The following is a 57671-nucleotide window of genomic DNA, read 5'->3' on the forward strand; positions in this document are numbered from 1 at the left end:
TGCCAGGAAAACCAGTGGCAGAACGATGAGAAAACCGCCAGTAATGATGATAAGCGTTGATTCACTTAATACCAGGTTGCTGTCGAGTGTGGCCCGGGGTTGAATAGCAATGAGATTTTCGTCGCCAGTGAGCCAGTTGACGAGATTAATGCCAAAATCCAGATTGTTGCCGTTGCCCAGATACGTATTGGCAAGAAAATTCCCGCTGCCGATGACAGCGATGCGCTGTTCACGGTCTTGCAGAGTGCGGCGCAGGGTGGCAGCGATGCTTACGGGACCGGATACATCATACATTTTGTCGAAGACGATGCCGGAATCCAGCTTGCCGGTTTCCACCCATCCGCGGTGTGCCGCTTCCACCAGCGAGACGCTATGCCATACCTCATTTTCATTGACGATTATCTGGCGAGCAAAAGGAAACATCGTAATATAGTCGAAATTGTGTGTGACCGGATGCTGTCCATAATTCGCGCCTAACGCGACAGTGATGGGCAATTTCAACTGCTGAGCCTGAGGATCGACCACCACGCCCGGTGTGAGCGTCACCTCCAGTTTCTCGGCAAGCGGTTGCAAGCCATGCAAGGGGCCCTCATCTATTAGCCACAACAGGTTGCCGCCGCGGCCGATATACGCAAGCAATTTACCCACTTCTCCTTCCCGCAGGTCAATTTGCGGCGAGGCAATGACGAGCAAGCTCGTGTTGGCCGGTACATCGGGGGCAATAGAAAGATTGAGCGTTCCGGTCTTGAATCCCTTCCCCATCAATTGCTTGCCAAATTCTCCCAGGTCATGACTCGCGCTACCGTCCAGCTTGCGCTCACCATGGCCGCTGAGCATTGTTATGAGTTTCTTACTGGGGCGCGCCAATCGCATCAGCAGATTAGTGAACGTTTGCTCGTTGAACGTGCTGAGGTGTTCGCTTCTGCCATTGAACGTTACCACCATTTCCCCATTGACCTGAACTCCCGCTTCCCGTGTGAGTTTCGGCTGCTCGGCGGGATCGATGAATGTGACCATGAAATCGGGTTTGACACGCTGATAACGCGAGAGGAATTCATGGATGATTTTACGAATATTTCCCAATTGCGCATCTTGAGCGGTTGCGTAGACGGTGGCGTTAAGCGGGCCGTTGATTTTTTCTAGTACCTCCATACTTGCTTGACTTAGGCTGTTGCGCCCATTCTGGCTGATATCCCACTCAATACGGGTTTCATGCGCAAGATAGCCTAGCAACCCGGCCAACGATATCAGCAGCACTACAAACACGCTGTTTTGTATCAACCAGTACCTGCGTCGTTGGTGAGTGATCATGGCCATTTAGTCACATGACGCCAGGGTTAACCACGCAGCCGCTCCTTATCCAGCCGGCGAACAGATAGCACCAGAAAGACAAGGATGAACAGCGAGAAGTATGCCAGATCAAATGTATCGATCATGCCACGATTGAAATTTTCATAATGTGCGAGCAGAGAGAAATCACGTGTGACGCTGTCACTGTCGTCCCCCGCCGCAATGTCCAATACCCACAAAATCAGCAGTGTGCCCAGCGCGCCGGCAGCCGCAATCGCCGGATGGGCACTGAGGCAGGAAAAATAAAGTCCGAGGGAGGCGAAACAGGCGGTTATCAGGAATAGGCCGGCGACATTGCTCAGCAACAAGCCAAGATCCAGCGCTCCCCCCACCAGCAGAGACATTGACAGTGTTATGACCAGCGCAATCACCACTGAAAAGAAAATCATCAGGCTGAGGAATTTTCCCAGAACGATGTCGATCATCGAAATGGGTGCCGAAATGAGAAAGGTCATGGTGTGATTGCGGCGCTCCTCGGCGATGAGGCGTGCGGTTAAAAGGGGGGTGATCATAAGCAATACCACCGCGGCCATGGCGAATACCGGCGCAATAATCGTTTCCGTCGCGCCTGGCGGATTGGCGATTGTCATAAGCTGCGGCTGTATCTGCAGAAATGTATCGAGATGTACCAGAAAAATCCAGGCCAGCACTAATTGCACCAGTGCAAGCAATATCCAGGCTAGCGGCGAGCCAAACAAGATTTTTAGTTCTTTCCGGGTAATAATCAGAATCATGGCGATGAAAACTTTTGGAATTTTACTTATTCATGGTGAACTGCATGAAGATCTCTTCCAGACTGATTCCCTTCTGCTTTAGGCCATTGACGGAGTCACTAAATACCGTGCTTCCCTTATGCATGATCTGCACCCGGTCGCACACGCTCTCAACTTCCGGCAGGAGGTGCGTCGAGAGAATGACGCTGCGCTCCGTACCCAGTTCACGGATGAGAGTACGGATTTCCCGTATCTGGTTGGGATCGAGTCCGACTGTTGGCTCATCAAGAATGATCACATCCGGATCATGAATGATAGCCTGGGCAATTCCCACACGCTGCTGATAACCTTTTGACAGCGAACCAATCAGACGCTTGCCTGTATCATTCAACCCGCAGCGTTGTACAACACTGTCCAGCGCAAAACGGATTTTTGCGTTGTTGACCCGATGCAGCCTGGCGGCAAGTTGCAAGTATTCATTGACTGTTAACTCCCGATAGAGTGGCGGTATCTCAGGTAGATAACCAATACGCGCCTTGGCATCGCGGGGTCTGTCCAGCAGATCTATTCCACAGATTTCAACGCTACCGGCGCTCGGGGCAAGATTGCCGGTGAGCATGCGCATAGTGGTGGTCTTACCCGCACCATTGGGGCCGAGAAATCCCAGAATTTCCCCATGTTTGAGCTCCAGATTGATTTCACGCACGGCGACACGGTTGCCGAAGTAGCGGGATAAGCCACGCGCGGAAATGGTTGATGAAGCGATTGGTTCAGTCATCTGAGTCCGGTGGTTTGACTGGGCGGCGTGTGCGGAAGAGCATCACTATAAACCGGAATTTGCAAACAATCGCCTCTTTCCGTATCAGGGGTGCCTTTCCTTGGGTACAAGCCTGGTCAGGCAGGTCGCCCGCAAAATACCGCCGATATGGGTTGTGGTAAAATCAGATCTCACTGCGGTACACTCCCCAGGCAATTGGCGGGTCCAACCATAACCTGCGTTGCATGCTTTGTGTTCATTCCGATTTTGCCCAGTCATGTGCCAACTCGTTTGCCGATGCGTGCTTCATGAAGGACATATTCAGAGGTTCATTAATTGTTTTCTACGTTTGTTCGCCCGGTAAATAGACTCATTTGGAACTTTGAATTTATAAGGCTGCCTATGAATGTGCGCTCCGAGCATTCTTGCTTGGCAACGTCCACTTGTGAGAAGTGTAAAATATACCTAATATGTGGGCTGTGCTGAAGGTCGATTCCGCTCTATATTTCCCTATTAGCCTTATTTTCGGACCCTGTCTTAATTTTCCATGAATCTTAAAATTCCCGGCGCATTGCTGCTGCTGTTTTTTCTTGCCGCCTGTGCGCAGATTCCAGGCAAGACCGCTCTCAATGCGAGCAAGCCGACGCAGCAAGCTGAGGCTGGACAGTCAAAATTACCTAATCAGGATTTGACCCCGCCCATCCTGTTCGATTTTTTACTGGGTGAAACGGCTTTACAGCGCGGTGATCAGGAAATCGCCACCCGCACTTATCTCAAGCTGGCGAGAAGCACCCGCGATCCACGCGTCGCCCAGCGGGCCACCGAAATCGCGCTTCATTCACGTCAAGCCGCGCCCGCGCTTGAAGCAGCAAAAATCTGGGTGGAACTCGATCCGAATTCGGTAACTGCCCGTCAGACGATTGCGGCGCTATTGGTGAATTCGGACAGACTGGATGAGGCGCGGCCCCATCTGGAGAAGCTGCTGGCATCGGAGGGGGGCAGTATCGACGAGGCTTTCATGCAATTGAATAGCCTGCTGGTACGCAATTCCAATAAAAATGCGACATTCGAATTGGTACGACAGCTTGCTCAACCTTATCCCGAGTTACCGGAGGCGCATTTTGCCGTGTCTCAGGCGGCGTGGTTTGCTAATCACTTTGATATTGCACTGGCCGAGATGAAGCAGGCTTTGGTACTTCGCCCGGAGTGGGAGATGGCGGCAATTTATCAAGGGCGGATATTGGCGCGAACTTCCAATGCCGATGCAATGGAATTTTACAAAGGCTATCTCAAAACTTATCCCAAGGCCAACGATACACGCATAACGTACGCCCGGCTATTGCTGGTCGAAAAAGATTATGTCAAGGCGCGCGAACAATTTGAAAGATTGCTGGCGGAGAATCCGGGTAACGCCGACGTCGCCCTGGCAGTGGGTTTGCTATCCATGGAGTTACGCGAGTACGATATTGCCGAGTCGAATTTCAAGAAAGCGCTGGAGCTGGACTACAGGGATCCGGGTATGGTGCGCTATTATCTCGGTGGAATATGCGAGAAAACCCAGCGTTCTGATGAGGCGATGGAGTGGTACCGCTCCGTCACCGGTGGAAGTCAATACATTCCGGCACAGATACGGTATGCCGTTCTGCTGACCAAGAAGGGAAAAGCGGATGAGGCCCTCAAGCACTTGCAGCAATTGCCGGCTACGAATAATCAGCAACGTGCCCAGTTGATAATTGCCGAATCCCAATTGTTGCGCGAGACGGGTGCCTATCAGAAAGCGTTTCAGTTGCTGAGTGATGGCCTGGAGAAGCTGCCGGATCATGTCGACCTGCTCTACGACCGTGCGTTGGCGGCAGAAAAAATCGGCAAATCCGATATCATGGAGCAGGATTTGCGCAAGCTCATACAATTGAAGCCTGATCACGCTCATGCTTATAATGCGCTGGGCTATGGCCTTGCGGAACACAGCGATCGTCTGCCGGAAGCACTGGAACTTATCGAAAAAGCTATCATGCTTTCCCCTAATGATCCCTATATCATGGATAGTCTCGGATGGGTGCATTACCGTATGGGCAACCTCAATCAGGGGCTCAGTTATCTGAGACAAGCCTTCGGAATGAATCCCGATCCGGAAATTGCTGCCCATCTCGGCGAGGTTCTCTGGGTGCAAGGAATAAAGGATGAGGCAAAAGAAATCTGGCAAACCGCACTCAAAAATAATCCCGGTAACGAGACGTTGATTAGTACCATGAAGAAATTCATGAAGTAGTACAGATGATGGGTCATGCTGGTGTAACGCCGGTGCAATCCAGATCTCGGCCATTTTCGCTTTCTAAGGAGTGGCGCGATGTTTCGTGGTGGGGCCTGATGTTATGTGTGTTGTTTCTTTTCCCTGGTTGCACCACCCCTATTCATAAACGCACCGCTGTCAGTACCATCGTCATTGAACCCATGACGGGTGCTGTGGAAGCAAAGCCGGCGGCTTTCAGGCTGGTTGGCAGAGTCTCGGTAACAGGTGGCAAAGATAGTTTTTCCGGTGGCGTACAATGGCATCATGCCGATACGAGCGATGAAATCCTTCTCCTTTCTCCGCTTGGGCAGGCTGTAGCACAGATACAACGCAATCATGAAGGCGTATATCTGACGACTTCCGAGCAGGAAACCTTTTATGCTTTTGATGTGGAAACCCTGACAGAACGGGTATTGGGCTGGCGGCTGCCGCTCATGGGTTTGCAATATTGGGTACAAAGCGTGAATTCGCCCGCGACCGTAGCCGAGGTAGATAGGGATATCGATGGGACCACTGTGGCTATGCGTCAGGATGGATGGGAGATTAGTTATTTGAGTCATTTTCCCGTGCCGGAAACACAAACCAAGCAGGCGCAAACCGCACGTCCAAAATTGTTGATGCTTAAACGTCCCGGCCTTCAAATAAAACTCATGGTGGATAGCTGGAATCCGGGTAATCAATGAAGCCAATCTTGAACTAATGACCAAGCTCGTTTGCCTCGCCCCGGCCAAACTCAATCTGTTCCTGCATGTGGTCGGGCGTAGAGAAGATGGCTATCATCTATTGCAAACGGTTTTTCGCTTCGTGGATTTTTCGGACCGGTTCAATTTTGCTTTGCGGGAAGATGGCGTGATCAAACTTCATACGCCTACTCCCGGTGTACCTGAAGATAAAGATTTGTGTGTACGCGCCGCAAAATTGCTACAGCGGGAAAGCAGCATTTCCCTGGGTGTCGATATTTTTCTGGAAAAGCGTATCCCGATGGGAGGCGGGTTGGGCGGTGGTAGTTCCGATGCGGCGACGACGCTGCTGGCACTCAACCGTTTATGGGGACTGGGCTGGAAAAGAAATCAGTTGTTGACACTTGGGCTCGGACTGGGTGCGGATGTACCTGTATTTATCTTTGGTGAAAATGCTTTTGCGGAAGGGATAGGTGAAAAGCTTTCATCCATCATGCTCCCGCCCGCGTGGTATCTCATCCTGATGCCACCTGTGCACGTATCCACCCCGCAGGTTTTTGCCAGTAAAGAATTGACACGAAACACGATTCCAATCAAAATACCGCCCTTTTCCGTCGAGCATGGGCATAACGATCTGGAGCCGGTGGTATGCCGGACTTTTCCCGAGGTAGCGCGTCATTTGGAGTGGCTCAGGCGGCTCGATAACACCCGAAAGGTGGCGATGACGGGCTCGGGCGCTTGTGTATTTGCCGAGTTTGCCACGGAGCCGGCGGCGCAATTGGCTTTGGCAAAAGTTCCGGCCGATATGACAGGTTTTATGGCGCAAGGATTGGATCGCCATCCCATGCATGATTTTGCAGAGCAGTAAATTTGGGGAGTCGCCAAGTGGTAAGGCACCGGATTTTGATTCCGGCATTCGTAGGTTCGATCCCTACCTCCCCAGCCAAGTTTTGAAGTGCCAGTTCAGTCATACAAGATATGCGAGGAGCCGCTCGTATCTCTTTTGTCCTTCAGTGCCGGTTAAGAATTTCAAATAGTCACTTGCCCATGGCCTACGATAGCTTGATGGTTTTCACCGGCAACGCCAATCCCAAGCTGGCGCAGGATGTGGTGCGGCATCTCAACATCCACGTGGGGCGTGCGACGGTGGGCCGTTTCAGCGACGGCGAGGTGATGGTGGAGATCCTCGAGAATGTCCGCGGCAAGGACGTATTTGTTTTGCAATCCACCTGTATGCCCACCAACGATACGTTGATGGAATTGCTGGTACTGGTGGATGCGCTGAAGCGGGCATCCGCGGGGCGTATCACCGCGGCAATGCCTTATTTCGGCTATGCCCGTCAGGATAGGAGGCCGCGTTCGGTACGAGTGCCGATTACCGCCAAAGTGGTGGCGAACATGCTGACCACGGTCGGGATAGACCGGCTGCTGACCATGGATTTGCATTCGGACCAGATCCAGGGATTTTTCGACATCCCGGTGGATAATATCTACAGCATGCCGATTCTGCTGGGAGACTTGTGGAAAAGCGATTATCAGAATCTGGTGGTGGTCTCGCCCGATGTAGGCGGTGTGGTGCGAGCGAGGCAGATGGCGAAACGCCTGGAATGCGATCTGGCGATCATCGACAAGCGCCGTCCCAAATTTAACGTTGCCAAGGTGATGAACATCATTGGCGAGGTGGATGGGCGCACCTGCGTCATCATGGATGACATGGTGGATACCGCCAATACATTATGTGAAGCGGCCCGTGCCTTGAAAGAGGAGGGCGCGGAAAGCGTGCTGGCTTATTGTACTCATGCGGTATTATCGGGCAAAGCGGTGGAGCGGATTGAGAATTCCTCACTCGACAAGCTGGTCGTCACCGATACTATCCCGTTGCGTGAGGATGCCAAAGCCTGCGTTCGCATTCATCAGCTGAGCGTGGCGAGCCTGCTGGCGGAAACGATGTTGAGGATCAGTAACGAGGATTCAGTGAGTTCATTGTTCATGGAGTAAGCGTTTATTAATCGGAGTCATCTGGTCGCGGATGCTCCCCATTCTGGAGAAAGCAAGATGCAAATTGAAATCAGCGCCAACAAGCGCACGTTACAGGGCAAAGGTGCGAGCCGCCGCCTGCGTGGTTCCGGCAAGGTGCCGGGCGTTATTTATGGCGGAGAAAATCCGGCGCAAGCGATTGAGCTGGATCATAACGGTCTTTATCACAAGCTCAAGCAGGAGGCTTTTCATGCCTCCATCCTGTCCATGGATCTGGATGGGGGAAAAGAGCAGGTGCTGTTGCGTGATATACAAATGCACCCGTTCAAATTGCAAGTGCTGCACATCGACTTCCAGCGTGTGGACAAGAATAAGAAGATACACATGAAAGTGCCGTTGCACTTCATTAACGCCGAGATTTCGCCAGGAGTGAAATTGTCTGGCGGTCTCGTCAGTCATGTGCTCACCGAACTGGATGTTTCCTGTTTGCCGAAAGATCTGCCCGAATTCATTACGGTTGATCTGACCGACCTTGCCGCTGGAAATACCTTGCACCTGAGCGATCTGAAACTGCCGGAAGGCGTGGAGATTCCCGCGCTGATCAAAGGCGAAAATTTGCCGGTGGCAACTATCGTCATTCCGCGTGCAGTGGCCGCCGAGGAAGCGGCCGCCCACGTGGCCGCAGGGGACATTCCGACGACCGTACAGAAGAAAGAGGGTGCTGCAAAAGAAGGCGAGAAGAAAGACGCAGGGAAAAAGAAATAGTAACTTGTCGTTTTTTCATGCAGCCCGCTGGGTTCCTCAGTTCCGGCGGGCTTTTCTTTTTAGTATGTAGCCACTTCTGTAACGTTCGATGAAGCTCATCGTCGGTCTCGGCAATCCAGGCAGAGAATATGCCGCCACGCGTCATAATGCCGGCGCCTGGTGGATATTCCGCCTGGCAGATGAATTGCGCATGACGTTAAAAGCCGAGGCGAGGTTTCATGGTTTGTGTGCGCGTACCGGTCAAGGTGATGCGGAGTTGTGGTTGCTCAATCCGCAGACGTATATGAATGCCAGCGGGAAAGCCGTTGCGGCGTTATGCCGCTATTATAAAATTCAGCCTGAACAAGTTCTCGTGGTTCATGATGAACTGGATTTGCCGCCGGGTGTTTCCAGACTGAAACTTGGTGGCGGCCTAGGCGGGCACAATGGTTTGAAGGATATCGCCGCCCACCTTGCGACCAAGGATTTCTGGCGCCTGCGCATTGGCATTGGCCATCCCGGCGACAGAAATGCCGTGGTAAATTATGTGCTGCAGCCGCCGCGCAAGGAAGAAACCCCGCTGATAGACGAAGCGATCCATCGCAGCCTGGAAGTCTGGCCGCTTATTGCGGAAGGCAATTGCCAGGCGGCCATGCTGAAGCTGCATACAAAAGTAATCAAAGATGATATGTAAGGAAGGTGTACATCTCATTTTTCCCCTCCAGCCACTTGTGGCCCGAATCCATCATCTATAACTCAAAAAACTTATGAGCCTGAAATGCGGTATCGTGGGTCTGCCCAATGTAGGAAAATCCACACTGTTTAACGCGCTGACCAAGGCGGGTATCTCGGCAGAAAACTATCCTTTTTGTACCATCGAGCCGAATATCGGTATCGTCGAAGTGCCGGATCAGCGCTTATCCAAACTCAGTGCAATCGTCAACCCGCAAAAGGTGCAGCCCGCCATCGTCGAGTTCGTCGATATCGCCGGCCTTGTCGCGGGTGCATCCAAGGGGGAAGGGCTGGGAAATAAATTCCTTGCCACCATTCGTGAAACCGATGGCATCGTCAATATGGTGCGTTGTTTCGTCAATGACAACGTCGTGCATGTCAGCGGCAACGTGGACCCGATTTCGGACATCGAGACTATACAGACCGAGCTGGCCCTGGCCGATCTGGCGACAGTGGAAAAGGGATTGCAACGCGAAACCAAGCTGGCCAAGTCCGGCAACAAGGAGGCGATCAAGTTGGTGGCGCTGCTCGAAAAGACACGGGCTCACCTTGATCAGGGCAATCCCGCCAGAAGCCTGGGGTTGGATGAGGAGCAACAGCAATTACTGAAGCCGCTCTGCCTGCTGACCGGCAAACCCGCTATTTATGTCGCCAACGTTGACGAAAAAGGTTTCACCGGAAATCCGCTGTTGGCACGCGTGCAGGAATACGCCGCGCAGGAGGGCGCGCCGGTGGTGGCGATCTGTGCAGCCCTGGAAGCGGAAATCGCGGAAATGCCGGACGAGGACAAGCAGGTCTTTCTGGCCGATATGAATCTGGAAGAACCGGGGCTGAATCGGCTGGTTCGTGCCGCCTACCAGCTACTCGGGCTGCAAACCTATTTTACCGCCGGCGTGAAGGAGGTGCGTGCCTGGACCATATCCAGGGGCGATACCGCTCCGCAGGCAGCCGCCGTGATTCATACCGATTTCGAGAAAGGTTTCATCCGCGCTGAAGTCATTGCTTATGACGACTTCATCGCTTGCAGAGGTGAACAGGGCGCGAAGGAAGCAGGCAAGATGCGGCTGGAAGGCAAGGAATATGTGGTCAAGGATGGTGACGTGATGCATTTCCGATTCAACGTCTAGTTGGATTGCTCCGCACCTCAACGAACAACGAAATTCCCATATATCTTGAAAAGGTCAGGTTTTCTAGCCTCCATACATCCGCGTTGATCAAGCTCGTCGCGGTGGTCGGCGCTTTACACTTGCGGAAGCGCGGGAGGAAGAGAATTTGCGAACGCTTCGGCATCACCATACAACGCACGGTGCAGGAGCTTAATGGTAAGGCGTGGTTGGAACTGGATGAGGAAACACCCATGGCCTGGCAAGTGATGAGTTCCCTGTCTTTTGGGGAGCGGGTGGAAAGCTTGGTGCAACTGCGAGAAGCGATCAGCTATCATGCCGCCATTCGGATGGATTGGCTGGTGTAGCCGCCGTTCGCCAGAGTATCGTTCAGCGAGGGAATGAGATCTTCGTCCATTCGCCGCAGAAATCCGCTTCGTCATAACTACCTTGATCGAAGAGTGAGTAGAGCATAAGCTTGAGAATAAAGCAAGGTTGCGGCAATTGACCCGCCTTATAGCCTGTGTGGTAGCGGCCGGGCTTAGGATCGGTATGCGTTGTGATCTCATCGTCATAGTCGCGTGAAGCTCCCCAGGTCAGTATCAGGTGACACCCAACTCCCGAGGCGCCGCCAACAAAGGTACCCATGATGGTGCCGGAAGCACATTCCTGGACGACGGCGTCGGACATTTCAGGTCTCCTTATGCAGCACTCGGGTAATCTGGCTTCACGGCAAGATGACCGCTGCCCATCTTCAGGACATAATTAATCAGATTAAACGCATGGCTTCTGGTTTTGTTCTTTTTCTACAACAGAGCCAGAATAAGGAATAATAATGAGAGCAATCATACATACTTATAGGGGGACAAATGATAGTCAAACATGATTCTGTATGCCTTGCCATGATTGTTCTGACAATTTCTTGTTTAACTCTGGTTGCTGGCCCGGTGCTTGCTGCATCGACTGCCGGTACGCCATGGGAAACTCCGAATGAAAATTGGTGCCAAGTCACCTCCTTCTGGTCGGGTTGGATTCTTTTGATGGGTGTCGTAATTAGTGGCCTTACCTTGATATTTGACAGTGTAACCTCTCGGCGTATCCGCCTTGTCACAATCGGAGCTTGCGGACTTGCGTTGGCTAACATGATTACTTGTTTATTCCTCTAACCTAAGGCGACTACTGGGTGACAGATTGGCCGTCACCCATGGTCCTTTCATCGAGTCGAAAGAAGTGCTCAGCGGCTACTGGATGATCGAAGTGAAGTCCAAACAAGACGCCGTCGACTGGATGAAGCGCTGTCCGGCGCAGGAGGGCGATGTGATCGAGATCCGCCAGGTATTTGAAATTTCAGACCTCCCGGCCGAGGTTCAGCAAGCCGGTCAGGGCCGGCATAATTAGCGGGCGTGAATAGAGGAAGTAGCTGCTTTACTGCTTTTCGCACTAGTAGTCTTCAGCAAAGCAGAAAGGCAGAAACGTCCCTTCGTTTTTACGAGGAGCCATGGCGGCTTAAGCGCCTTTTCTATTTCCTCAGGTTTGAGATCGCGGTTGTGGGTTGCCAGCATCCATTGATACCTGCCACGATACCAAGCGCCGCATAATAAGCAAGGTAAACAAGGCCTGACGGGTGTCCGGTTCGCGGTAATAGAAAGTATGGCATTACGTACTAAATCCACGACCGGCTAGTGTGGACGAAGCGAATCCCTTTTCCTCCTGATTATTTCATTTCGCATTTTGTTGAATTGCTCCCGCATTTCATGTTCGATGAACACTTTTCCCACTATCTCAGGAATCCAGATCTTCGGGGTGGCATCAGTACGATGAATCACGCGAGTTTGTCCGCCGTCCTCAATCAGATGGGTGGTCCCTTCCAATTTGCGCATGTTGCCACTGATCAGACTCGTCCGTATTTTATGGTAAGGGATCAATCTTACTTCCCGTGTTGATTCGAATGGAAAGTTAATAGGACCGTACGTAGCAGCGCCGCGCTGGAAAATCGTGAATGAGTCTGCAGAAGTACTGACCACCCGGCTTTCCTTCAAGTTGGAGACAAAATCAGCCATACGGTTGAAGTCGATGAGTACGTCCCAGACCTCCTGCCGGGTTGCTCGAACAGCAAAATTAAGGTCAATGATAATATTTTCTCCGGCCATGTTCACCTGAACTTCAATGTCCCTACCCTCCAGCGAATCCGCTGACGACCATGCCGTAAACAGCATTGACCATCCAAATAGCAAGAAGGAAGCGTTTCTCATTGGCACACTCAAAAGCTGTATTTGGCTTACTTATTGTGGAATGGAAAGAAAATCTGAGTCTGCTATAAAATTATTAACAGATCATCGGGTCTATGCGCCGCAGTTTCATGAATCCAAATTATGCCGGTGACTGGCACGAGCTGCCAGTGGTTAGCTAATGCCGGGAAAAGATGGTTCCATGTGGCAGGGAGGATGGCAACTACCAAACGCAAAGGCCGCGATTGGCTTGCAGACTCAGGCGGGTATAATTCCCGCCAGCCCCAAGCCAAGGCGACCCTTGACGATCTGATTATATGCGCCAAACACATCTGCTCGCAACCATTCACGATCATGGCCAGACGATAACACCCATAACCTCTTAAGAGATGTACCTCAGTGCAAGAGTCATTCGTGTAAGATTCTGTAAGTCATGATGCAGTCGAAGGTATGTCCGTTACAACTCCTTAGATAACACGAATGGGCTGCCAAACGGGATCGGTGCGAGGTTGACGCTGGAAATTAACATTCCTGGAAGATCCGGAGCTGTTGGCTGATAGGATACTTGGACCTCTTTTCATAATAGGAATGTGACACTAAGAAAATTCCAACTTCAAAGAAGTCATTACCTTTTTACATCATTTGAACAATCCGCTGCTCAATCACCTAGAGTCCTCATATGAACAAAGCAATATTGATCCTCTGCGCAACACTCATATTAGCCGCCTGCGCCAGCCCTAGCCGCACTGTCCAGGAAGGTGTCAAAGATCCGGGACCTCGCGTGGTGGCGAATCCCTTGCCGGCAGCGGAGAGAATGACGCTAGGAATAGCCCGCTTCACCAATGAATCGATTTATGGCAGCGGCCTCTTTACGGATGCTTCCGGCGACCGTATCGGCAAGCAGGCAGCCGATCTCCTGGCACGACACCTGATGGCCACCCAGCGTTTCAATGTGGTCGAGCGGCAGGATATCGGAAAGCTCGCGGCCGAAGCCGATCTCATGGGTTTGAGCAAAGAACAATTCAAGGAGAATCTGAAGGGCGTGGATGCCCTGATCATGGGATCTGTTGCCGAACTGGGACGGGATACCACTGGCAATACCTGGCTTCTCGGCAAGAGCAAAACCCAGCGCGCCCGGGCGCGTGTGGTCCTCAGACTGGTTGATCCCAAGACTGGCCAAGTGTTTTATACACAGGAAGGTTCGGGAGAAGCTGACTTGTCATCCAGCAGTACGTTCGGGTTTGGGGGTGCCACCGGGTTCGACTCGACGCTGGAAGGCAAAGCCATCGATGCCGCAATTGTTAACATGATGCACAGCGTCATGACGACACTGGACTCGCGCCGCAACGTCAAACAATAGATGGCCATGGAGATCAGGCAGCCTCGCCTCACGGCCACGGCGAGGCAGGCGTTTTTCAACTGCTTCATGAGTGTGCTTGCATGCATGATGGTGGGTTGCGCCACGCCATCGATTTACTACTGGGGGAATTTTGAAGACAGTCTCCACAATCGCTACATAACCCAGGACCAGGCACAAGCCGACGTCTACCTGTTTGAAACCATTAGGACCGCAGAGCAACAGAACTTGAGAGTTCCGCCCGGCGCCTATGCTGATTATGGTTTTCTGCTATTCAAACGGGGTGATCGGGAGGGAGCCATCGCCTACTTCGAGAAAGAAAAACGGCTCTTTCCCGAATCCAGCGCCTTCATGACCAAGTTGATCGAACGCGTCAAACAAAAGGATGCTGAGACCAAGGAAAAAGGAAAACCCCAAGACAATGCGGGAGGAGCCCAGCCATGAGAAGCAGCGTAATCGCGGCAGTGTGCATCTTCGGCCTGCTTTCAGGCTGCGCGGTACAATCCGCAAAACCCGACTTGGCAGCAATTCATACTTACAAACCCCGCTCGATACTGGTCGTGCCGGTACTCAACGACACCACTGAGATTAGCGCTTCGCCGGTTTTTATCTCGACCATCACCCGGCCTTTGGCCGAGCGCGGTTATTATGTTTTTCCTGTTTATTTGACTGAACTCGTCCTGCGAGATTTCGGATTAGCCGAAGCCGGACATATTCATCAACTCGATACTCGACGTTTATATGAACTATTTGGCGCGGACGCAGCGCTATTCGTTACCATCAAGGACTGGAGCAGCAAGTATATTGTGGTCGCCTCGACGGTCACTGTCGAGATGGACTATGTACTGAAGGATACCCGGACCGGCACGACATTGTGGCAAGCGACTGAGCAGGTGTCTCAGGGTTCCGGCGATGCCGGAGGGGGATTGATAGGAATGGCCGTTGCTGCGGCAATGAATGCCATGGTGACGGACTATCAGCCACTGGCGCGGCGGGCGAATAACCAGGTTTTTCTACCGCCCAAAGGATTACCGGCGGGCCCTTATCATGAGGAGTATGGAAGAGATCAGGACAAATTTTAGACGAGAAGAACCCTGGTAACGCCAACTCTGGGAAGGGGAATTCGGCTGGGTCACAGGCCCAATATCTACACCTGCTAGCAGGCATTAATGACAGATTCGCTCAAATGGTGTCGCCGTCAGTCGCGTAATTCTAGCCGCTTCATTGGGATATGTACTGTTCAGTGCAACGAAAGCATGGATTTGCCGAGGAAGGGTTCATATCCATTACTTCCTTGACGACTGATGGAGGATGAAGCTTAAAAACCGATGATTGAGTGTAGCAGCTATTACATCGCCTGAAGTAATTCCAGACGCGTTCCATAATACCCAGCAGATGGCTTGGGTACCCAAACTTTGACAGGCTAGGACGCTATAGCATGTTTTCGAAATTCATCAGCTCTGATGCCGGTACATTAAGAGTTTCGGCCAACCGACAAATATTGAGCAATGCGATATTTCGCTGCCCGCGCTCAATCCCGCCTAGGTAGCTGCGGGCCAGTCCACTTTCAAGAGCGAGCTGTTCCTGCGACCAGCCGCGTTTTTTGCGTGACTTTGTATTCCTGGACACTAGCTGTGTGGTTTCTTTCTGCTGGATATCGGCCCACTCTTGGAGTGGAGACCTAAGCTATTGGATGGAGCCAGCCTTCGGGGCGCGTCCAGGCAATAGTGATCCAACTATTTTAAGCAGGGAAACTCAGCCGAAAACCAGTTTCGCAAGGGTCAAATATTGGTCTTGCTCATAAACGTAGTTCTCTGAGTTCAGCCGCCACGTAGTCACGGCCTTAAACCCGTACCGCTGCATTTGTCGATGGGCATTATCGGCTGTCTGAAAGCCTGCCTCGAACTTAGCGCCATAGGCGAAAGCATCAGGCTTGATGCCGAAGTCAATAAATGCGCTGGGCAGAGAGGTGCTGGAATACATCTGAAACGCGATGATATCGAAATGATTGTTTACAGTTTCTGGGTCCAGATTGTCCTTAGTCGCGGGACCCATTGTCAGCAACATTCCCTCGGCTTTCAGTGCCGGGCCGACGGCGGAAAATGTTGCCTTGAACTGGGCTTGCGTGGTGTCGGTGCTCAAATAATCCCATTCCCAATCGATGTCGAAACCGTCAAGGTTATAGTGCTTCAGATAGGTCACGACGTTCTTGGCGAATGCCTTTGCTGAGGCTTGGTCAGGATTTGCTGGGTCGGAATATATTTGCGAAATCAGGCACTGTTTTCCGTAAAGTAACGTCAACAAGACCCTGACCTTCGGGTTGGCCTTCTTTGCGTCACGAACAATCCATTCCATATAGTCCTGATTAGTAGGTACGCTGCCATCTGGGCTAGCTGGATGGGTGACCTTGTCAAGAAACAACGTGTAGCTGCTGCCGTCACCGGCTGGAATGGTATCAGCGCTAGTGGGCACAATATCCACGAAGCAAAGGCTGATCATATCTGAGCACTGGTAAATGTCTTTTTTGATCATGCGCTGAAACTGGCTTGAGGGGTCATTATAATTTGTGCCAGAAGGCTGATCCTCGTTGAGGAAAATCCAAGCGCTGTTCATGGGGGGAAGCTTGGATGCGAAGGGTGGCTGGTCGGATTTTTGCATTGAAAATCTCCGTAATGAGTTAATTGGAGTCAGTGTAGAAACCTTCTGACCTGCTAAGGATTCCCGGCTTGCATAAGGTTGATGATTCTGGAAGAACCCGGGAATACCTGTCATACACAAACTAATCGCATAATGAGATATAACTCCGCCTTACCTTTTCCCTAAGGGGCCCTTTTAGTTTCTTTGTTTCGGATGCGCTTCGCATTGAGGAAACCCCAAACAAAGTCTGTTTGCATGACCAGCATTTTTGGTCCACCGTTGATATCGTTGTAAAACCAGAACTGATTAGGAATGCCATGATGACTGCGCCGATAACCAAAGCTGGTCATGCTGCGTTCGAATACTGAGAGTGGAGGAGGACTATTAACTGTTTCCGTCGCCGCACCTGCCCTTGCGTGACAACTGATACAGCTAGAGCCATCCATAAAACCCGCCTCGGTAACCGAATTGCCCAATAGCGTCGATTGACCAATTGAGTTGACAAACTCGACCTGAGACCCCTTGAGGCGGTAGTTACGCCAAGCTTTATCCTCAGAATCAGGCTCAACCTGACTGGTGCTGCCGCCGCTACCGATACTCAATTTAACAAGCAGTTCATTCCATTCCGGGCGGATCGTCTCTGGAGGATAAGTTTTTCCGGAATCGAACACCGTACTGTCGGCATTCAACCGATCGGAACGTTGATTCGGTTTGACATAATTGGCTGAGGTACCCGCTGGGCGTTTTTCGTCACTACTCGCATACCCGTAAGCGTCATTGCAGCCGGTGATGTCGCAACGCCCCGGCAAGTTTATGTGCTCAAAGGTGGTCCACACCCAGTTGGGAATGTCTTTAGAGGAAATGTGGAATGCCACCAAGTGATGGATGCCCTCAAAATTGCAGTGCAAATCTTCGTTGTTTTTTTGGGGGCTGATGCCGAGCGCTGTCAGATTAATGTCTGTTTGTAATTGTTTGCTAATGTACAAGTTGGGGCCATTCGGAAATCCCAAAGCTTTGGCAAGATTTTGGTGCAACCAGTTACTCTTGATCATCACTGCATCAGGTGGTAAATCCACACGGTAAAGTGAGCCTGGCTTCCCATTCTTGGATGATTGATTAGCACGACGATAGGGTGCTTCCTCCTGCAGATTTCTCTGGTTAGCGGCGAACACTTCTAACACACCATCGGCGTTGTATAAATTGTTCGCGAAGAGGTAATCATGAAATTCTCGGTTACGAACCGTCAACTCAGCATTGGTCTGACGGATGACTCTGCCAATACTTTCCGCATCGGTTGGGTTAAATTTCTTAATAATTTCTGCTACCTGATTCGTTGAACACGCAAGAGTCTCAGTAGCTGGCTCCTTCATAGATTTGAGTTTAACAAAGCGGCTAAGAGGAGTAAGCGAGTCGTGGAATGGCAAACGGGTATTACGTCGCAGAGCGGGATCACGAGCTAACTTATGTGCATCTTCGGTCAGTGCATCAGTAAGGCTCTTGAGTTTAGTAGCGTACTGAGTACCTGGGTATACTGGACAATGATCCAGGTCGTTGTTAGCTGATCCGGGTCTGCAACAGCCATCTTTATCGGGTGATTGGTCAGTTTTACATAGTGCATAAGGTTGGTCTGGCCAGTTGTTTGTTTCGTCAGCCCAGTTTGACCAGAATTTACCTAGGATCGCCTCAGCAAATAGTTTCCATGAGAACATATCTGGACAGAGCATAGCAGCGTTACTCAACGCCTTGCCGGTACGGCTGTTGATGGGAACCAGATCTCCGTTCGCAACAGTCATTGAACAGTATTCAGCATCTTTAATGGTGGCCTGAAAATATGAGATCTGATCTATAGCCGGATCAAGTTTTCCATCCGCATGCGCAGCTAGCAGCGGCGCGCTTAAGATAATACAGATTAGGGCACGAGACATTAAACTAAAACCGGCGATCATAGTGTTTTTCCTATTTTTCTTGTTTCATTCAAAAGAGAATAGTAAATATCAAACTTAGCTTTTCATTAAGAAAATAAATCACTAATAGGTTGGCTTCCCTCGGCTTGAGCGAAACTGGGGTTACCTTTTAAATAACCCGCCCTTCGGAATAATTCGGATACTCATACATCATGCCTCGGTACTCATGACCGAAGTATGACAATGAAGAACTAAACCCCGATATATTGCTCATATTGGGTATTGTCGGAGATATATTGATGGAAAAATAGCTGTAAGAACTTACAGGTTGTTGAGCTTGAATAAGAGCGTAATATTTATTCGGTCCTGACCGCAACCTAGTGCAGCATAATTAAATCGGAGCATAAGAATAATGCCATCAACATCGGACAACGCGGAAATTTCACTTCCTAAAGATCAGTATGCTCACGAGGGCGCACCCACGGAGTGGTGGTGGCACACCGGCTCTCTCCTCGCCGAGGATGGGCGCAAATTTGGTTTCGAGATCAATGCGACCGGCGAAACACCTTATGGCTTCACACAGATAGAAATCACCGATGTGGAGAGCCAGCTTCACTATCAGAAAGTCAACTTTGTTGCAGCGTTGCCTCCCGACTGGGCAGAATCGGATATTACAAAACGGTGGTACGTGAACCTCGGCGGATCTATCGAGAAGCGGGAAGATGGCGCTATATCGATGCAGGCCATCGATAGCAATCCACTGAATATGAATGTTGAGACAACTTTTGTAGATGCTGCAACCCATACACCGTGCGAACTTAATCTCCAACTTTACCAGGAAGGCCTTCCCCTTCTTGTTTGGGGAACAGGCTGCAGAGAGGTCAAACCAGATGGCACGACGCCGCTCACAAGGAACAACTACTACTATTCCCTCACTCGGCTTAAAGCCTCAGGCTTCCTTACGATCGGAGCGGAGAAATTTGCGGTCACGGGACTCACTTGGATGGATCACGAGTACGGCTTCTTTCCTAAAGGTGCGCCCGTAATATGGGTGTTACAGGATATGCAATTGAGCAATGGTGTACACCTATCGAATTTTACAAATGTCGGCATCAAGCCTGTAGAAAACGTAAAGATGGACTCAACTGCTACTCTATTGTGGCCTGACGGGAGAAGCATATATGTAGACACTGTCACCACACCACTCGGCTCGCCTTTTATAAGCCAGAAAAACGTTGAGTATTATTTACAATTTCAAGTTGAGATCAGTAACCCCGAGTTGAAAGCATCATTTGTGGTAACGAGCTTGATGCCGGACCAATTATTTATAGACCCCGCCGGATCGGACGTATATGAGGGTGTCGCAAGCTGCGAGGGCGAGTTTAACAACACTGTAGTCTCAGGCACAGCTTGGATTGAACAAAGTCTTGGTCTTGGAAAGCCTTTGTAGACCATTAGGGAGGTCCGGCCTGGTACGCGGGAAAAATCGGGGTTTGCGCGGCGCTATTTATGTGATGATCTACATCAATCCCTTTCGGCAACCCGGACCCCGGTACAGCAACAGCATCACCGTTCCGCTACCGAGGTTAAGTAAAGCGGTCGCCTGTTCAAACCCACCGATTATTAATAAATAACATGAATGCCATCGTTGAAAAACTCAGAGAAGCTTACCACTTAGATAAAGTGCCGAGTCCCATAATTCTTTATAACTGTTCGGAGAATCAGGAAAAGTATCATAAACATCGCCAGATCTTTAACCGCAGATTTGAGTTTATGCCTGCCGCCATTGTGCTGTGTGTTACTACCGAACAGGTAAGTGTGGCAGTTAAGTTTACCAGTAAACATAACCTGCCTTTACGCGTGCGCTCGGGCGGACACGACCATGAAGGGGAATGCTCTGGTACTGATACGATCCTGCTCGATCTTTCTGAAATGGATAAGGTAGAAATTAATTCTGCACGCGGGATTGCCCAAATACAACCCGGTACATCTTTTCAGAAACTCACCACGCTACTGGCTGACGTAAATGTCATGATTCCACATGGAACCTGCGCCACGGTGTGTATAGCGGGCTATACCATGGGCGGAGGTTGGGGCCCCTGGACCCGTAAGCACGGTATGTGCTGCGAACGTGTGGTAGGCGCTACCCTGGTCCTTGGTGATGGCACCATACGCAAATTGAGCATGGACGGAAATCTTGACGAAAGAGAACTCCTATGGGCCATTAAAGGTGGCGGTGGCTTCAGCTATGGCATCGTTACCGAATTTGTCATTGAAACCTTTGAGTTACCTTTCGAGATGATCAAGTTTCAGATCGAGTGGAACGAATACTGCTATGTCCCTGAAAATAAGATGTTTGCTCTACGCGACTCAACCCCTACCCTTGCCGTGTTGCAAGCGTGGGAAGCGGTGATTGCTTCTACCGATCTGACAGCCAATCAGTTGGTAGGGACCAATCTGAAAATTTCCGCTAAGCATCATGCTCGCGAAGATGGACCCGTTAATCCTTGTACCGTAAGTCACAACTGTGTGATGTATGGCTACTGGGAGGGAGATGAAAACAGCCTGTGGGAGTTTATACGTCACCGTTTCGAGTTAACGGGGAGATACACCGTTAAGATTCTTGGTAAGGCTGGGTGCAACCACAAGCACTTGCCCTATGGTGAGCACCTGATGAGCTCTTGGGATCGCTATTCGTTTCACAATATGAACCAGTTGAAGCAAGGATTGGAAGGGCTACCGTTCCCTCCTGATGAGGATCAGCCAGCGCCCCATAAAATCACCTCTCGCCTGGTCAATGCACAGGGCCTTGGCGAGGAAGGACGTCATAAGCTACTGGAGAGTCTCACCTCTCCGCTCGTACTACCCGGCAACAAACATTTCGGGCTGTTTACTTATATTACCTTGGGCGCGATCATCGGTAACTATTACCAGCATGTGATTACCCCAGAGCAGAAAACAAAGAGCGCCTTTCCTTACAAGGACAAGCTATTCACCATACAATACCAAACCTGGTGGAACGAAACTGAAAAAGAAATGGAGGAAGGCCAGAACAATCACGTGTACACCCGCGTAAACCGTGCGCTCGACTGGATGGATGTTTGTCGCGATTACGCTATCCCCAATACATCAGGTGCCTTCATCAGCTTCAAAGACAGCTCGGTGCCTACGAAAACCTACTTTGATAAAAGTTACGAAGACCTGGTAAAGATAAAGCAAACCCACGTGAAGGATCCTCATAATCACTTTCGGTCGCGCAAAACGATTATATGATTATTGGGAGCGAAGCTACAATTCACCGCCCTTGATAAGGCTCAGTTGCAAAAAAAGACAAACCAAATAATAAGCTGCTGATTAAATTGTTTTGATTTGTTGCAGATTGCTGTGAAGTATTGTTTGACTCGGGCTCTTAATCCGCAAGACTTTGAGCATCCTACGCTATACAGTCGTTAGTTATTCGGGAAAATTATCACTCTAAACGGATGAGTTCTTTCCATCGAGGATGTGATGATTGGTAAGTCCGAGTTCCTATCCGATTAACGAATTGCCTTTTTACATGCAGGAAAGACCATTCTTGAGCTTCTGGGCGATCATGTTTGACTTTTTCGGAGGCTTCTTTCGCAAAGGCATTGAACTGAAGAGCTAAATCCTCTCCGAAGTGCTTACCTGACCTGCTCCTCATAATTAGCTACACGGCATGGTAGAATGCTGGTTTGCAAATGGGTGTTGGGCCGCAAATTTGGCTGGCGTGTTATTGCCAAGCGAGCTATGCGGTCTTGTTGAATTGTAATCCTTTCGCCATGCCTCGATCAGAGCGCGGGCTTCATGTAAGGTTGAGAATCAATGGTCATTCATGCACTCATCCCGGAATCACGGTCTACCTGCTAGCGATCCGTCATTGCCGTCAGCTTTCATTTGATTTCGAAGGATTCTGGCAAGCCAACCGTGGAGAGCCGGTTTGATGCGAATTATAGACCTCCATGCGCTTTGCTCTCATGCCTATATTTTAATACGCCGTCGTAGCCATATTTCCCCTTGTAATCTCAATTGCAGTCCATATATCCGGTAAAACCAAGTGGTTGAGGTATAATCCTGTTTCTTTCAAATTCCGCTTTGCTGGAGGTTGCCATGCCGATTTATGAATACCGCTGTGGGTCTTGTGGATTTGAAAAAGAATATCTGCAGAAAGTGAACGACGCGCCGGTTGCGGCTTGTCCCGCGTGTGGCAGCAATGTTTATACGAAACTTATTTCCGCCGCGGGTTTTCAGTTGAAGGGCAGTGGCTGGTATGCGACCGATTTTAAGAATGGAGCGAAGCCAAAACCCAAACCCGATGCAGAAACTGCTGCGGCTACAAAGAGCGAAACCACCAGTACAACCGCACCTGCCGCCGGCGCTGCGAGCCCGGCTTGCACCACTGATTGAATCCCGGGCGCAGATATCTTTCAATAATGAAACGTTATTTCGTCACCGGACTCCTTATCTGGGTACCTCTCGGCATCACCGCCTGGGCGTTGAATTTTCTGATTGGCACCATGGACCAGTCGTTGCTGCTATTACCGAGCAGGCTTCATCCCGAAGCCCTGGTGGGTTTTCATATTCCCGGTGTCGGCACGGTGCTGACGTTGCTGGTGGTATTTATCACTGGCTTGTTGACGACCAATATTATCGGCCAGCGACTGGTGTTATTCTGGGAAGGCGTGTTATGGCGCATCCCGGTGGTGAAATCGATTTATTATGGTGTCAAGCAAGTCAGTGACACGTTATTTTCAAGTCAGGGTGAGGCTTTCCGTAAGGCACTACTGGTGCAATATCCACGTGAGGGTTCATGGACCATCGCGTTCATGACCGGCTCCCCAGGCGGTGATGTGGTCAATCACCTCAAGGGGGAGTATGTGAGCGTATATGTGCCGACCACGCCCAATCCCACTTCCGGATTTTTCCTGATGATGCCCAAAAGCGATGTGATAGAACTCGATATGAGCGTGGATACGGCGCTCAAATACATTATTTCCATGGGTGTCGTAATACCCAGCAACGGCAAAAAACCCGGTCAGTCACAAGCCGTATTACTGCATGGCAACAGCTCCGCCAGTCCCGCCAGCTCCACAGCAAGCGACAAATCCTGATTCCTATTTTTCTCTGATTTTCCGACACGTTATGCGCACCAACTACTGCGGCCTCATTGATTCCAAATATCTGAACCAGATGGTCACTCTTTATGGCTGGGTGCATCGTCGCCGCGATCACGGTGGTGTTATTTTTATTGATATGCGTGATCGCGAGGGTCTGGTGCAAGTAGTGTGTGACCCGGACAATGTGACGGCTTTCCAAAGTGCGGAAAAGATTCGTAATGAGTTCGTGCTGAAGATTACCGGCACGGTGCGGCATCGCCCTGCTGGTACGGCTAATCCTAATCTCGTCAGTGGTGAAATTGAAGTGCTGGTACAGTCCATCGAGATCCTCAATGCTTCACTGACGCCACCATTCCTGATGGACGATGAAAATCTCAGCGAAGCTGTGCGCCTGGAACACCGCTATCTCGATCTGCGGCGTCCTCAGATGCAGGCAAACTTGCGTTTGCGCTACAAGGTGGCAATGGCGGTTCGTGTATTTCTCGACCAGCACGGTTTTATCGATATCGAAACGCCGATGCTGACAAAATCGACACCGGAGGGTGCGCGCGACTATCTTGTGCCCTCGCGCGTCAATATCGGTCATTTTTTTGCGTTGCCGCAGTCGCCGCAGCTATTCAAACAATTACTGATGATTGCGGGGTTCGATCGTTATTATCAGATCACCAAATGTTTTCGTGACGAAGATTTGCGCGCGGATCGCCAGCCTGAATTCACGCAGATTGATATCGAAACCTCTTTCTTGAATGAAACTCAAATCATGGTACTGATGGAAGAGATGATTTGTGGTTTGTTCAAAAGCGTAATGAATATCGATCTTCCAAACCCTTTCCCGCGCTTGACATACGCCGAGGCCATGTCCCGGTACGGCTCCGATAAGCCCGATATGCGCGTGCCGCTGGTTTTGACTGAGCTCACCGACGTAATGAGGGATGTGGAATTCAAAGTCTTTCGCGAGGCAGCACAAAAACCGGGCGGGCGTGTGGCGGCACTGCGGGTACCAGCCGGGGGGGAATTGTCGCGCAAGGAGATAGACGACTACACCAGTTTTGTGGCGATATATGGTGCGAAAGGGCTTGCCTACATTAAAGTTAATGCGCTGGAGAAAGGCCTTGAAGGCCTGCAATCACCGATACTGAAATTTCTGCCGGAGACGGTGATAAAAGTCATCCTGGAGCGTACGGGTGCAAAAGATGGCGATCTCATATTCTTTGGCGCGGACAAGGCCCATGTGGTGAATGAGGCACTGGGTGCGTTGCGGGCCAAGGCCGGGCACGACCGGGGGCTTGCGGAAGCCGGATGGAAACCCTTGTGGGTAATCGATTTCCCCATGTTCGAGCATGATGACGAAGAAAATCGCTGGAAAGCCCTGCACCACCCCTTTACTTCGCCCGCCGATGGTCACGAAGACTTGCTGGAAACCGATCCTGGAAAAGCGTTATCCAAGGCATATGACATGGTGCTGAATGGATCGGAGATTGGTGGCGGCTCGGTGCGTATTCATCGCCAGGAAGTGCAGTCGAAGGTATTTCGTGCCTTGAATATTGGAGCCGAAGAGGCGCATGAAAAATTCGGTTTTCTGCTGGAAGCATTGCAATATGGCGCACCGCCCCACGGTGGTATCGCATTCGGTCTTGACCGTGTCGTTACCATGATGACGGGTGAAGAGTCGATCCGTGATGTGATAGCCTTTCCCAAGACGCAGCGCGCCCAATGTCTGCTGACCCACGCACCCAGCGGGGTGGGTGAGAAGCAGTTGCGGGAACTGCATATCAAGTTGCGGCACGTGGAAGCGCTAAAAAGTTAGGAGCTAAGGGTAAAGGTTAAACTGTAGCATCCGGACAGTAGGAACTATCCGCAGGAGTATGCTTGAATCTCTGCTTCCGGGGTGAAAATGTATAAAATCCCGATTTCCGTTCTGGTAGTGATCCATACGCCCGATATGCAGATACTGCTGCTGGAGCGGGCCGATCATCCGGGGTATTGGCAGTCGGTGACGGGTAGCCGGAATCCGGGTGAGACACTTGTGCAAACGGCGGTGCGGGAAGTGGCTGAAGAGACGGGACTGGATGCAACCTGCTACCCGTTAGCCGATTGCAACATTCAGAATGAATATGAAATTTATGAGGAATGGCGCTGGCGTTACGCACCGGAAGTGACGCGCAACACCGAGCATGTTTTCGCCTTGTTACTACCCGAACCCATTCCCGTCTCGGTGGCTGCACGAGAGCATTTGAATTTTGTATGGCTACCCTGGCGAGAGGCGGCGGAGAAGGTTTTTTCTTCCAGTAATGCGGAGGCGATACGAAAGCTGGCCGCGGATAGATGCGGCGGGAAAGGTTAGGAAGGGAAAGAGAGGGAAACAGGAATCCGGTAGAACCGATAGCCGATATGCCGGTCTTATAGGGTTCGATGTATTTCCGATGGGTAAAGAAAAAATGGGAGTAGCCATGCAAGCAGAAGCCATTGCTTTTGAACGTTATGACACCTTGCAGGACGATGATTGCGAGCAACGCATCATTGAGGCCAAAGCCGCGCTGGGAAAGCGGTCGGTCATACTTGCGCACCATTATCAGCGGGCGGATGTATACAAGCATGCCGATCTCACCGGTGATTCCCTGAAGCTTTCACGCCTCGCCGCCGCAACGGATGCGGACTACCTGGTGTTCTGCGGTGTGCATTTCATGGCTGAGGTAGCCGATATTCTGTCCAAGCCGGAGCAGATCGCCATCCTTCCCGACCTGGCCGCCGGTTGTTCAATGGCTGATATGGCTAACCTTTCCAAGGTGGAAAGAGCGTGGCGCGAATTGATGGAAGTGCTTGAGCCTGATGAGACAATCACGCCTGTGACATATATCAATTCCGCCGCCGACCTGAAGGCCTTCTGTGGCGAGCATGGCGGTATCGTTTGCACCTCCAGCAACGCTGTCAAGATTTTGCAGTGGTCTTTTTCCCGGCGCGAGAAGGTGCTGTTTTTTCCGGACCAGCATTTGGGACGTTGGAGCGGTCACAAGCTGGGGATTCCGCTTGACGAAATGCTGGTATGGGATTTTGACGAGCCGATGGGGGGACTAACTCCGGAACAAATCAGGAAAGCCAAGATCCTGTTATGGAAGGGACATTGCTCGGTACACCAGATGTTCCAGCCGCAGCACATACTACGCTTTCGCAACCAGTACCCCGATGGAAAAGTCATCTCACATCCGGAATGCAGTTTTGAGGTATGCAAGAATTCTGATTTCGTCGGCTCCACCGAGTACATTATTAATACCATCCGCGATGCGGAAAAGGGAACTCGTTGGCTGGTTGGTACGGAGCTGAATCTGGTTGGCCGCATCGCCGAGGAATTCAAGCCAGAAGGAAAAATAGTGCAGTTCATGGCGCCGACGATATGCATGTGCTCCACCATGGCTCGCATCGATCCACAGCATCTGGCCTGGACGCTGGAAAATCTTGTGGCAGGAAAAGTGGTAAATCAGATCAAAGTACCGATGGCCGAAGCGGCACTTGCGAAGCTTGCATTGGAACGGATGCTGGAGGCTTCATAGAGAAATGGACTCGGATAGTCTATCGGGCGGTTCTCCAAGGCTACGCGAGTGCGGGCGGTCAGTTTGCGGCCATTTCGCCGCCGTTTTTATCACTGCGCGGCGCTCATGGACCCAACTATGGATTTCTCGCAACCTGCCTCGCCATTATTTCGCGTCCTGATGGATGATCTGGGATGAGAAAGCGTCATTTTTCACTGGTTGACGGGAAACAAGTGTTTCCGCGCGACACCGATACTAAATCCCCGGACAATCTTCCGAGCTAAGCCTGTCGTTCATCACATGCCCGATAAGCTGCATATCGCCACCTATAATATTCATAAAGGTTTTTCGCATTTCAAGCGGCACATGACGGTGCACCAACTGCGCGAGAATTTGCGGACTCTCGATGCCGATATCATTTTCCTGCAGGAAGTGGTCGGTCAGCATACAGGGCATGCGGCCCGTTTCGAGAACTGGCCGTGCGGTCCGCAGCATGAGTTTCTGGCCGATTCGGTCTGGTCAGATTTTGCCTATGGAAAAAATGCGGTATACGATGAAGGGCATCACGGCAATGCGATTCTAAGCCGTTACCCGATCATGAGTTGGGATAACATGGACGTTTCCGCGCATCGTTTCGAGAGCCGTGGTTTGCTTCATTGCGAAATGGGTATTCCCGGCTGGCCGGAGAATCTGCATTGCATATGTGTGCACCTGGGGCTGTTCAAGCGCGGGCAATCAAAACAATTGCAGGCATTGGAGCAGCATATTGAGGAGGTGGTGCCCCAGCAGGCGCCGCTAATCATCGCCGGAGACTTCAATGATTGGCGTGAAATGGCGAGCCGGATCCTGGTTAAACAGCTGCACCTGAGCGAAGCTTTCGAGATGATGGGAGGGAGAGCGGCGCGCAGCTTCCCCTCCGTTTTGCCTTTGTTTCGTCTCGATCGTATTTATGTGCGCGGTTTTCACGTAGAGCACGCGCAGGTGCATCGAGGCCGTCCTTGGTCCAAAATCTCCGATCACGCAATTCTATCGGCACGGATGATTCGTAGATGACACCGAACGATCATGATCAGATTGTTGCTGCCGCCGCTCTGCTAAGGGCCGGCGGGATAGTGGCTTTCCCGACGGAAACGGTCTACGGACTTGGCGCGGATGTTTCTAATCTTTCCGCAGTACGACGGGTATTTGAAATCAAAAAAAGGCCTGCCGATCATCCGCTAATCGTTCATTTTGCCGATTCATCCCGATTGCACCACTGGGCGCGCGAGATACCGGAACAGGCCTGGCAACTGGCTGAGTACTTTTGGCCGGGACCCCTGACATTGATATTGCCGCGCAGTCACCATGTGCCTGAAAATGTAACAGGGGGCCAGGACACCGTTGGACTCCGGGTGCCGGATCATCCTGTTGCGCTTGCCTTGTTGAATGCATTGGGACCGGAAGGAGCCCTTGCCGCGCCTTCAGCCAATCGTTTTGGGCGGTTGAGTCCCACCACGGCAACCCATGTGCGCGAGGAGCTGGGTGACGCTGTCGATATGGTTCTTGATGGCGGGGCGTGCAAGGTTGGCCTGGAAAGTACAATTGTCGGCTTTAACAATCAAACCGCCCTCGTATTGCGGCCGGGAGGCATTTCCCTGGAAGCGCTGGAGGAAGTGTTGGGTAGCAAGGTTGTCGCGACCGGAAGGAAGAAGCAAGCCGTGCGCGTGCCGGGCTCCCTCGCCTCCCACTATGCCCCGGATACGCCGCTGGAGCTTTGGCCCACGGAGTCCTTATGGCAGCGCGCCATCGAATTGGAGACGGAAGGATTGCGCACGGCAATAATGACGTGGTCAGGTCAGAATCCTGAGCGGCCGGAAAGAAAAAATGGGACCCATTTTGCCATGCCCGCGGAACCCGAAGTTTACGGTAGCCGGTTGTATGCAACCTTGCGCCGATTAGATCATGAGCATTTTGATCGCTTATTGATCGAAGCGCCTCCTGATGCCCCTGCCTGGATGGCTATTGCGGATCGGTTGCAGCGTGCTGCGAGTTGCATCCCGGATTCTGAGGTTAAAACTGATGATTGCGCCCCATCACAAGAGGATAGGAATATAAATGAAATCGTATAGAGATAGAAATAACCCCCTTCGCGCGGTACTGTTTGACGTTGATGGCACGCTGGCTGATACTGAGCGGGATGGCCATCGTCTCGCTTTCAATGCCGCATTTAAAGAACGGGGTCTTGACTGGGAATGGGATGTGGCGCTTTATGGAGAGTTGTTGGCCATCACCGGCGGCAAAGAGCGTATTCGTCATTATTTGGAGAAATATGCGCCTGCCGAATTGAACAGGGCTGAACTGGATAGCTGGATCGCCGGTTTGCACAAAGCTAAAACGAGACACTATGTGGCCTTGCTTGAACGCGGGGAGACACCATTGCGCCCGGGTGTTGCCCGCTTGATCCATCAGTTGCGTGAAGCCAAAATAAAAATTGCCATTGCCACCACTACTACGCCGGAAAACGTAACATCCTTGTTAAAATCCACCTTGGGAGAAGATTCTCCCGGCTGGTTTGACGTCATCGGCGCGGGTGATATCGTTCCTGGGAAAAAACCTGAGCCGGATATCTACCACTGGGTACTGGAACGGCTGGGGCTGCCGGCAGAGCAATGCATCGCAGTGGAGGATTCTGAAAACGGACTGAGAGCATCACTTGCAGCAGGCCTGGATACCGTGGTTACGGTCAATGAATATACCCGCCTGCAGGATTTCACGGGCGCAGCGGTAGTGTTGTCGGATCTGGGCGAACCAACGCAGCCATTTACTGTATTCGAGGGAAATGTCGATAGTGGCGGATGGGTGGATACGGAGCTGCTGGCAAAGCTGAAAGCTCAGCGTGGGGTACTCGCGGAGTAATACGCTCAATCGATTCATCAGTTTCAAATTGCAATTGGAATCGTCATATGGAAAAGGTAGTATTGGCATGTTCTTACCCTAACAATCTCTGACAAGAAAATATGCTGCACCCTCGCGCCGCCATCTATTCCCGTCGAACTCTATATTTCTTTGAAAGTGCCGGGCTGGTTGTTATCGCGCTTGCCACGATATATGCGGGTTATCAGGAAACCATGTTGATGATCAACAACGCCAGAGTCACCCTGGCGGATTTGTTGCTGATGTTTCTTTATCTGGAAATCCTGACCATGGTGGGGTTATATTTCGAGTCCGGTAAGCTACCGGTACGATTTCCCCTTTATATTGCGATGGTGGCCATGGCGCGCTATGTGATCGTGGATATCAAGGAGATGGACAACATACGGTTGTTGGGCGTATCCGCATCGATAGTGCTTGTTGCGGTGGCGGTGCTGGTGATTCGTTACGGGCATGTGCGTTATCCCTACCTTGAGGATCTGGAGGACCTGGCGGATGCTACCTCCAAAAAAAACAATTTGCGCGACTGATACCCGAAAGGCATTAAACCTGAATCTGGTAGTTAACCGCTCGTTTGCCAACCCGCAATATGATTCGTAAATTTTTTTTGTGTTACCTGATTCTCATCTTCTGGGTGAGTCCATTCAACTACCGGATTTAGATTAATGAAACAATCCTTAGTTGGCGTGATCATGGGTAGCGATAGCGACTGGGAAGTGATGAAACATGCGGTGGGCATATTAAAGGATCTTAATGTGCCTTACGAAGCCGAGGTGGTTTCCGCCCATCGCACACCGGACCGCATGTTCGAGTATGCTGAAACTGCGGTCGAGCGCGGGCTAAAATGCATTATCGCCGGCGCCGGTGGCGCGGCGCATCTTCCCGGTATGGTTGCCGCCAAAACTATTCTGCCGGTGTTGGGGGTGCCCATTCCATCCAAACAGCTTCTGGGAATGGACTCGCTTCTTTCCATCGTGCAAATGCCGCGAGGCATCCCCGTTGCCACTTTTGCCATTGGTGAGGCGGGAGCATTCAACGCGGGCCTGTTCGCGGCGGCACTGTTAGCGGTGGAAGACATCAGGCTTGCCACGCTTCTTGTGGAGTTTCGTAAAACTCAGGCCACGGCGGTTGCGGCCATGACATTGCCCAAGTTATGAGCATCATGCCGGGCGCGATGCTGGGGCTCCTGGGTGGCGGACAGCTCGGGCGCATGTTCATCATGGCGGCGCACAGCATGGGCTACCGTGTCACGGTACTTGATCCCGCCAAAGACAGCCCCTCAAGCAGTGTCGCTGACCGGCATTTGCGTGCCGATTACCTCGACGGGGATACCCTGTATAAGCTGGGATCTACTTGCGCGGGTATCACCACGGAATTCGAAAACGTGCCGGCCGAATCTATCAGGACCCTGGCTGAACATGGCGTGGTAAGTCCCGCCGCAAGCAGTATAGCCGTTGCCCAGAATCGTATTCTGGAAAAGAAATTTATTGTGGCCAATGGTTTTGAGGCCGTGCCGTATGCGGTAATTCAGAATTCGCACAATTCGAACGGAGCATTGTTGCAAGCGCATCCGGAATTGTTTCCCGGACTTCTCAAAGTAAGCCGCTTCGGTTATGACGGCAAGGGTCAGATACGAGTCAATAATGTGACGGAGCTTGACGCCGCATTTACCAGTTTGGGCCACGAACCGTGCGTATTGGAACAATTGTTGCCGTTAGAGAGTGAAGTGTCGGTTATCGTGGCACGCGGATTCGATGGGGAGGTAACTACATTTCCCGTATCCGAAAATCAGCATCGCAATGGTATCCTGGACGTCAGTATCGTTCCTGCCAGAATATCATCGGAAATTATTCAGCGCGCGCGCGAGATTGCGGTCGACATCGCGGAGAAGCTTGATCATCGCGGCGTGCTGTGCGTGGAATTTTTTATACTCGCCGATGGTCCCCATCGCAAATTGCTGGTCAATGAAATTGCGCCACGCCCCCATAATAGTGGCCACTACACCATTGATGCCTGTATCACCTCCCAATTCGAGCAACAGCTAAGAATACTTTGCGGTATACCGCTTGGGAGTACCGCCATGCACGGTGCGGCGGTGATGGTGAACCTGTTGGGCGATCTATGGCAACGGGGAGAGCCGAAATGGGCAGAGGTGCTGCGGCATCCGTCTGTCAAGCTTCATTTATACGGCAAGCTAGCCGCCCGGCCCGGGCGAAAAATGGGCCACTATACCGTGCTCGCTGATACCACTGATGCCGCATTGCAGCTTGCGCTGGAAATCAAGCAGGCACTGTCCAGTGTAGATCTCCAAAAATCATGACTGATCAAATCGCACTGTTTGAAACAAACATACAAAGCCTGGCTCTCCTGCATCGGGGCAAAGTACGCGACATTTATGCGGTGAATAACGACAAGCTATTGATTGTCCAGACCGATCGGCTGTCAGCGTTCGACGTTATTCTGCCAACCCCGGTACCAGGCAAGGGAAGGTTGCTGACCGCATTGTCCAGTTTCTGGTTTGAAAAACTTGATCACATTATTCCCAATCACCTGACCGGTATCGCCCCCGAATCGGTGGTGACAGAAATGGAACGCGAACAAGTAGCCGGCCGTGCATTTGTAGTCAAGCGGCTGAAATCATTGCCGGTAGAAGCTATCGTACGCGGGTATGTCGTGGGTTCCGGATGGAAAGATTACCAGAGGACCGGCGCTATTTGCGGCATCGCGCTCTCAGCCGGTTTGCAGGAAGCCGCCAAACTGCCTGGCGGAGCGATTTTTACCCCATCCACTAAAGCCGTGGCGGGTGCGCATGACGAAAATATTTCTTTTTCCGAAGTGGAAACGCTATTGGGTGGAGACTTGGCGGCGCAAGTGCGCGATAAAGCCATCGCCCTTTACGTCGAAGCGGCGGATTATGCGATAACAAAAGGCATTATTATCGCGGATACCAAGTTCGAATTCGGTCTGGATGACGCGGATGGGCTTTACCTCATAGATGAGGCACTTACCCCCGATTCATCCCGTTTCTGGCCAGCCGATCAATACGCACCGGGAAAGAATCCGCCCAGCTATGACAAGCAGTTCGTGCGCGACTGGCTGGAAACTCAGGATTGGAACAAAAAAGCGCCTGCTCCCGCATTACCCCCGGATATTCTCGCCAAGACTGCGGAGAAATATCAGGAAGCCTTGCGGCGCTTGGTACCTAGCGGCTGAGCGCTGGACGTCAGGGTACGACTCGCTCAGGCAGTCCGATCGGCATCTGAAGGGTAGGGTGTCAATAAGCGAAGCACATTGCGCCGTATGTTTGTCTTCATATTCAAGCCTATCTTCATCGCCCCCTGCCCAATCCGCTGGATAAACACTCTTCTCAACCAATCGATGAAAAGTCGGATACGGCCACTCGCTTACCCATCTGACTAAACCATGTCTGATCGGATTGATATGGATATAGATATGTACCGCCTGAATGCCAGGCGTGAGATAGTCAGGCATGGCGATAGCAACTCATGTGGCGCAATGCGCTTCGCTTATTGACGCCCTACCCTGATATTGGTCAATTATCCAGGCGAAAAAACCAGATTGACGTACCGCCAAAGACCAGGATGCTGGACAAACGAACACCGTACTGATCATTTGCTACAAGTCCAGACAATTTATTTGTTTTACTAAAAAAGCCCGATCAGCATCTTTGTCCCCAGCAAATAAAGCAGCACCACAAAAATTTTCTTGAGCGTGGCGGTCTGTACGATATGAGTCGTTTTTGCACCCAAGGGTGCAGTCAGCGTACTGGCCAGTACGATCCACCCCAATGCCGGTAAATAAACGTATCCCAGGCTGTATTCCGGCAGCGGCTGGGATTGTGCCATGCCATTTGCAATGTAGCCGATGGCCCCCGCCATCGCGATGGGAAAGCCCACTGCCGCGGCGGTGCCGATGGCATGCTGCAACCTGACGTTGCAGTACGAAAGGAATGGCACCGTCAGCAACCCCCCGCCGATCGCAACAAAGCTGGAAACCGCGCCGATAATGCTGCCGGCCCCGAACATTCCTGGCCTGCCGGGGAGCGTGCGGCCAGGCCTGGGAGTAATTCTTAACAGCATCTGGGTGGCAGCGTAATAAATGAATACGACAAATATCACACTCAGGAACTGGCTGGAAAGCATGCTGACCAGCGTCGCCCCCGCCAGCGTGCCAACGATGATTCCCGGCGTTATATATCGTACGACTTGCCAGTTTACCGCGCCGTGAGCATGATGAGTACGCAGGCTGGAAACGGAAGTGAATATGATTGCCGCCATGGTAGTGCCGAGGGCAAGATGCAGGATGCGATCAGGAGGAAAATGCTGGGCGCTGAAAATGAAAGTGAGCACCGGCACCATGATTAGTCCGCCGCCGATACCCAGCAATCCGGCGAAGAAACCGACAATCGTGCCTAACAGCAAATACGCCGGCCACCACTCCACGTCAAATTTTGCTGTACGGTTTCAGTCGCTGAAAGCAGGTCATTACAAAATTCCCATAATGAATTTCCATTCTGCCGGATCTACCGGCGTGATGGACAGGCGGCTGCCTTTTTGCAGGATGCGCAGGCTGGCCAGCTCGGGGTAGCTGCGTAATTCCTTGATGCCAACCAGGCGGGTTTTTTTGACAAACTGCACATCCACATTGAACCAGCGTGGATTCTCCGGCATCGCTTTCGGATCAAAATATTTGCTGCCAGCATCGAACTGGGTGGTGTCGGGATACGCGCGCTTGCAGACTTCGGCAATCCCCACGATTCCCGGTTGCTCGCAACTCGAATGATAGAAAAAAACCTGATCGCCAACGCGCATCTGGTCGCGCATGAAGTTGCGTGCCTGATAATTGCGCACCCCATACCATGCGACAGTTTGCTTGGGCATCGACGCAAGGTCGTCGATGCTTACATCGGAAGGCTCCGATTTCATTAGCCAGTAACGCATATATTATTCACCTGTAGGTACACTATCGTCACTCATTCCAGTGCCACGCCCGGGATAGTATAACGGAACCGCCACAGCACGGCAGCGCGACTTCAATAGCTGAAGTCGGCCCCAATTATTTGGGAGTCCTGAGGTTTGGAATGCCGTCCGCCAGGGCTCTTCCCTTCCTAAGATACTTCATTAAGCGGGATTCCCAGTGCATCGGCCACTCCCTTGCCATAGGCCGGGTCGGCTTTCAGGCAGTTTCCTATATGGCGAATCTGGATTTCCCGAGGCGCACCGCCGATCGACCGTGCGGTGTTCTCAAACAACACTTGTTGCTGTGCGGGGGGCATCAGGCGGAACAGATTACCGGGCTGGGAGTAGTAATCCTCGTCCACGCGATGATTCCAGTGGTCGGCAGCGCCTTCCAGGCTCAACGGTGGTTCGGAGAAATCCGGTTGCTGCTGCCACTCGCCGTAGCTGTTCGGTTCATAGCCAAGTGTGCCGCCATAATTACCGTCTACGCGCATCGCGCCATCGCGGTGGTAGCTGTGAAACGGGCAACGTGCCGCATTCACCGGTATGAGGTGATGGTTGACGCCGAGACGGTAACGCTGGGCGTCGCCATATGAAAACAGCCGGCCTTGCAGCATCTTGTCGGGAGAGAAACCGATGCCTGGCACGACGTTGGCTGGATTGAAGGCCGCTTGTTCCACCTCGGCAAAAAAGTTTTCTGGATTGCGGTTCAACTCCATCACGCCCACTTCAATCGGCGGGTAGTCCTTGTGCGGCCAGATCTTGGTCAAGTCAAAGGGGTGGTACGGACAGGTTGTTGCTTCTTTTTCCGGCATGATTTGAACAAACAGCGTCCATTTGGGGAAGTCGCTTTTTTCGATACTTTCGTACAGATCACGCTGGTGGCTTTCGCGATCTTTCCCGATGATGGCAGCGGCTTCCGCATCGGTAAGATTGCGTATTCCCTGCTGCGTCTTGAAGTGGAATTTGACCCAGTGGCGTTCGTTAGCGGCATTGATAAAGCTGAATGTGTGGCTGCCAAACCCGTGCATGTGCCGGTAGCTGGCGGGGATGCCGCGGTCGCTCATGACGATGGTGACCTGATGCAGCGCTTCCGGCAGGGATGTCCAGAAATCCCAGTTGTTGCGCGGGCTGCGCAGGTTGGTGCGCGGATCGCGCTTGACGGCATGATTCAAGTCCGGAAACTTAAGCGGATCACGCAGAAAAAATACCGGTGTGTTATTGCCTACCAGATCCCAGTTGCCTTCCTCGGTGTAGAACTTCAGCGCGAATCCGCGAATATCGCGCTCGGCATCGGCGGCGCCGCGCTCACCCGCTACCGTCGTGAAGCGGGCGAACAACTCGGTTTTCTTGCCTACCTGAGAAAAAATCTTTGCCCGTGTGTAGCGAGTAATATCGTGCGTCACGGTAAACGTGCCATAGGCGCCTGAACCCTTGGCGTGCATGCGCCGCTCAGGAATGACTTCGCGGTCAAAATGGGCGAGCTTTTCCAGGAACCATACGTCCTGGAGGAGTGCCGGACCGCGCAGCCCCGCGGTCATGACATTCTGATTATCAGCAACAGGCGCGCCTGCGTTGGTGGTCAATTTCTTGTCATTGCTCATAGGTATCTCCTTGTATCCGGAATCGGGTTTATTTGAAGCGGCTATCGTTCTTAATGATTAGTGTACTGGACAGATCCTCCGTAGTCACGGATTGACATCCGTACACGTGAGCATTGGATAGCCGCGCTACTCCCGGAGTACGGAATTACGGACTAATGCCAGATCTGCCCGGATATCGAACTTGTTCTGGTTTATCGTCTAACATAAAGATCACAGTCATGCGATTGTTGATTATTGTCATGAGAAAACCCAATGAAGCTCAAACAAACCCACAGCTGGAGCGTCGTGAGTTTCTTGTTTCGGCCCTCGCTACAGGATTCGCCATGATAGTTCGCCCGTTTGAGGCGCTGATGAGCACGACCCATGGCATGACCGTCGGCACCCATGAAGCAGGGGCCAGCGCGGAGGATCGCGAGCATGATGCTTCAGGGCAGGGTTCCGGTTCCATCATGCTGTTTCTATGCGGCGATGTCATGACAGGCAGGGGGATAGACCAGGTCTTGCCCCATCCCGGCAACCCTGTTCTTTACGAGCGGTACATGAAAAGTGCGACTGGTTACATGGAACTTGCCGAAGAAGTGAGTGGACCAATTCCGAAGCCAGTGGATTTTTCCTATATCTGGGGTGATGCCCTTGCCGAATTGGAGCGAAGGAAGCCCGACGTGCGCATCATTAATCTCGAAACTGCGATCACCCGCAGCGACGAGGTGGAGAACAAGGCAGTCAATTACCGGATGCATCCGGACAATATTCCCTGTATTACCGCGGCAGGTATCGATTGCTGCGCGCTTGCCAACAATCATGTTCTGGATTGGGGATATGCCGGCCTTGTCGAGACGCTGAAAACCTTGAGAATGGCTGGTATCAAAGTGGCGGGGGCGGGTTTGAATATTCAACAGGCGCGGGCTTCCACGGTGTCGGCCGTGCGGGGAAAGGGAAGGGTGCTTGTATTCTCATTTGGTTCTGAAACCAGCGGCATACCCTGGAGCTGGGCCGCTTCGGCGGAGAAACCGGGGGTCAATTTGTTGCGCGACTTTTCTTCCAAAACGGTTCGAGGCATTCACGATAACATCAGATCCGTAAAGCTCCCTGGCGACATTGTGGTTGCTTCGATTCACTGGGGCAATAACTGGGGTTATGAGATTCCGCGTGATCAACAGGAATTCGCTTGCCAATTAATTGATGAAGCCGCTGTGGATGTCGTTTACGGTCACTCATCGCATCATGTGAAACGGATCGAGACTTATAAGGGGAAATTGATACTCTACGGCTGCGGCGACTTTATGAATGACTATGAAGGGATTTCGGGGCATGAGGCATACCGGGGAGATTTGTCTCTGATGTATTTTGCAAGGATGGAGTCCTCGACCGGCAATCTGATCAGCTTGCACATGACGCCCATGCAGATTAAGAAGTTCAGGTTAAATCGCGCATCTGCGAATGATGCCATCTGGCTGAGGGATACCCTCAGTAGGGAAGGCAAAAGATCTGGGACTTCGGTGGAGCTTAACGCCGATAATTCTTTGATGCTGCAGTGGATATCGCTAAGTTAACGCAGACTGAAGGGTTTTTTGAGTAAGTTTTACGTAATGTGAGGACGGACTTAAGGACATGCAGACGGCTAACATTATTTCTTCGTCATTCCCGCAAAAGCGGGAATCCACAGTTTTTATGGAGCTACTGGATTCCCGCTTTTGCGGGAATGACGACTGGGTTTTCAATTCGATGAAAATTACAATCTGGAACGTGTACTGATGGAACGTAGTCCCGCCGTCTATATCCTTGCAAGCAAGCGTAACGGCACACTTTATATCGGTGTGACCAGTAACCTGGTGAAGCGGGTGTGGGAGCACAAGCAAAACCTCGGGGAAGGTTTTACCCGCAAATATGGTGTGCATACGCTGGTTTACTTCGAAATGCACGATGAAATGACCGAGGCGATCCGGCGCGAGAAACAACTCAAAAAATGGAACCGGTTGTGGAAGATTGAATTGATCGAGAAGACCAATCCTGATTGGAGGGATTTATGGCAGGGGATTGTTTAGCGCTGGACTGGGTTGTATGTTTAGTTATCCGTGGCTTATCAGTCGTTATACAGCTGGAGGACTGGATTCCCGTTTTCGCGGGAATGACGATGGGAGAGAGGGGCGGACGGATAATTAATGGAGATCGATACTCCATGGAGAGCTTTGTTTAAATTCATTGATGAATCAAGGTTGCCCGGCTCCGGGTAACCTAAGAAACTCGCGCCGTGTTTTCGGTCCATAGGTAAGAAAGTGCGGCTCAGGGCGCTCAAGGTAGGCAAGCCGCTCGCGCGCGATTCGGTCGCGCTGGGTATACCGTTTCACTTCCTCCGGGCTGATCGAATATACCCTCGCTGCGTTGAGTCCAAAGATTTTAGCGCGTAGCCGTGGCGTAATTTCAGGATAATTATACTTCGCGCGCATTTCGGCAGAGATCTGGAATGCGCGGAACGCCTGGATCTGGTCCTGCGGGGAGCCGTACCATATGGAGTCCGTGCCCCAAAGGACATTATTCTCGCCGCAGTACTTCAGAAGCTTGCCTAGCGCATGCGCCGCGGCCTCCGGGTCGCGCATCAGGTAACGCCAGGTACTGCCGAGCTCGGCGTAAACATTACTGTTGGGTGCGACGCCATTTTCGATGAGTGAGCGGATCAGGGTATCGATGCCATCATCCGCGCCCCTGCCCTCGAAGGCACGCTCGGGGACGCTGGTGACGAAACCCGAGTGATAGATCAGGAAAGCAACGTCGGGGAAGCGTTTGGCGATAACACCGATGTCGCTGCATTGGCTATGTTCATAGGATTGTTTGCCGAAGGGCAGCCCCTTGTGGATACAGATGACCTTAACGCCGAGTTTGCGTGCCTTTTCGATGAACTGGATGCCAATATCATCCGACAGGAAATAACCTTTGCCGCCCGGACCGAACTGGGTATAAGTTTTCCACGCGGACACACCCCAGCGCTCTTTCAACTCATCCATTGCGTCGAGATCACCCGTTTGGTTGGGATTGACGCGTCCATGGAGCAGCAGACGATGCATGCCTTCCATCCGGTCGACGATCCTGCGTATCGCATCCGCAGTCTGGATGGTAAGCGGCTCGGCATCGGGTGCCGAGGGGACAAAAGAGAGTACCATCATGTCAGTATCGGAATCGAGGAATACGTCCTTGATGAATTCCTCGGGCCCGAGGCAGCGCAAGTAGCTGCGCGAGCCGGGCTCTGCTGCGAGCGCACAGCCTGCCTTGGGCATCTGGCTTAACGGGGTGTTGCCGGCGGGAAGTTTCCGCAGCCAGGCGCCATTCGGGTCCACGAAGTGGCCTTGCACATCGAAGATGAATTCTTCCTTGCCACCGCCGATAGCAGCTTGCGCGAGCGACGGCTCAAGCGCGGCTTCAGCCGGTAGATCGAAAAATCCGCCTAATTTGCCAGCCGCGGCATTTGCCGCATTAAAAGCAAGAAGCGTGGAGGCCGCGCCGCACGCGGAAATGAGAAAATCTCTTCGTGAAACAGCTAAACACTTCGCATTGGAGGTCGCAGCTTCGTGAGCGAGGCGGTTTGCGGCGTTATTCGCGGGCGATAACGGCACCGGCTCGAATTCTCCGTTCGAGGTTGTGTCGAGTTTGATGGGGAGGCGGGTGCCATCGGGATCAATGCGGGAGTTGGATGGGTTCATATAGGCAGATCCTTTTCTATATGGAACAGACAGGACGAAAATCTTTTCTTCACTTCACGAGCGGGTCATGCGTTTCATCGCATATGGCCGCATGCCTGGAGCAGCGAAACAGATTGAAGACAAAAAAAGCGGCATGGCCGCTTTTTTTGTCTTCTGCAATAAAGTCCCCGCAGATGCCGTCAGACCATTTATCTTGAACCTTAAGGTCCAAGGTGGTCACTAGCCGGACGCATCAGGCGCTTCCAATAGGATGCGCACAACAGCGTCACTTTGGTTCGTAACCGATTCTTAAAAAAGTTGGTTCAAAGAATATAGGTCTAAACGAACACCGCAGGGAACAACTTTTACCCGTTCTCACCCTCAGACAGAATAATCCGCTTACTACATTCCGCCTTGAGCGCAAGCTGGAAACCTAACCTGGCTGACCTGAAAGCTTCATAATACGGATTAAAACAGCTTGTCTTGCTCCGGCATTACGGCATCAAGCGCCACCTGCATGTGAACGATTCTACGCTTAAATTCTTCCATGTCAAAGCCTCCTCTTTTTCTTGTCGTGAGCAATTCATGAGCGATGTTGAGCGCCGCCATGATGGCGACGCGCTCGGAACCCACCACCTTCCCGCTGTCCCTGATTTCACGCATTTTTTTATCAAGATAAGCAACCGCTTGCAGCAATTCCTCGCGTTCCTCGTCAGGGCAGGTGACCCGGAATTCGCGTCCCATAATCGTGACGTCCATGGTAGCGGTGGTTCTCATTCTTCGCTTTCGGGAAGTTGCGTCAGAAGGGCGTCCAGACGGCCAGCTGCGGCGCTTATTTTTTCCGCCAGATGTTTATTTTCGCTAGCGGCGCTCGCCAATTGCTGGCGCAACTGAATATTTTCCGATCGCAGCTGCTGGCACAATCGCACGAATTGATTAATTTTCTCTTCCAGAGAGCTGAGTTCGGATTCCATCGGCTCACTATAGTTCGGAAATCCTTGTTGAGTCAACTGATAAGGGAGTTGTTCAAATGTTGTTTCCAGGTCTGCCGCGCCAATTTCATTTGCGGGTCCCGTATGACGAAAATACCTATCCGAATGATTCAGTCAGGCAGTCTGATTCTGGTAGAATTCCCGCCACGTTTAAGGTGCTTTGGCCGCTGTGCGGCCGAGTTAAACGGGAACCAGGTAAAGGGAACCTCTGAATAAGTCATTCAGAGGTTCCTTGATGCCTGGGCTGCCCCCGCAACGGTAAGCAAGTGCGGACGTATCAACCAGGGACCTCTGAATAAGTTTTTCGTGTGTTTAGAGGCTCTCTGATGCCACTGTGAATTCTCCAGTTCATGGGAAGGCGATACGTCAAAACTTGCGAGCCCGGATACCGGCCTCAAACGCATACGGCATGGGGAACTATCGCGTGGGGCGGTATCCTGATCGATCCTTTTTCGTTCACGACATCTGCGCGGTAATTCTCCGTTTATTAAAACAGTGGACGGGGCGTCTGCTTAACACCGAGTTCGTGCATTTCATTTCAGATAAACGGCTGCTTTTTGTGGTTCGTATATACCCGGTTGGGTCTACGCATCGATAAACGCGAGCGTGCCAATACGCAAAGGCGCTCTTTGGCGACACCCGATATCGAAACATGCGTCCCGATCTGAAGTGAAGGGCATATTAATACCAATACCCGTGAGGAGTAATGAATGAAATCAGGCCGCATGTTAATCCTTGGGTTGATAGTGAATCAGGCTGGATTGGCACTGGCAAACGACGTTCCTAAGACGATCCTGCCGGAACTGACTATTTATGGCGGGAATCGGATTCCCATGAATCAAGAACTGACCAATCTACGGATTAACACGGTGAAATTGAAGGTTGAGGATAACGACTGGAAGACGGTATTGCAGGAACAGGTACAAATCAATGAGCTCGGTCCAGGCGGTCCGGTGTCCCTATTTATGCGCGGCTCCAACTCGAATCAAACATTGTTTATGATCGATGGCGTCAAGATGTATTCAGCAACCAACGGAGCGCCAAACTTTGCTGCCATTGCGCCAGGTTTATTATCATCTGTTGACGTTATTCAGGGGGGAACGTCAGCCGCGTTTGGGTCTAACGCGGTGGGAGGGGTGATCAGGGGAAATATCGACATACCGAAAGGAATCATGTTTTCAGGCGGGGGTGGGTCGAGATTCTCAGAGAGAGCTGCCGGTAGCTTCGGAGTACGGGGAGATTCCTATTATGCAGGGGTACGCATGGTGCAGGATATTATCCGGCAGGGGTCCGCGACGAACAGCAATAATCCTTTCGCCTACAATCCGGATAACGATCCCCGAAAACGGATAGGGATGGTAGCCAAGGCAGGGGGCTGGATAACACCGGATTTCCAGGTGGAAGCCACCGCCCTGGGTTCCCAGGTCAAGACTTCATTTGACGCTTCGCCGACAACTGCCGATATGAACATACAATCGATCGCCATGGCCAATCTCAGGGGCATCTATTCGCTTCCCCGTGATTTCAGCGTGATGGGTACGGTTGGCGCATCCACCGACAATTCAACAGTGCGAGGCGCTTTTCCCGCCGTATTCAATAGCCATTCCTTGCAGGCGTCGGGACAATTGGAAAAAAAACTCAATATTGGCCGTATCTTTACCGGAATTGATTACGAGATTCAGGGTGTGAACGGCACAACGAATTTTACTTCCACAAGCCGGAGCAATATAGCGGGATTTGCGGGAACGCAACTGGATACCGGCCGGCATGTGGTGGAGGGCATGTTTCGCCACGATGATAATAGCCAGTTCGGAGACTACAACACCTATTCAGTTTCTCTGGCGCGGAAATTGGGCGATTCCTGGCGGGTGGGAGGGCTGACTTCGTCGTCGTTCAAGGCGCCGACATTCAATGATCTCTATTTTCCTACGATGTTCGGATTCGGCGGCAATCCTAATCTCAAGCCGGAACGCGGCAGGATGCACGAAGCATTTGTGTCATATAACGGGGCTGGTGCAAACTATCGGTTTGGCTATTTTATGAATACCATCAAAGATGCCATCGTGATTAACAACATATTCTCGCAGGTGGAGAATATCTCCGAGGCCCGCATTGACGGATTTGAAGTGAGTGGAACTCAACCCATCGGCAAGAACTGGACGATACGGACAAATATGACCTTCCAGGATCCGCGCAACCAGCAGCTCAATACGATTCTTCCACGCAGATCCAGGATGTTCGGCACCGTGGCGATGAGATACGCGACAGAAAATTTCATGGTGGAGGGCATAGCGAGAGGCGAGGGTGCGAGGTATGACGACATTGAAAATCTGCACAAATTGCCGGCAATGGTCATCGTGGGCTTTAGTGCATCCTACAAGCTTCAGCAAGGACCAACCCTGCGAGTCCAGATCGATAATCTTCTCGATAAAAAATACCAGCCGGCAATCGGGTTTAACGGAATTCCCCGAACGGTCTGGGGAAGTATCACATACACTTTCTGACCGTCGTGGCTGTCATAGGTGATCAGGGGGCTCAATTGGAGTCGTGACTGACGGAAACAATGAGCCCCAAATCGCATCATCCGGCAACTCCACGCATTGCCTAGTCACGCTCACGCTGCTAAAGTCCGCTGGTTCCCGGTTTTATCTTTTCATTCACGCAAGATCCTTAAGCCATGAACAGCCGCCAGTTGTACTTGCGCCTGATGAAATATATCGTGCCCTATTGGGAAGTGTTCGTATTCTCGCTGATGGGTATGATTGCGATGGCGGCTACCGCGCCGATGATAGCCGCATTGACAGTGCCGCTGCTGGACGGCGCTTTTGTCAATAAGGACACGGAATCGATGCAGCTGGTTCTGCTGGCAATCATCGTGTTGTTTGCGGCGCGCGGTGTGGCAGGCTATATCAGCACCTATGCGATCAACTGGGTAAGCAGCAAACTGGTGGTGGATTTGCGGGCGGAAATGTTCGATAAGTTATTGATCCTGCCTGATTGTTATTATTCCAGCCAGCCCGGTGGCAGTCTCGTTGCCAGACTCACGTCCGATATCGCCCGGCTCACTTGTACCGTCATCGGCGTAATAACCGTAATGGTGCGCGACACGTTGACTGTTATCGGGTTATTGGCGTGGATGCTCTATCTTAACTGGAAACTTTCGATACTGGCTTTATTGATGGTATCCGTGATCCTGCTGATCATGCGGTCCGTCGGCGAGCGGCTGCAAAGTGTGGAGAGGAAAGCGCGGCAAACAGCGGATAGCATCATTCAGGTATTAAAGGAGTCCATTGAAAACCATAGGGTGGTCAGGCTTTACGGAGGCCGGCGATACGAAACACATCGCATGGGAGAGGAAGCAAACCGGGTGCGCGACTTTACCATGAGGCAGATCGCCATTTCGGCTTTAAGCGTTCCGCTGGTGCAATTTGCAACCTCCGTTGCGCTGGTGATCATATTATATCTTGCGACGCAGCAAGCCTTCGCCAATGAAACCACGGTGGGCGGTTTAGTATCCATCGTCGTGGCCATGCTGATGCTGAGTGCGCCGCTGAAGCGTATCGCCGGTGTAAAAGAGTTCCGGCAGCAGGAGTTTGCCGCTGCCGAGAGCATATTCTCGTTACTGGATCAGGCGGCTGAACCGGATACAGGAACGGATACAGGAACAATTATCATCGACCGTGCGCTTGGGGAACTGCGATTCGAACAGGTCAGTTTTTGCCGTGGCTCCGTAAGTTCCGGAATAAGCTCGGGTGCGGGCGAAGTACTGGATATCACGCTGACCATACAACCGGGGGAGACATTGGCGCTGGTGGGTCTCTCCGAGTGCGACAAGGGCACCCTCGTGAATATGGTGCCACGTTTCATTCGTCCCACGGCGGGGAGAGTTCTGCTTGATGGCCATGATCTGGCAAGCCTCACGCTAGCCAGTCTACGCGCCAATATCGCGCTGGTTTCCGAAGGCGCAACACTATTCAACGATACGGTGGCGGCCAACATCGCTTATGGCGCCATGGGACGTGAAACGGAATCCAGGATCACTGCCGCGGCACAGGCTGCTCACGCAATGGAATTCATTCGGGAAATGCCGCAGGGATTGCAAACCTTAGTAGGGGAGCGAGGCGTAAAACTTTCCAGCGGACAACGGCTGCGTGTCGCCATTGCCCGGGCATTGCTGAGAGATTCGCCTATCCTGATCATGGACGAGACGCTTCAGATGCCGGACTTCGAAACCAGTCATCATGTGCAGGCGGCGTTGGAAGCCCTGATGCACGGACGCACCACGCTCGTCATAGCGCATCGTTTATTCACCGTGGAGAGAGCGGATCGTATTGTAGTGCTGCAAAAAGGACGCATCGCCGAAATCGGCGGTCACCGGGAATTACTTACCAAAGAAGGTGCTTATGCCAGGCTTGCTCGAACTTTTGTTTGAACCTAAATCCGGTAGTTGACCGCTCATTTAATAGATCAGTGTTTTGATTAATAACAATATTTCTTATTATTTGACTCTCACCTTCCGGGTGAGGCTGCTACGGGGTGAATTGCACAGTTTTTGCGGCACATAGCTGCGTTGCAACTTCTTGGAATGGGGCGCCCCGGAGCGTGGCACGAGGGGCCCCGCGAAGCGGGGATCGGGCAGCGCAGGGGATGCCGCGACCGCGTTCCGAGGCACCCGCATCCCGCTGCGGGGTCACACCTTCCTGCGGAAGGCACTGCTCCGCCCTACGCGGTCGCACCATTCCGCGTCGTTGCGCCTTGCCCTGCACCCCAAAAACCGCACACCTCACCCCGTCCAACTACCGGATTTAGGTTGAACCCGTTATTTACTGATTGCCTAGCTCGATTCCCTGTTTGTACTCCGGCACCCATCTTGTTAACCCCTGTTTGACTTCCTCATCGCTGAGTACCGGGTGTTCATTCAGCCATGCTACGAGATCTGTCAGCCATTGTGCGTCTACCTGGCGAGCCTGGGCGATGCGCAGTTTGGAATGCGGTGTAGGCAAAGTGTTTTCATCGTCGGCCAATAACTCTTCGTAGAGCTTTTCCCCAGGGCGTAATCCATTGTAGACAATCTTGATATCTCCCTCGGTGAGGCCTGATAGACGAATCATATCCTTTGCCAGGTCTGCAATCTTGATGGGCTCGCCCATATCCAGCACGAAAATTTCTCCACCACCTTCTTTCCCTCCCATTAAGCCGGCTTGCAGCACCAGCTGCGCGGCTTCAGGTATGGACATGAAGTAGCGTGTAACCTCGGAATGGGTGACGGTTATCGGCCCCCCTTTTGCAATCTGTTCGCGGAATTTTGGAATCACACTGCCTGTGCTACCCAGCACGTTACCAAAACGTACCATGACAAAACATGTTTTCTGGACCGCATCACCCGGATCTTCCCCCGCCGACAGGCAAACGGATTGCTGCAATGCCTGGCAAATCATCTCGGCCAGCCGCTTGCTGGCACCCATGACGTTCGTGGGATTGACGGCTTTATCGGTCGAGATCAGTACGAATTTTTCCACTCCATGCTGGATTGCCGTCCGCGCCAGGACATAAGTTCCCCATACATTGTTCAGGACGGCTTGCCAGGCATTCTCCTGCTCCATCAGCGGGACATGCTTGTAAGCAGCCGCATGAAAAACAACGGCGGGCTGGAACTGCGTAAACACCTGAGATAGCCGGGCCGGGTCCTTGATATCACCTATCATGAATACCATCGGCATTTCCGGAAAACTGATTCTGAGCTCCTGTTCGATGTTATAGAGCACGAATTCATTCAATTCAAACAATACCAGACGGCACGGCTCAAACTTGGCAATCTGCCGGCATAACTCCGATCCGATTGAACCGCCGGCTCCAGTAACCAGTATCGTTTTTCCCGCCAGCAAGTCATGCAGCCTGTCGTTATCCAGCACCACCGGATCTCGTCCCAGCAAATCATCCAGCTCAACATTTCGGATTTGCGATACGGTGATTTTGCCGCTGATCAGATCGTCATAAGAAGGTACGATTAAGGCCTTGACTCCAGCGGTTGAACACATTTCCAGCGCATGCCGGCGATCGCGGTGAAGGCGATCGGAATGACGGCGGTCAAGTTGAGAGCGGCGAATCTTCCGGCGATCGATCGCGGTGGGCGTCATTGCAATAATGGCGTGGGCCACACCCAGTTTTTCCGCTACGGCAGGCAGCTCGTTGATGCGACCCAGTACCTTGAAACCATGCAGCATCATTCCGCGTTTTGCGGGATCGTCATCCAGCAATCCTGCTACTCGCCATTGCACGCTGCGGGCGAGCTCTTTTACCAGACCGATTGCACCGTCGCCCGCCCCCAACACCAGGACAAGATTACCCTCGATTTTTTTTAATCCATAGAGTCGATGCTCCTTCCATAAGCGGTAAGCCAGGCGGCTGCCTCCCATGATAAGCAGAAGCAGAATAGGAGCCAGCAGCAGCACGGTACGTGGTGTGCCGGCCAGTATCTGTAGCATGAATAACACCAGCGGCACTGCCGCCGCCGATGTCAACACCGCAAGCAGAATACGTCGCAAGTCCGGCAAGCTTGCGTAGTGCCAAAGTCCGCGATATAGGCCAAACCATAGGAATGTCGCCGCATGAATCGGGATGACCCAAGGCAGGATTTCCCAAAAAGATTTCAAGTATGAAGAGGGTATTTCGAAATTGAAACGGAACGAATAAGCGAGTCCCCACGCTACGACCGTTGCGGCGATATCATGAACGAAAGCGATTGCTGTGCGTATGTTGGGCTTGGGTAAAGGCATTCTGTCAGTCGCCGGGAGAGGGCTCCAAATACCGTTCGGACACAATCATCATACTCAAATAAATTCCGCCCCAAATCACGCCGACGCCAAGCTGAACGGTAATATCCTGGTGCATGGCCCACATTGCGCTGACACCCGAGCCCAGCATCAGAATATAACCCAGCAGTGCCGTATTGCGATGACCAAGACCGCTACGCACCATACGCTGGTAATAATGAGCGCGATGTGCCTGCCAGAATCGTTCGCCGCTCAGGCAACGTCTTACGAGCGTAACAGAAGCATCGGCAATAAATGGAGAAAAAACCAGTACCGGTAGCCACAGTGGCCACGAGTTATTCACCCAGCCTATCACACCCAGTGATGCGGCTAGAAATCCCAGTGGAATCGCGCCGGCGTCTCCCATGAAAATACGTGCGGGATAAAAATTAAATATCAAAAAAGCGGCAGCGGTTGCGGCAACACAGAAGTTTATCACGGCAAATGATTCGTCTCCGGCAAGCCAGGCGGTCAGGCCGTAGCACGTGAAACCAATTAGCGTCATACCACCCGCCAATCCATCCGAGCCGTCCATGAAATTATAAAGATTGATCATCCAGATGACCAAAATGGTGATTATTGTAACGATCATCCACCCGTGCGCTTCGAGTAGCAGTGCGACCGAGAACCAGACGGCCACCGCGCCATGCATCAGCAACCGCCCCAGTACAGGCAGACCAAAAATATCGTCGGCAAAAGATACCAGCACCAGAAGGGCGATGCCTAGCGATACGGAAATTGGCAGGGTCGCAGGGATAGACCCCCACGAAGCCGCTACACCCAACATCATACCGAGCCCACCGGTGCGGCGAACGGCCCGGGTATGGAGGGAGCGGGGGTTAGGATGATCCAGGACATTAAGGACGCTGCTCTTTATCAACCACCCAATCAGGATAAGCGTTACCGTAAACGCTATTAACGGGGGGGTGACAAGCGAGAAAGAAAGGCCGTCAATCATACGGGATTATAACCACCCAAAATATTCCGCGCCGATTTCCGCAAGGTTAATGTTAACAACATGCGTTTACTCGCAAGCTGGATGCTATACGCAGCAAGAAGCGGATTGGTTGTCGTATATAAATAGAGCCGCGGATCTATCCTCATTAATTCGATTATCCACCAGGCCTGATATCACCCGGCTTTTTTTGATCAAGAAATCTGGTATTGTTGTCTCGCGGCCTGCAAGAGTCTGCGAGGTCTTCGAACATTTCGTGTTGATATCCTTTAGTTGATCCTATTGCGAACAGGTATCTTTCGAGTTATTCGCCCGAAAATTGTATTTCATAAACAGAATCAACCGTTGAAGAAAATATCGCTTAACACGCAGATTCTATTCGGTGTGCTGGCTGGCATCTTGCTGGGTATGGGGTTTTCCGGGCTTGGACAAGAATCAGCCGTCGCGCAAAACGGGCTCTATGTCGCTAGGTTGATCGGCACATTGTTTATTGATTTGTTGAAAATGGTGCTGATTCCGCTGGTATTCACCTCTATCGCGGTTGGGGTTGCCAACTTGCGTGCGCACCGGCAGATGCACAAGGTATGGAAAGCCACACTGGGTTTCTTTATATTTTCCATGGCGCTTGCGGTGATACTGGGATTGACCGCTGCCAATCTTTTTCGCCCTGGCGAGGGACTTCAGCTTGCGATGTTTCAGGATGCCATGCGGGGTTTTGAGGCCAAGCAGATGTCTCTACCCGAGTTCTTTGCCCATTTTCTGCATTCACTGTTTCAGAATCCCATAACGGCATTAGCTCAGGGTGATGTGCTCGCGGTAGTGGTTTTCGCACTTTTGCTGGGGATAGCTCTGGTAGTGGGTGGCGAGCGCTACGCCAATATTATTGTTTTGTTGCAGGAATTTCTGGAATTGATACTGATGCTGGTGGACTGGATCATGCGGCTGGCACCATTAGGCATCATGGCGCTGTTGCTACAACTGGTCGCCACCCAGGATACTGCCCTGCTTGCGACGCTGATAAAATTTATCGTGGTGGTGGTGGGCACTACGCTATTGCATGGTGTGGTGGTGCTGCCACTGATACTTTATCTGGTGACCGGCATGGCGCCGCTCAAATTCTGGCGCGGTGCGCGCGAGGCGCTGGTAACGGCTTTTGCCACCAGTTCCAGTTCGGCCACTTTGCCTGTCACCTTGCGCTGTGTGGAACAGCATCTGCATGTCAAACGCGATATCGCGGGTTTCGTCGTACCGCTCGGCGCCACACTTAACATGGATGGGACCGCGTTATACGAGGCCGCCGCGGCGCTGTTTGTCGCCAATCTGGTGGGTATAGAACTCAATCTCATGCAGCAGATGATCGTGTTTTTCATGGCCATGATCGGTGCAATGGGTGCGCCTGGCATTCCCAGTGCCGGCATGGTAACCATGGTGCTGGTGTTGCAATCGGTTGGCCTGCCCGCGGAGGCTATCGCTATTCTCCTTCCCATTGATCGCTTACTGGATGCATTCCGCACGGCGGTTAACGTTGAAGGAGATATGGTAGGCAGTCTGGTGGTACAAGAGTGGGTCAAGAGTACGCATCATGATGAGAGTGTCGTTTAGCCATAACGCCCACGGACAATGGATTGCCGCCATTGATTCACGCGGATAAGAAAATCAGTTGAACATAGGGTCTCATCAACTTTGAGATTACTCACCCGCGGGTGTTTTACATTGCATCGTAATGAAATGAAAGCGCTTCTGCTATCCGCACGTGAGTGCCGGCCAGGGCATCCGCTGATGGCTCATTCGGCAAGAGTCTATTTCTGGATGGCTGTTTTCGCCGAAATGTGCAAAGTGGTGTGACATGTTGTCGCGCGGCAATATGTCACATTCCCAAGCTGATCTTCCCTCCTTACAATTTAACTTGAATCGTAGTGCGAGAACTCGCGGTGGATCATGACGCCCAACTGAAAAATGAGTGAAAGGCGAGCGATCAACTGCCGGGTTTGGATTTAATTTGATTTGACAAGGAGACGAGCGGCTTGCGGCAAGTATTGCACGCTCGGAAATGCTCATGAAAATTCCGAAAAGAATTGAACCGCTCGTCGAGGAGGGCCTCGTCGATGAAGTCATCTGCCAGCTCATGAGCGGCAAGGAAGCCATGGTCTACGTGGTTCGCTGCGGAGAAGCAATTTGTTGCGCCAAGGTATACAAAGAAGCTAACGCGCGCAGCTTCCGCCAGAGTGTCGATTATACCGAAGGCCGTAGAGTGAAGAACAGCCGCCGCACCCGCGCCATGGAGAAGGGCACCCGTTACGGGCGCAAGGCGCAGGAAGATGCCTGGCGAAGCGTGGAAGTGGATTCCTTGTGCCGTCTTGCCGCCGCTGGCGTACGTGTGCCGCGGCCCTATAATTTCTTCGAAGGCGTGCTGCTGATGGAACTGGTGACCGGCGCCAATGGCGAGGCCGCCCCCCGGCTCAATGATCTGGCGCTCACGGCGGAACAGGCGTGCGCGCACCACCTCACCCTTATCAGGCAGGTGGTGCGCATGCTTTGCGCCGGCATCGTTCACGGCGATTTGTCTGAATACAATGTGCTTGCCGGCCGCGACGGGCTTGTCATCATCGACCTGCCTCAGGCCATTGACGCGGCGGCCAACAACAACGCCCGCGGTATACTGGTACGCGACATGGATAACTTGGCCGCCTACTTTGGCCGCTTTGCTCCCGAATTGCTCACGACTGACTATGGCAGGGAAATATGGTCGCTCTACCAGAGCGGCAAGCTGCATCCGGATATTACCCTGACCGGACGCATTGAGTACCACAATAAGCCCGTTAATATCGCCGGCGTCATGCGGGTGGTTAACACTGTACTTAAGAAAGAAGCGGCCTGGCAACGGTATAAACTCGAAATGAGGGGATAGGGTGCAAGCATTCTTGGTATGTAATCCCTCCCGCCCCTTCGGGTTGCTGCACAAAAAACGCGGCATTCGCATTTTTTGTGCAGCAACGCGGGTGCGAAATAAGTGTTAACAGGCCCTAGTTACCATGCCGAATGTTCCGGCTTGCAAGGCGGAAATTAATCCCTTGGCGCATTATGGTCATTTTTAACAATAATGGTTTTCCTTAGAATAAAACCAGGGTTTCCCCAATGTACCCATGACGCTGGGTGAGTTAGGATGAAACTACTCTATTCCGACTTGCTTCACTGCTGTCATGAAAACAAAGCTAACCAATATTCTTGCCTTATCGATTGCGGCTCTGCTGGCCTTGCTAAGCCCTATCGCGATGGCGGCCGAACCTCTTGACACACCCGAGATCCGTACAGCGGCCCAGAATGCCACCACCCAAAGCGATCATGAGAGGCTGGCAAGATATTATGAAGATGCGGCAGCGCAGATGCAGGCAAAGGTAGCGGAAAAAAAGGAGCTGCTGGAGCACTATGAGGATAAAAGCTACATTTATGGCCGGCGGGCGCAAGATCTTCAATCGCATACGCACGCGTTAATTCGCAATTACGAAAAGACAGTCAAGGCAACCCTGCAGGCCGCTGCTATGCATCGGCAGATAGCTTCCATGCTCCACACCAATCATGTTGCGTATGACTCTCAAACGTCTGATGGTGTGGGTGGGTTCTAGCGTTCCTGACATCCGGGCGATGTTTGCCAAACTGTTGCCGCTTTTGTTGATCTGAATCAGAAAGGGATCGTCGCATCCAGCGAAAACAGGAACTGATCCTTCCTGCCGTCAAACGGCCGAAACGCCACCTCAATGCCATCCGCCCTGTCATAGCGGATATTTGGCCGGATATTCAGTTTCTCCATTGGCTTCCAGTTCATTTTCAGCCGCCTCGCCGGCTTCCAGTTCATGCCCAGGGTAACTGCGTAATAGTCTGCAGGCGCACTGATAAAAGGGATGTTGCCGGCATAGCTAACGCCCTTATTATTGGTCGCGGATAGTATCCGATAGGGCGAAAAGACACGCCAGCCATCTCTATCGTTGAACCGCTCAGCACGAATGCCGATGGAAAGGTCATGGAAAAGGTCATATGTTAAGTGCGTATTAACGCTATACCATTCGGCATTCTTGATGCCTTCCGGCAGATTAATACTCCCCGCCCAGCCATGAGTGTGGTGCACGACCATGTGGGTTCTGGGCGTGATCCGATGCTGCAGAACAACGCTATACATAATCCAGGGGTCATTGGTCGCTGACTGGCCATAGGTTCCGCCGACGGTAGCCGAGGTTCTTTTATCGTCACTGCTCCACAAGATGGCACCTAATCCGCCCCAGTTATCCAGCTGCTTATCAAAGCCGCCATCCCAGCCTCCGGTTGCGCTGCCCGTGGTAGCACCGCCTAGCACTGACCAATTATCATTCACGGTATAGTTACCCAGCAAGCCGGTATGGGTGAACGGTTCCCCGCTATTCAGGATATAGGCACGTGTATAGAAGAAATTGTCAGGCGCCGGAACGGTCTCGTAACCAAGTGGCGTATAAAAATGACCCACCTTGATATTGAGGCCATTACCGATTGGCATATACGTCTCCAGATAGGCTTGCGGTAGTGCGATGCCGTAAGTGCGGGTGGATTTGCAGCACAAATTAAGATCCCAGTTCCCCCGATCGGAAGGCTCGCCTGTATTTTCATCGAAGGCGGAAATGCCGAAAGCCTGGGCGTAGATGGCGTCCGTCCCAAAAAGAAAATCAAAACGGCCTCCAATATCCCATTCCTTACCTTGGGATACCACTGGGCGCTGTAAAAATATATTGAACTGGTTTAACTGAAACCGATTGGCCCGGTCCGCGAAAGTAACGGTGCCATTGAAACCATCCGAAGGATTATTCGCATTATAGGTCGCACCGCCATTGATCCAGCCACCCACTTCCAAACCGCTTTCCTTGAACAAGTTTGTCAAGCTATTGGCGTGTGAATCACTCAAGTTCAAAAGAGCCAGGAATACGAAACTTACCCGCGCGAATACCGCCGCATTCATACTTTTCGAACTACGGATCATTATGTAATTCTCCTTTCAAGGGATAGCAATAGTTCGCAGAAAAGCTATCATCATTAAAATCATTCGTGCAGTTGCTTGGCACCCGGACGCGAACATGTCGTTACCCAATTTGTGCTCGCTGTACCGGCGCTCGTAGCCAGTGGGCCATTTATTGCAGGGTGGCTCATTTCGAAAATGCGGCAAGAACGAATGATGCACGAGCATAACGCTAAAAAAAACGCCAATCTCAAAAGGGTTTTTAACAACGTGGAGAAGGAAGAAAATGTTGAACCCGCACTAAAAACAAGCCGACTCCGGATAGTTTTTTATTGTTGTCTACTCACAATGACCAATAAGAATCAATTACCGCCAACTGGCTCAGGGTATATGTCGCGTGGCGAATGCGACAATTTGTCGCATTCTCATACTTCCTGAAATGGATTATTCTCACAGCCCGGTATAGTGATGGGAGGAAGTTATGCGGCGGCAACGGATTTATCATATTGGAGTCATGCTTTTGCTGAGCACTTCAGCCGCCGTGCACGCGAGTCACCCGGATCCGGCCTTGGAAGATCAGGCGTATGCGAAACCCCGGCCTCCCAAGACGACGCTGGGAGTGGGCGTAACATTGGATGAAAGCGGCCGGTTATGGTTGGCGAAAGTGGAGAATCAACGGCTGCTGGTTTCCCGGTCGGATGATGAGGGAAAAAGTTTTTCCAATCCTGTTGTCGTGACACCTGAGCCGGAAAATATATCGGCTGATGGAGAGAATCGTCCCAAGATCGCCATTGCACGCGATGGTACCGTGCTTCTGACCTGGATACAGTCGCTGCCACAGAAATATTCAGGCAATGTTCGTTTCGCACGTTCGGCAGATTCAGGCCGGACCTTTTCGAAACCCGCCACCCTGAATGATGACGATCGCATTACCAGTCATCGTTTTGATTCGCTGGCCATCGATGGCGCTGGCAGGGTCGTGGTGGCATGGCTCGACGCACGTGATCGGGATGCGGCAAGGGAGCAAGGCGGGGAGTTTTCCGGAGTATCGGTTTATACCGCGCAATCCAATGATAACGGCGTTAATTTCAGCGCAAACCGAAAATTCCAAACGCATACCTGCGAGTGCTGCCGGATTGCACTCACCTGGACGCAGGAAGGCCCGGTAGTCTTTTGGCGAAACATTTTCGGTGTCAACACACGTGATTTCGCCATTGCAAATCTGGATAAAGGCGGAAAGCGGCGCGCCACGGATGATGAGTGGAAGATTGATGCCTGTCCCCATAATGGGGGCGGCATTGCGGCCGATCGCCAAGGCCAGTTGCATCTGGTCTGGTTTACCAATGGCGCAGCCCGTCAGGGACTATTTTACAAACGTCTCGGTGGCGATTGGGAGTCGCAGCCAATGCCTATCGGCGATCCCGCAGCTCAGGCAAATCATGCATCGGTAGCTGCGGAGGGTAAAACGGTTCTCCTCACCTGGCGTGAATTTGACGGTCGCTCTTATTCCGCACAAATGATGTATTCGAATGATAGCGGTGTGTCCTGGAGTGCGCCTCAGCGTTTGATGGAATCCGCCGGAGCGACGGATTATCCCATCCCGTTGATTGACGGAAAAAAGGTGCTGTTAGTGTGGAATACAGCAGCGGAGGGCTTGCGTGTGCTGCCGTTTGACCGTCTCACCGCCGGGAAGTCTTCGGATAAATCTTCCGCGAAACGCGTTGCTGACAAAACTGGCGGATGATCATAAGACGCATCGCAAGGGCGATAGACGTCATAGCCCGGTAGGCAGCCAATTTTGCGATAGCCCCTGAGGGAATGAGCAGTGATTTACCGGAGCCTGCTTTGTCAGGCTCCGGCGATGGTAAGCGATCATTCGTGTCATCGCCTCTATCAAAATATCTTGTCCCGCAAGGCCGCCGGTGCCTTTCTGCGGGCAAATCTGAGGATACAGCCTGATCCAATGCCATAAATTGCCCCGTTGTCGGGGAAAAACTGAAAAGTTGATAAAGTAATATTTGAAATGCTTAATAGAAACAGCGGCCATAAGCTGGTTGTTATAAGAAAACAGGCGAGGAAAAAATCAATATGAAACCTATCTTTATCGCCTTGGCGAGTGTGCTTCACGTCTCTTCCGCCTGGGCCGAAGATTCGGAGCAACAAAAAAATACGCTGTCGCAAAATACCGTAAGGGGTTCCCGTGAAAGCAGACCGTCCGCTGAAATATTTCAGTCGACTGGCGGCATCAATGGGCTAATCGCGCAGCCGAATAAAACGACCCCGCCAGCGCAAAACTTGAGCCAGGTCGCGCAGAGTGCGGTTCCACTTCCTGGTTCTGTCGAAAAAGAAATGGCAAGTGAAGCATCTGACAAGGACGAAGGGAAGAATAAGGATAAGGATAAGGATAAGGATAAAGCCGCCGAAAAAGGCACGGATAAGCCGGCGCCGGACAACCAGAAGGAAACGGTCTTCAAGGAGATGGTTGTCACCGGCGAGATTGAAAAAGACTCGCATTACACCTCCCCTTCTACTCGCGTCACACGGGCACAGATCGAACGTCAGAATGCGCAAACCACGGAGGAGGTGCTTAAGTATCAGCCCAGTTTACAAATACGCCAGCGCTATGTCGGTGATCCCAATGGCGTGTTGGGGATTCGTGGTGCGGATATGTTCTCGACCGCACGTAATATGGTTTTTGCCGATGGCTTGCCGTTGCATAACTTTCTACAAGCAACGTTTAATGGAGCACCGCGTTGGTCTATGGTTGGCCCCAATGAGATTGACGCAGTGGATATTGTCTACGGTCCCTTCTCGGCAGAATATAGCGGTAATTCCATTGGCGGCGTGGTAAATATAAAAACGCGTATGCCGAAAAAGCAAGAGTTCTATGTTGAGAGCAGTCTCTTTGTGCAGCCATATAATAATTATGGGCCGGATAAAGGAACATTCGTGGGCGACCGTCAATTTGCCTCCTACGGCAACCGAATTAAAGATGTTCTAACGGTGTGGTTTTCTTACAATCGTTTGGAAGCTCAAAGTCACCCTATGAGTTACTTCATTGACAATACGGGCTTGCATACCGCCCCGGGCGGGACAGCAGTTACCGGCGGCATCCGCACTCCTGATACACGTGGTGTCCCCAGTATTATTTATGGAGACACAGGACCAGAAAAAGTGAATACCAGTTTATATAAAGTCAAGCTGGGCTACGATCTCACACCGGCACTCCAGGCCATTTTTACGGGTGCTTTCGAGGAACGCACACGTAATGGTAATAACCCTGCCAACTATGTAACTAGCAGTGCAACTGGACAGCCGTTCTGGGGAGGCCCTGCACCAGCCTGTTTTTCTGTTCCCACCTGTGCCACGCCTGGTAATGCTTCGCTCGGAGGGGACAGATTCGACGTGGTGCAAAGAGGTTTTGGCGGCAATAAGGATGACCGCCAGACGTTAAATATGGGCTTGACTCTTCGTGGCGCACTTAATCCAAACTGGAATATCGACACAACGGTTAGTAGTTTCGATGTGCTTAAAGATACTCGCGCTACGGCGTTTTTCAATAAAAACGATCCTGCCAATACCGGCGCAGGCCAGCTTCAGGATTTTAAGACATTCAATTGGCGTAATGCCGAC

The 57671-nt window shown here is 51.9% G+C and carries 53 protein-coding genes, 1 tRNA gene, 1 other RNA gene, 1 pseudogene and 1 riboswitch (2 of these 57 running past the window's edge); of the genes and pseudogenes, 37 read left to right on the forward strand and 19 right to left on the reverse strand.

The window, feature by feature from the left end; genetic code table 11:
• The 3 genes in view from BLR00_RS05160 to BLR00_RS05170 are tightly spaced (at most 22 nt apart) and all read right to left on the reverse strand, a layout consistent with a single transcriptional unit that may run on beyond the window.
• Positions 1 to 1317 carry the 5' portion of a GldG family protein gene (locus tag BLR00_RS05160; RefSeq protein ID WP_308811296.1) on the reverse strand. It extends 39 nt beyond the left edge of the window, so only the first 1317 of its 1356 coding nucleotides appear in the window; its start codon is at positions 1315 to 1317; its stop codon lies off the left edge, out of view.
• 20 nt (positions 1318 to 1337) lie between these two features.
• Entirely contained in the window at positions 1338 to 2084 is a 747-nt protein-coding gene (locus tag BLR00_RS05165) for an ABC transporter permease (RefSeq protein ID WP_074631204.1), read from the reverse strand.
• Between the two features lie 22 nt (positions 2085 to 2106).
• Positions 2107 to 2841, reverse strand: coding sequence for an ABC transporter ATP-binding protein (locus BLR00_RS05170; protein ID WP_074631206.1), 735 nt, complete (start codon positions 2839 to 2841; stop codon positions 2107 to 2109).
• A gap of 526 nt (positions 2842 to 3367) precedes the next feature.
• Here BLR00_RS05170 and BLR00_RS05175 point away from each other — a divergent pair.
• The 9 genes from BLR00_RS05175 (at position 3368) to BLR00_RS05215 (ending at position 10714) form a co-directional block, all read left to right on the forward strand.
• On the forward strand, positions 3368 to 5089 hold the full coding sequence (locus BLR00_RS05175; protein WP_074631209.1) for a tetratricopeptide repeat protein: 1722 nt from the start codon (positions 3368 to 3370) through the stop codon (positions 5087 to 5089).
• A 5-nt stretch (positions 5090 to 5094) separates the two neighbouring features.
• A complete protein-coding gene (gene lolB / locus BLR00_RS05180) occupies positions 5095 to 5793 on the forward strand; it encodes a lipoprotein insertase outer membrane protein LolB (RefSeq protein WP_081346648.1) in 699 nt (232 codons plus the stop codon).
• A gap of 16 nt (positions 5794 to 5809) precedes the next feature.
• On the forward strand, positions 5810 to 6658 hold the full coding sequence (gene ispE / locus BLR00_RS05185) for a 4-(cytidine 5'-diphospho)-2-C-methyl-D-erythritol kinase (protein ID WP_074631214.1): 849 nt from the start codon (positions 5810 to 5812) through the stop codon (positions 6656 to 6658).
• 3 nt (positions 6659 to 6661) lie between these two features.
• Positions 6662 to 6736 (forward strand) — tRNA-Gln (locus BLR00_RS05190).
• Positions 6737 to 6837: 101 nt separating this feature from the next.
• Positions 6838 to 7788, forward strand: a complete 951-nt coding sequence (locus tag BLR00_RS05195; RefSeq protein ID WP_074631217.1) for a ribose-phosphate pyrophosphokinase — start codon at positions 6838 to 6840, stop codon at positions 7786 to 7788.
• A 57-nt stretch (positions 7789 to 7845) separates the two neighbouring features.
• The gene (locus tag BLR00_RS05200; RefSeq protein WP_074631219.1) at positions 7846 to 8532 is read left to right on the forward strand and encodes a 50S ribosomal protein L25/general stress protein Ctc; all 687 of its coding nucleotides are present in this window, start codon (positions 7846 to 7848) and stop codon (positions 8530 to 8532) included.
• Positions 8533 to 8620: 88 nt separating this feature from the next.
• Positions 8621 to 9205: an aminoacyl-tRNA hydrolase gene (gene pth, locus BLR00_RS05205; protein WP_074631222.1), complete on the forward strand. Its 585-nt coding sequence runs from the start codon at positions 8621 to 8623 to the stop codon at positions 9203 to 9205.
• Positions 9206 to 9278: 73 nt separating this feature from the next.
• A complete protein-coding gene (gene ychF / locus BLR00_RS05210) occupies positions 9279 to 10370 on the forward strand; it encodes a redox-regulated ATPase YchF (protein WP_074631224.1) in 1092 nt (363 codons plus the stop codon).
• Positions 10371 to 10453: 83 nt separating this feature from the next.
• Complete coding sequence (locus BLR00_RS05215) at positions 10454 to 10714, forward strand: hypothetical protein (protein WP_074631227.1); 261 nt, start codon at positions 10454 to 10456, stop codon at positions 10712 to 10714.
• Between the two features lie 22 nt (positions 10715 to 10736).
• On the opposite strand, the gene BLR00_RS05220 is transcribed toward BLR00_RS05215, so the two are convergent.
• Complete coding sequence (locus BLR00_RS05220; protein WP_074631229.1) at positions 10737 to 11036, reverse strand: hypothetical protein; 300 nt, start codon at positions 11034 to 11036, stop codon at positions 10737 to 10739.
• A 212-nt stretch (positions 11037 to 11248) separates the two neighbouring features.
• Between BLR00_RS05220 and BLR00_RS17165 the strand changes: the two genes are divergently transcribed.
• Positions 11249 to 11512, forward strand: a complete 264-nt coding sequence (locus BLR00_RS17165) for a TrbC/VirB2 family protein (RefSeq protein WP_371130397.1) — start codon at positions 11249 to 11251, stop codon at positions 11510 to 11512.
• A 25-nt stretch (positions 11513 to 11537) separates the two neighbouring features.
• Positions 11538 to 11744, forward strand: coding sequence for a YciI family protein (locus tag BLR00_RS05230; RefSeq protein ID WP_074631234.1), 207 nt, complete (start codon positions 11538 to 11540; stop codon positions 11742 to 11744).
• Positions 11745 to 12025: 281 nt separating this feature from the next.
• Here BLR00_RS05230 and BLR00_RS05235 read toward each other — a convergent pair whose 3' ends face one another.
• Entirely contained in the window at positions 12026 to 12496 is a 471-nt protein-coding gene (locus BLR00_RS05235) for an SRPBCC family protein (protein ID WP_074634145.1), read from the reverse strand.
• A gap of 757 nt (positions 12497 to 13253) precedes the next feature.
• Between BLR00_RS05235 and BLR00_RS05240 the strand changes: the two genes are divergently transcribed.
• The 3 genes from BLR00_RS05240 to BLR00_RS05250 are packed head-to-tail and all read left to right on the forward strand — an operon-like array spanning position 13254 to position 15013.
• Positions 13254 to 13934, forward strand: a complete 681-nt coding sequence (locus BLR00_RS05240) for a CsgG/HfaB family protein (RefSeq protein WP_074631237.1) — start codon at positions 13254 to 13256, stop codon at positions 13932 to 13934.
• Entirely contained in the window at positions 13935 to 14375 is a 441-nt protein-coding gene (locus BLR00_RS05245) for a DUF4810 domain-containing protein (protein ID WP_081346650.1), read from the forward strand. It begins immediately after the preceding gene.
• The gene (locus BLR00_RS05250) at positions 14372 to 15013 is read left to right on the forward strand and encodes a DUF799 domain-containing protein (RefSeq protein WP_074631240.1); all 642 of its coding nucleotides are present in this window, start codon (positions 14372 to 14374) and stop codon (positions 15011 to 15013) included. Before BLR00_RS05245 ends, BLR00_RS05250 begins: the two co-directional genes overlap by 4 nt.
• 349 nt (positions 15014 to 15362) lie before the next feature.
• On the opposite strand, the gene BLR00_RS05255 is transcribed toward BLR00_RS05250, so the two are convergent.
• The 3 genes from BLR00_RS05255 to BLR00_RS05265 form a co-directional block, all read right to left on the reverse strand.
• Entirely contained in the window at positions 15363 to 15560 is a 198-nt protein-coding gene (locus tag BLR00_RS05255) for a helix-turn-helix domain-containing protein (protein WP_256324052.1), read from the reverse strand.
• Between the two features lie 126 nt (positions 15561 to 15686).
• Positions 15687 to 16589: a glycosyl hydrolase family 18 protein gene (locus tag BLR00_RS05260; RefSeq protein WP_074631244.1), complete on the reverse strand. Its 903-nt coding sequence runs from the start codon at positions 16587 to 16589 to the stop codon at positions 15687 to 15689.
• 161 nt (positions 16590 to 16750) lie between these two features.
• Positions 16751 to 18514, reverse strand: a complete 1764-nt coding sequence (locus BLR00_RS05265; protein WP_074631246.1) for a hypothetical protein — start codon at positions 18512 to 18514, stop codon at positions 16751 to 16753.
• A gap of 370 nt (positions 18515 to 18884) precedes the next feature.
• On the opposite strand from BLR00_RS05265, the gene BLR00_RS05270 reads away from it, so the two are divergent.
• Entirely contained in the window at positions 18885 to 19922 is a 1038-nt protein-coding gene (locus BLR00_RS05270) for a lipocalin-like domain-containing protein (RefSeq protein ID WP_074631249.1), read from the forward strand.
• A 185-nt stretch (positions 19923 to 20107) separates the two neighbouring features.
• Positions 20108 to 21745 (forward strand): FAD-binding oxidoreductase, encoded by a 1638-nt coding sequence (locus BLR00_RS05275; protein WP_074631252.1) that lies wholly within the window; start codon positions 20108 to 20110, stop codon positions 21743 to 21745.
• Between the two features lie 411 nt (positions 21746 to 22156).
• Here BLR00_RS05275 and BLR00_RS15975 read toward each other — a convergent pair.
• A pseudogene (locus tag BLR00_RS15975) lies at positions 22157 to 22342 on the reverse strand (integrase core domain-containing protein); the annotation flags it as partial.
• Positions 22343 to 22600: 258 nt separating this feature from the next.
• Between BLR00_RS15975 and BLR00_RS05285 the strand changes: the two are divergent.
• From BLR00_RS05285 to BLR00_RS05340, 12 genes are all read left to right on the forward strand, one after another.
• Positions 22601 to 22897: an FmdB family zinc ribbon protein gene (locus BLR00_RS05285; RefSeq protein WP_074631255.1), complete on the forward strand. Its 297-nt coding sequence runs from the start codon at positions 22601 to 22603 to the stop codon at positions 22895 to 22897.
• A gap of 26 nt (positions 22898 to 22923) precedes the next feature.
• Positions 22924 to 23601, forward strand: coding sequence for a DUF502 domain-containing protein (locus tag BLR00_RS05290; RefSeq protein WP_074631257.1), 678 nt, complete (start codon positions 22924 to 22926; stop codon positions 23599 to 23601).
• A gap of 31 nt (positions 23602 to 23632) precedes the next feature.
• Positions 23633 to 25414, forward strand: coding sequence for an aspartate--tRNA ligase (aspS, locus tag BLR00_RS05295; RefSeq protein ID WP_074631260.1), 1782 nt, complete (start codon positions 23633 to 23635; stop codon positions 25412 to 25414).
• 87 nt (positions 25415 to 25501) lie between these two features.
• Complete coding sequence (gene nudB / locus BLR00_RS05300; protein WP_074631263.1) at positions 25502 to 25951, forward strand: dihydroneopterin triphosphate diphosphatase; 450 nt, start codon at positions 25502 to 25504, stop codon at positions 25949 to 25951.
• Between the two features lie 106 nt (positions 25952 to 26057).
• Positions 26058 to 27155, forward strand: coding sequence for a quinolinate synthase NadA (gene nadA / locus BLR00_RS05305; RefSeq protein ID WP_074631265.1), 1098 nt, complete (start codon positions 26058 to 26060; stop codon positions 27153 to 27155).
• Positions 27156 to 27434: 279 nt separating this feature from the next.
• Positions 27435 to 28187 carry an endonuclease/exonuclease/phosphatase family protein gene (locus tag BLR00_RS05310; RefSeq protein WP_074631267.1) on the forward strand — a complete coding sequence of 251 codons (753 nt, stop codon included), beginning with the start codon at positions 27435 to 27437 and terminating at the stop codon, positions 28185 to 28187.
• Complete coding sequence (locus tag BLR00_RS05315) at positions 28184 to 29242, forward strand: L-threonylcarbamoyladenylate synthase (RefSeq protein WP_074631269.1); 1059 nt, start codon at positions 28184 to 28186, stop codon at positions 29240 to 29242. The genes BLR00_RS05310 and BLR00_RS05315 overlap by 4 nt, the downstream gene beginning before the upstream one ends.
• The gene (locus BLR00_RS05320) at positions 29229 to 30029 is read left to right on the forward strand and encodes an HAD family hydrolase (RefSeq protein ID WP_074631271.1); all 801 of its coding nucleotides are present in this window, start codon (positions 29229 to 29231) and stop codon (positions 30027 to 30029) included. The genes BLR00_RS05315 and BLR00_RS05320 overlap by 14 nt, the downstream gene beginning before the upstream one ends.
• Positions 30030 to 30130: 101 nt before the next feature.
• Positions 30131 to 30574 (forward strand): phosphate-starvation-inducible protein PsiE, encoded by a 444-nt coding sequence (locus tag BLR00_RS05325; protein ID WP_074631273.1) that lies wholly within the window; start codon positions 30131 to 30133, stop codon positions 30572 to 30574.
• Between the two features lie 135 nt (positions 30575 to 30709).
• On the forward strand, positions 30710 to 31201 hold the full coding sequence (purE, locus tag BLR00_RS05330) for a 5-(carboxyamino)imidazole ribonucleotide mutase (RefSeq protein ID WP_074631275.1): 492 nt from the start codon (positions 30710 to 30712) through the stop codon (positions 31199 to 31201).
• Positions 31198 to 32364 (forward strand): 5-(carboxyamino)imidazole ribonucleotide synthase, encoded by a 1167-nt coding sequence (locus tag BLR00_RS05335; RefSeq protein ID WP_074631276.1) that lies wholly within the window; start codon positions 31198 to 31200, stop codon positions 32362 to 32364. Before purE ends, BLR00_RS05335 begins: the two co-directional genes overlap by 4 nt.
• Positions 32361 to 33257, forward strand: coding sequence for a phosphoribosylaminoimidazolesuccinocarboxamide synthase (locus BLR00_RS05340; RefSeq protein ID WP_074631278.1), 897 nt, complete (start codon positions 32361 to 32363; stop codon positions 33255 to 33257). Before BLR00_RS05335 ends, BLR00_RS05340 begins: the two co-directional genes overlap by 4 nt.
• A 452-nt stretch (positions 33258 to 33709) precedes the next feature.
• Here BLR00_RS05340 and BLR00_RS05345 read toward each other — a convergent pair whose 3' ends face one another.
• The 3 genes from BLR00_RS05345 to BLR00_RS05355 all read right to left on the reverse strand — a co-directional run bounded on the left by BLR00_RS05345 (position 33710) and on the right by BLR00_RS05355 (position 36627).
• The gene (locus BLR00_RS05345) at positions 33710 to 34507 is read right to left on the reverse strand and encodes a sulfite exporter TauE/SafE family protein (RefSeq protein ID WP_074631281.1); all 798 of its coding nucleotides are present in this window, start codon (positions 34505 to 34507) and stop codon (positions 33710 to 33712) included.
• Between the two features lie 42 nt (positions 34508 to 34549).
• Positions 34550 to 35005, reverse strand: coding sequence for an EVE domain-containing protein (locus tag BLR00_RS05350; protein WP_074631283.1), 456 nt, complete (start codon positions 35003 to 35005; stop codon positions 34550 to 34552).
• Positions 35006 to 35172: 167 nt separating this feature from the next.
• Positions 35173 to 36627, reverse strand: coding sequence for a catalase KatE2 (locus BLR00_RS05355; protein ID WP_074631285.1), 1455 nt, complete (start codon positions 36625 to 36627; stop codon positions 35173 to 35175).
• Positions 36628 to 36866: 239 nt separating this feature from the next.
• On the opposite strand from BLR00_RS05355, the gene BLR00_RS05360 reads away from it, so the two are divergent.
• Positions 36867 to 38180: a CapA family protein gene (locus BLR00_RS05360; protein ID WP_256324053.1), complete on the forward strand. Its 1314-nt coding sequence runs from the start codon at positions 36867 to 36869 to the stop codon at positions 38178 to 38180.
• 201 nt (positions 38181 to 38381) lie between these two features.
• Entirely contained in the window at positions 38382 to 38672 is a 291-nt protein-coding gene (locus tag BLR00_RS05365; protein WP_074631287.1) for a GIY-YIG nuclease family protein, read from the forward strand.
• 165 nt (positions 38673 to 38837) lie between these two features.
• Here the strand turns inward: BLR00_RS05365 and BLR00_RS05370 are convergent, their stop codons facing one another.
• The 4 genes from BLR00_RS05370 to BLR00_RS05385 all read right to left on the reverse strand — a co-directional run bounded on the left by BLR00_RS05370 (position 38838) and on the right by BLR00_RS05385 (position 41311).
• Positions 38838 to 40322: an amidohydrolase family protein gene (locus BLR00_RS05370; protein ID WP_074631290.1), complete on the reverse strand. Its 1485-nt coding sequence runs from the start codon at positions 40320 to 40322 to the stop codon at positions 38838 to 38840.
• Positions 40323 to 40482: 160 nt separating this feature from the next.
• Positions 40483 to 40662, reverse strand: a non-coding RNA gene (ssrS, locus tag BLR00_RS05375) — 6S RNA.
• Positions 40663 to 40769: 107 nt separating this feature from the next.
• Positions 40770 to 41078: a cell division protein ZapA gene (locus tag BLR00_RS05380; RefSeq protein WP_074631292.1), complete on the reverse strand. Its 309-nt coding sequence runs from the start codon at positions 41076 to 41078 to the stop codon at positions 40770 to 40772.
• A complete protein-coding gene (locus tag BLR00_RS05385; protein WP_308811297.1) occupies positions 41075 to 41311 on the reverse strand; it encodes a hypothetical protein in 237 nt (78 codons plus the stop codon). The genes BLR00_RS05380 and BLR00_RS05385 overlap by 4 nt, the downstream gene beginning before the upstream one ends.
• Positions 41312 to 41429: 118 nt before the next feature.
• A riboswitch (cobalamin riboswitch) is annotated at positions 41430 to 41704 on the forward strand.
• A 299-nt stretch (positions 41705 to 42003) separates the two neighbouring features.
• Between BLR00_RS05385 and BLR00_RS05390 the strand changes: the two genes are divergently transcribed.
• A complete protein-coding gene (locus tag BLR00_RS05390; protein ID WP_074631297.1) occupies positions 42004 to 43797 on the forward strand; it encodes a TonB-dependent receptor domain-containing protein in 1794 nt (597 codons plus the stop codon).
• A 173-nt stretch (positions 43798 to 43970) separates the two neighbouring features.
• Positions 43971 to 45725, forward strand: a complete 1755-nt coding sequence (gene msbA / locus BLR00_RS05395; protein WP_074631299.1) for a lipid A export permease/ATP-binding protein MsbA — start codon at positions 43971 to 43973, stop codon at positions 45723 to 45725.
• Between the two features lie 391 nt (positions 45726 to 46116).
• Here msbA and BLR00_RS05400 read toward each other — a convergent pair whose 3' ends face one another.
• Positions 46117 to 48069 carry a polysaccharide biosynthesis protein gene (locus BLR00_RS05400; protein WP_074631302.1) on the reverse strand — a complete coding sequence of 651 codons (1953 nt, stop codon included), beginning with the start codon at positions 48067 to 48069 and terminating at the stop codon, positions 46117 to 46119.
• Positions 48070 to 48073: 4 nt separating this feature from the next.
• Positions 48074 to 49063 (reverse strand): MraY family glycosyltransferase, encoded by a 990-nt coding sequence (locus tag BLR00_RS05405; protein WP_074631304.1) that lies wholly within the window; start codon positions 49061 to 49063, stop codon positions 48074 to 48076.
• A gap of 342 nt (positions 49064 to 49405) precedes the next feature.
• On the opposite strand from BLR00_RS05405, the gene BLR00_RS05410 reads away from it, so the two are divergent.
• From BLR00_RS05410 to BLR00_RS05420, 3 genes are all read left to right on the forward strand, one after another.
• Positions 49406 to 50662 (forward strand): dicarboxylate/amino acid:cation symporter, encoded by a 1257-nt coding sequence (locus tag BLR00_RS05410; RefSeq protein ID WP_074634148.1) that lies wholly within the window; start codon positions 49406 to 49408, stop codon positions 50660 to 50662.
• Between the two features lie 454 nt (positions 50663 to 51116).
• Positions 51117 to 51968, forward strand: a complete 852-nt coding sequence (locus BLR00_RS05415; RefSeq protein ID WP_074631307.1) for a PA4780 family RIO1-like protein kinase — start codon at positions 51117 to 51119, stop codon at positions 51966 to 51968.
• A 292-nt stretch (positions 51969 to 52260) separates the two neighbouring features.
• Positions 52261 to 52683 (forward strand): hypothetical protein, encoded by a 423-nt coding sequence (locus BLR00_RS05420; protein WP_074631309.1) that lies wholly within the window; start codon positions 52261 to 52263, stop codon positions 52681 to 52683.
• Positions 52684 to 52739: 56 nt separating this feature from the next.
• On the opposite strand, the gene BLR00_RS05425 is transcribed toward BLR00_RS05420, so the two are convergent.
• Positions 52740 to 54062, reverse strand: coding sequence for a porin (locus BLR00_RS05425; RefSeq protein ID WP_074631311.1), 1323 nt, complete (start codon positions 54060 to 54062; stop codon positions 52740 to 52742).
• Positions 54063 to 54552: 490 nt separating this feature from the next.
• On the opposite strand from BLR00_RS05425, the gene BLR00_RS05430 reads away from it, so the two are divergent.
• Both BLR00_RS05430 and BLR00_RS05435 read left to right on the forward strand, forming a co-directional pair.
• Positions 54553 to 55782 carry a sialidase family protein gene (locus tag BLR00_RS05430; protein WP_256324054.1) on the forward strand — a complete coding sequence of 410 codons (1230 nt, stop codon included), beginning with the start codon at positions 54553 to 54555 and terminating at the stop codon, positions 55780 to 55782.
• Positions 55783 to 56126: 344 nt separating this feature from the next.
• A protein-coding gene (locus BLR00_RS05435) for a TonB-dependent receptor (protein WP_074631315.1) crosses the window boundary here: on the forward strand, positions 56127 to 57671 show its 5' portion. 1143 nt of this gene lie beyond the right edge of the window; 1545 of the gene's 2688 nt are visible here — the first part of the coding sequence; its start codon is at positions 56127 to 56129; its stop codon lies beyond the right edge, outside the window.

This window comes from Nitrosospira multiformis (assembly GCF_900103165.1).
In the GTDB taxonomy this organism is placed as follows: domain Bacteria; phylum Pseudomonadota; class Gammaproteobacteria; order Burkholderiales; family Nitrosomonadaceae; genus Nitrosospira; species Nitrosospira multiformis_D.

What these genes read in the sequence shown, in the direction of transcription:
- BLR00_RS05165 (WP_074631204.1), bottom strand. Translation starts at nt 2,084, where the DNA reads ATGATTCTGATTATTACCCGGAAAGAACTAAAAATCTTGTTTGGCTCG.
- BLR00_RS05170 (WP_074631206.1), bottom strand. Translation starts at nt 2,841, where the DNA reads ATGACTGAACCAATCGCTTCATCAACCATTTCCGCGCGTGGCTTATCC.
- BLR00_RS05175 (WP_074631209.1), top strand. Translation starts at nt 3,368, where the DNA reads ATGAATCTTAAAATTCCCGGCGCATTGCTGCTGCTGTTTTTTCTTGCC.
- lolB (WP_081346648.1), top strand. Translation starts at nt 5,095, where the DNA reads ATGATGGGTCATGCTGGTGTAACGCCGGTGCAATCCAGATCTCGGCCA.
- ispE (WP_074631214.1), top strand. Translation starts at nt 5,810, where the DNA reads ATGACCAAGCTCGTTTGCCTCGCCCCGGCCAAACTCAATCTGTTCCTG.
- BLR00_RS05195 (WP_074631217.1), top strand. Translation starts at nt 6,838, where the DNA reads ATGGCCTACGATAGCTTGATGGTTTTCACCGGCAACGCCAATCCCAAG.
- BLR00_RS05200 (WP_074631219.1), top strand. Translation starts at nt 7,846, where the DNA reads ATGCAAATTGAAATCAGCGCCAACAAGCGCACGTTACAGGGCAAAGGT.
- pth (WP_074631222.1), top strand. Translation starts at nt 8,621, where the DNA reads ATGAAGCTCATCGTCGGTCTCGGCAATCCAGGCAGAGAATATGCCGCC.
- ychF (WP_074631224.1), top strand. Translation starts at nt 9,279, where the DNA reads ATGAGCCTGAAATGCGGTATCGTGGGTCTGCCCAATGTAGGAAAATCC.
- BLR00_RS05220 (WP_074631229.1), bottom strand. Translation starts at nt 11,036, where the DNA reads ATGTCCGACGCCGTCGTCCAGGAATGTGCTTCCGGCACCATCATGGGT.
- BLR00_RS17165 (WP_371130397.1), top strand. Translation starts at nt 11,249, where the DNA reads ATGATTGTTCTGACAATTTCTTGTTTAACTCTGGTTGCTGGCCCGGTG.
- BLR00_RS05235 (WP_074634145.1), bottom strand. Translation starts at nt 12,496, where the DNA reads ATGGCCGGAGAAAATATTATCATTGACCTTAATTTTGCTGTTCGAGCA.
- BLR00_RS05240 (WP_074631237.1), top strand. Translation starts at nt 13,254, where the DNA reads ATGAACAAAGCAATATTGATCCTCTGCGCAACACTCATATTAGCCGCC.
- BLR00_RS05245 (WP_081346650.1), top strand. Translation starts at nt 13,935, where the DNA reads ATGGCCATGGAGATCAGGCAGCCTCGCCTCACGGCCACGGCGAGGCAG.
- BLR00_RS05250 (WP_074631240.1), top strand. Translation starts at nt 14,372, where the DNA reads ATGAGAAGCAGCGTAATCGCGGCAGTGTGCATCTTCGGCCTGCTTTCA.
- BLR00_RS05260 (WP_074631244.1), bottom strand. Translation starts at nt 16,589, where the DNA reads ATGCAAAAATCCGACCAGCCACCCTTCGCATCCAAGCTTCCCCCCATG.
- BLR00_RS05265 (WP_074631246.1), bottom strand. Translation starts at nt 18,514, where the DNA reads ATGATCGCCGGTTTTAGTTTAATGTCTCGTGCCCTAATCTGTATTATC.
- BLR00_RS05270 (WP_074631249.1), top strand. Translation starts at nt 18,885, where the DNA reads ATGCCATCAACATCGGACAACGCGGAAATTTCACTTCCTAAAGATCAG.
- BLR00_RS05275 (WP_074631252.1), top strand. Translation starts at nt 20,108, where the DNA reads ATGAATGCCATCGTTGAAAAACTCAGAGAAGCTTACCACTTAGATAAA.
- BLR00_RS05285 (WP_074631255.1), top strand. Translation starts at nt 22,601, where the DNA reads ATGCCGATTTATGAATACCGCTGTGGGTCTTGTGGATTTGAAAAAGAA.
- BLR00_RS05290 (WP_074631257.1), top strand. Translation starts at nt 22,924, where the DNA reads ATGAAACGTTATTTCGTCACCGGACTCCTTATCTGGGTACCTCTCGGC.
- aspS (WP_074631260.1), top strand. Translation starts at nt 23,633, where the DNA reads ATGCGCACCAACTACTGCGGCCTCATTGATTCCAAATATCTGAACCAG.
- nudB (WP_074631263.1), top strand. Translation starts at nt 25,502, where the DNA reads ATGTATAAAATCCCGATTTCCGTTCTGGTAGTGATCCATACGCCCGAT.
- nadA (WP_074631265.1), top strand. Translation starts at nt 26,058, where the DNA reads ATGCAAGCAGAAGCCATTGCTTTTGAACGTTATGACACCTTGCAGGAC.
- BLR00_RS05310 (WP_074631267.1), top strand. Translation starts at nt 27,435, where the DNA reads ATGCCCGATAAGCTGCATATCGCCACCTATAATATTCATAAAGGTTTT.
- BLR00_RS05315 (WP_074631269.1), top strand. Translation starts at nt 28,184, where the DNA reads ATGACACCGAACGATCATGATCAGATTGTTGCTGCCGCCGCTCTGCTA.
- BLR00_RS05320 (WP_074631271.1), top strand. Translation starts at nt 29,229, where the DNA reads ATGAAATCGTATAGAGATAGAAATAACCCCCTTCGCGCGGTACTGTTT.
- BLR00_RS05325 (WP_074631273.1), top strand. Translation starts at nt 30,131, where the DNA reads ATGCTGCACCCTCGCGCCGCCATCTATTCCCGTCGAACTCTATATTTC.
- purE (WP_074631275.1), top strand. Translation starts at nt 30,710, where the DNA reads ATGAAACAATCCTTAGTTGGCGTGATCATGGGTAGCGATAGCGACTGG.
- BLR00_RS05335 (WP_074631276.1), top strand. Translation starts at nt 31,198, where the DNA reads ATGAGCATCATGCCGGGCGCGATGCTGGGGCTCCTGGGTGGCGGACAG.
- BLR00_RS05340 (WP_074631278.1), top strand. Translation starts at nt 32,361, where the DNA reads ATGACTGATCAAATCGCACTGTTTGAAACAAACATACAAAGCCTGGCT.
- BLR00_RS05350 (WP_074631283.1), bottom strand. Translation starts at nt 35,005, where the DNA reads ATGCGTTACTGGCTAATGAAATCGGAGCCTTCCGATGTAAGCATCGAC.
- BLR00_RS05355 (WP_074631285.1), bottom strand. Translation starts at nt 36,627, where the DNA reads ATGAGCAATGACAAGAAATTGACCACCAACGCAGGCGCGCCTGTTGCT.
- BLR00_RS05360 (WP_256324053.1), top strand. Translation starts at nt 36,867, where the DNA reads ATGAGAAAACCCAATGAAGCTCAAACAAACCCACAGCTGGAGCGTCGT.
- BLR00_RS05365 (WP_074631287.1), top strand. Translation starts at nt 38,382, where the DNA reads ATGGAACGTAGTCCCGCCGTCTATATCCTTGCAAGCAAGCGTAACGGC.
- BLR00_RS05370 (WP_074631290.1), bottom strand. Translation starts at nt 40,322, where the DNA reads ATGAACCCATCCAACTCCCGCATTGATCCCGATGGCACCCGCCTCCCC.
- BLR00_RS05380 (WP_074631292.1), bottom strand. Translation starts at nt 41,078, where the DNA reads ATGAGAACCACCGCTACCATGGACGTCACGATTATGGGACGCGAATTC.
- BLR00_RS05390 (WP_074631297.1), top strand. Translation starts at nt 42,004, where the DNA reads ATGAAATCAGGCCGCATGTTAATCCTTGGGTTGATAGTGAATCAGGCT.
- msbA (WP_074631299.1), top strand. Translation starts at nt 43,971, where the DNA reads ATGAACAGCCGCCAGTTGTACTTGCGCCTGATGAAATATATCGTGCCC.
- BLR00_RS05400 (WP_074631302.1), bottom strand. Translation starts at nt 48,069, where the DNA reads ATGCCTTTACCCAAGCCCAACATACGCACAGCAATCGCTTTCGTTCAT.
- BLR00_RS05405 (WP_074631304.1), bottom strand. Translation starts at nt 49,063, where the DNA reads ATGATTGACGGCCTTTCTTTCTCGCTTGTCACCCCCCCGTTAATAGCG.
- BLR00_RS05415 (WP_074631307.1), top strand. Translation starts at nt 51,117, where the DNA reads ATGAAAATTCCGAAAAGAATTGAACCGCTCGTCGAGGAGGGCCTCGTC.
- BLR00_RS05420 (WP_074631309.1), top strand. Translation starts at nt 52,261, where the DNA reads ATGAAAACAAAGCTAACCAATATTCTTGCCTTATCGATTGCGGCTCTG.
- BLR00_RS05425 (WP_074631311.1), bottom strand. Translation starts at nt 54,062, where the DNA reads ATGATCCGTAGTTCGAAAAGTATGAATGCGGCGGTATTCGCGCGGGTA.
- BLR00_RS05430 (WP_256324054.1), top strand. Translation starts at nt 54,553, where the DNA reads ATGCTTTTGCTGAGCACTTCAGCCGCCGTGCACGCGAGTCACCCGGAT.